At 69.4% G+C, this 53,687-nt stretch carries 61 protein-coding genes, 1 tRNA gene and 1 riboswitch (1 of these 63 running past the window's edge); of the genes, 44 read left to right on the forward strand and 18 right to left on the reverse strand.

The features are described 5' to 3' along the window. From JJB11_RS08910 to JJB11_RS08945, 8 genes are all read left to right on the forward strand, one after another. Positions 1-165: the 3' end of an isovaleryl-CoA dehydrogenase gene (locus tag JJB11_RS08910; protein WP_201168645.1), read on the forward strand. The gene continues 1,017 nt to the left of window position 1, outside the view; only the last 165 of its 1,182 coding nucleotides appear in the window; the start codon falls outside the window, past its left edge; the stop codon is at positions 163-165. Between the two features lie 47 nt (positions 166-212). Next, positions 213-869, forward strand: coding sequence for a carbonate dehydratase (can, locus tag JJB11_RS08915; protein WP_201168647.1), 657 nt, complete (start codon positions 213-215; stop codon positions 867-869). Positions 870-872: 3 nt separating this feature from the next. Then, positions 873-2,687 carry a bifunctional isocitrate dehydrogenase kinase/phosphatase gene (gene aceK / locus JJB11_RS08920; RefSeq protein WP_201168649.1) on the forward strand — a complete coding sequence of 605 codons (1,815 nt, stop codon included), beginning with the start codon at positions 873-875 and terminating at the stop codon, positions 2,685-2,687. Beyond that, positions 2,684-3,481 (forward strand): alpha/beta hydrolase, encoded by a 798-nt coding sequence (locus JJB11_RS08925; RefSeq protein WP_201168651.1) that lies wholly within the window; start codon positions 2,684-2,686, stop codon positions 3,479-3,481. Before aceK ends, JJB11_RS08925 begins: the two co-directional genes overlap by 4 nt. Next, the gene (locus tag JJB11_RS08930; RefSeq protein WP_201168653.1) at positions 3,478-3,978 is read left to right on the forward strand and encodes a hypothetical protein; all 501 of its coding nucleotides are present in this window, start codon (positions 3,478-3,480) and stop codon (positions 3,976-3,978) included. The genes JJB11_RS08925 and JJB11_RS08930 overlap by 4 nt, the downstream gene beginning before the upstream one ends. 12 nt (positions 3,979-3,990) lie before the next feature. Beyond that, the gene (locus tag JJB11_RS08935) at positions 3,991-5,172 is read left to right on the forward strand and encodes an acetyl-CoA C-acyltransferase (protein WP_201168654.1); all 1,182 of its coding nucleotides are present in this window, start codon (positions 3,991-3,993) and stop codon (positions 5,170-5,172) included. Positions 5,173-5,284: 112 nt separating this feature from the next. Next, complete coding sequence (locus JJB11_RS08940) at positions 5,285-5,950, forward strand: SDR family oxidoreductase (RefSeq protein ID WP_201168657.1); 666 nt, start codon at positions 5,285-5,287, stop codon at positions 5,948-5,950. A gap of 4 nt (positions 5,951-5,954) precedes the next feature. Then, entirely contained in the window at positions 5,955-7,085 is a 1,131-nt protein-coding gene (locus tag JJB11_RS08945; protein ID WP_201168660.1) for an acyl-CoA dehydrogenase family protein, read from the forward strand. Positions 7,086-7,282: 197 nt separating this feature from the next. Here JJB11_RS08945 and JJB11_RS08950 read toward each other — a convergent pair whose 3' ends face one another. Then, complete coding sequence (locus JJB11_RS08950; protein ID WP_201168663.1) at positions 7,283-7,699, reverse strand: hypothetical protein; 417 nt, start codon at positions 7,697-7,699, stop codon at positions 7,283-7,285. 58 nt (positions 7,700-7,757) lie between these two features. On the opposite strand from JJB11_RS08950, the gene JJB11_RS08955 reads away from it, so the two are divergent. The 10 genes from JJB11_RS08955 (at position 7,758) to JJB11_RS08995 (ending at position 15,445) form a co-directional block, all read left to right on the forward strand. Further along, positions 7,758-8,177: a rhodanese-like domain-containing protein gene (locus JJB11_RS08955; RefSeq protein WP_201168666.1), complete on the forward strand. Its 420-nt coding sequence runs from the start codon at positions 7,758-7,760 to the stop codon at positions 8,175-8,177. Continuing rightward, complete coding sequence (locus tag JJB11_RS08960) at positions 8,174-8,584, forward strand: YchJ family protein (RefSeq protein WP_201168668.1); 411 nt, start codon at positions 8,174-8,176, stop codon at positions 8,582-8,584. Before JJB11_RS08955 ends, JJB11_RS08960 begins: the two co-directional genes overlap by 4 nt. Further along, on the forward strand, positions 8,581-9,249 hold the full coding sequence (locus JJB11_RS08965; RefSeq protein WP_201168671.1) for an HAD-IA family hydrolase: 669 nt from the start codon (positions 8,581-8,583) through the stop codon (positions 9,247-9,249). Before JJB11_RS08960 ends, JJB11_RS08965 begins: the two co-directional genes overlap by 4 nt. A gap of 96 nt (positions 9,250-9,345) precedes the next feature. After that, the gene (locus JJB11_RS08970; RefSeq protein ID WP_201168674.1) at positions 9,346-10,203 is read left to right on the forward strand and encodes an STAS domain-containing protein; all 858 of its coding nucleotides are present in this window, start codon (positions 9,346-9,348) and stop codon (positions 10,201-10,203) included. A gap of 6 nt (positions 10,204-10,209) precedes the next feature. Further along, positions 10,210-10,584, forward strand: a complete 375-nt coding sequence (locus JJB11_RS25945) for an STAS domain-containing protein (protein WP_201964711.1) — start codon at positions 10,210-10,212, stop codon at positions 10,582-10,584. After that, a complete protein-coding gene (locus JJB11_RS08975) occupies positions 10,574-10,981 on the forward strand; it encodes an anti-sigma regulatory factor (protein ID WP_201964712.1) in 408 nt (135 codons plus the stop codon). Before JJB11_RS25945 ends, JJB11_RS08975 begins: the two co-directional genes overlap by 11 nt. Continuing rightward, positions 10,978-11,982, forward strand: a complete 1,005-nt coding sequence (locus JJB11_RS08980) for an anti-sigma regulatory factor (protein ID WP_201169158.1) — start codon at positions 10,978-10,980, stop codon at positions 11,980-11,982. Before JJB11_RS08975 ends, JJB11_RS08980 begins: the two co-directional genes overlap by 4 nt. A gap of 1 nt (position 11,983) precedes the next feature. Further along, positions 11,984-12,853 carry a sensor histidine kinase gene (locus JJB11_RS08985; RefSeq protein ID WP_201168680.1) on the forward strand — a complete coding sequence of 290 codons (870 nt, stop codon included), beginning with the start codon at positions 11,984-11,986 and terminating at the stop codon, positions 12,851-12,853. Then, a complete protein-coding gene (locus JJB11_RS08990; protein WP_201168683.1) occupies positions 12,850-14,889 on the forward strand; it encodes a hybrid sensor histidine kinase/response regulator in 2,040 nt (679 codons plus the stop codon). The genes JJB11_RS08985 and JJB11_RS08990 overlap by 4 nt, the downstream gene beginning before the upstream one ends. Before the next feature lie 58 nt (positions 14,890-14,947). Beyond that, positions 14,948-15,445 carry a hypothetical protein gene (locus JJB11_RS08995; protein WP_201168686.1) on the forward strand — a complete coding sequence of 166 codons (498 nt, stop codon included), beginning with the start codon at positions 14,948-14,950 and terminating at the stop codon, positions 15,443-15,445. 287 nt (positions 15,446-15,732) lie between these two features. Here JJB11_RS08995 and JJB11_RS09000 read toward each other — a convergent pair whose 3' ends face one another. After that, complete coding sequence (locus tag JJB11_RS09000; RefSeq protein WP_201168689.1) at positions 15,733-15,921, reverse strand: DUF3606 domain-containing protein; 189 nt, start codon at positions 15,919-15,921, stop codon at positions 15,733-15,735. Positions 15,922-16,052: 131 nt separating this feature from the next. On the opposite strand from JJB11_RS09000, the gene JJB11_RS09005 reads away from it, so the two are divergent. The 14 genes from JJB11_RS09005 (at position 16,053) to JJB11_RS09070 (ending at position 27,947) form a co-directional block, all read left to right on the forward strand. Next, complete coding sequence (locus JJB11_RS09005) at positions 16,053-16,481, forward strand: FKBP-type peptidyl-prolyl cis-trans isomerase (protein ID WP_201168692.1); 429 nt, start codon at positions 16,053-16,055, stop codon at positions 16,479-16,481. 50 nt (positions 16,482-16,531) lie between these two features. Then, positions 16,532-17,062: an inorganic diphosphatase gene (locus JJB11_RS09010; RefSeq protein WP_201168695.1), complete on the forward strand. Its 531-nt coding sequence runs from the start codon at positions 16,532-16,534 to the stop codon at positions 17,060-17,062. A 43-nt stretch (positions 17,063-17,105) separates the two neighbouring features. Next, entirely contained in the window at positions 17,106-17,729 is a 624-nt protein-coding gene (locus JJB11_RS09015; protein WP_201168698.1) for a glutathione S-transferase family protein, read from the forward strand. Beyond that, positions 17,729-18,505: an SDR family NAD(P)-dependent oxidoreductase gene (locus JJB11_RS09020; protein ID WP_201964714.1), complete on the forward strand. Its 777-nt coding sequence runs from the start codon at positions 17,729-17,731 to the stop codon at positions 18,503-18,505. The genes JJB11_RS09015 and JJB11_RS09020 overlap by 1 nt, the downstream gene beginning before the upstream one ends. 399 nt (positions 18,506-18,904) lie before the next feature. Beyond that, positions 18,905-18,999, forward strand: a riboswitch (TPP riboswitch). 53 nt (positions 19,000-19,052) lie between these two features. Beyond that, positions 19,053-19,895, forward strand: a complete 843-nt coding sequence (gene thiD, locus JJB11_RS09025) for a bifunctional hydroxymethylpyrimidine kinase/phosphomethylpyrimidine kinase (protein WP_201168701.1) — start codon at positions 19,053-19,055, stop codon at positions 19,893-19,895. Continuing rightward, positions 19,892-20,968 (forward strand): LuxE/PaaK family acyltransferase, encoded by a 1,077-nt coding sequence (locus JJB11_RS09030; RefSeq protein WP_201168704.1) that lies wholly within the window; start codon positions 19,892-19,894, stop codon positions 20,966-20,968. Before thiD ends, JJB11_RS09030 begins: the two co-directional genes overlap by 4 nt. Then, a complete protein-coding gene (locus JJB11_RS09035) occupies positions 20,965-22,437 on the forward strand; it encodes an acyl-CoA reductase (protein ID WP_201168707.1) in 1,473 nt (490 codons plus the stop codon). Before JJB11_RS09030 ends, JJB11_RS09035 begins: the two co-directional genes overlap by 4 nt. Before the next feature lie 58 nt (positions 22,438-22,495). Beyond that, positions 22,496-23,227, forward strand: coding sequence for an ABC transporter ATP-binding protein (locus JJB11_RS09040; protein WP_201168710.1), 732 nt, complete (start codon positions 22,496-22,498; stop codon positions 23,225-23,227). Continuing rightward, positions 23,224-23,985 (forward strand): ABC transporter permease, encoded by a 762-nt coding sequence (locus tag JJB11_RS09045; protein WP_201168713.1) that lies wholly within the window; start codon positions 23,224-23,226, stop codon positions 23,983-23,985. Before JJB11_RS09040 ends, JJB11_RS09045 begins: the two co-directional genes overlap by 4 nt. A gap of 10 nt (positions 23,986-23,995) precedes the next feature. Further along, positions 23,996-24,997, forward strand: a complete 1,002-nt coding sequence (locus tag JJB11_RS09050; RefSeq protein WP_201168716.1) for an ABC transporter substrate-binding protein — start codon at positions 23,996-23,998, stop codon at positions 24,995-24,997. Further along, entirely contained in the window at positions 24,994-25,761 is a 768-nt protein-coding gene (locus JJB11_RS09055; protein WP_201168719.1) for an SDR family oxidoreductase, read from the forward strand. The genes JJB11_RS09050 and JJB11_RS09055 overlap by 4 nt, the downstream gene beginning before the upstream one ends. Then, entirely contained in the window at positions 25,758-26,786 is a 1,029-nt protein-coding gene (locus JJB11_RS09060; RefSeq protein WP_201168722.1) for a thiamine phosphate synthase, read from the forward strand. Before JJB11_RS09055 ends, JJB11_RS09060 begins: the two co-directional genes overlap by 4 nt. Then, positions 26,753-27,406: a phosphatase PAP2 family protein gene (locus JJB11_RS09065; protein ID WP_201168724.1), complete on the forward strand. Its 654-nt coding sequence runs from the start codon at positions 26,753-26,755 to the stop codon at positions 27,404-27,406. The genes JJB11_RS09060 and JJB11_RS09065 overlap by 34 nt, the downstream gene beginning before the upstream one ends. Before the next feature lie 31 nt (positions 27,407-27,437). Continuing rightward, complete coding sequence (locus tag JJB11_RS09070; protein WP_201168726.1) at positions 27,438-27,947, forward strand: GNAT family N-acetyltransferase; 510 nt, start codon at positions 27,438-27,440, stop codon at positions 27,945-27,947. Here JJB11_RS09070 and JJB11_RS09075 read toward each other — a convergent pair. Beyond that, positions 27,926-28,666: a glutathione S-transferase gene (locus JJB11_RS09075; RefSeq protein ID WP_201168729.1), complete on the reverse strand. Its 741-nt coding sequence runs from the start codon at positions 28,664-28,666 to the stop codon at positions 27,926-27,928. The two genes, JJB11_RS09070 and JJB11_RS09075, sit on opposite strands and share 22 nt — an antisense overlap. 117 nt (positions 28,667-28,783) lie before the next feature. Here JJB11_RS09075 and JJB11_RS09080 point away from each other — a divergent pair, with 117 nt between their 5' ends. The 3 genes from JJB11_RS09080 to JJB11_RS09090 all read left to right on the forward strand — a co-directional run bounded on the left by JJB11_RS09080 (position 28,784) and on the right by JJB11_RS09090 (position 31,618). Continuing rightward, positions 28,784-28,981 (forward strand): hypothetical protein, encoded by a 198-nt coding sequence (locus JJB11_RS09080; RefSeq protein WP_201168732.1) that lies wholly within the window; start codon positions 28,784-28,786, stop codon positions 28,979-28,981. A 33-nt stretch (positions 28,982-29,014) separates the two neighbouring features. Next, the gene (locus JJB11_RS09085) at positions 29,015-30,559 is read left to right on the forward strand and encodes an acetolactate synthase large subunit (RefSeq protein ID WP_201168734.1); all 1,545 of its coding nucleotides are present in this window, start codon (positions 29,015-29,017) and stop codon (positions 30,557-30,559) included. An 84-nt stretch (positions 30,560-30,643) separates the two neighbouring features. Continuing rightward, positions 30,644-31,618 (forward strand): Bug family tripartite tricarboxylate transporter substrate binding protein, encoded by a 975-nt coding sequence (locus tag JJB11_RS09090; protein ID WP_201168737.1) that lies wholly within the window; start codon positions 30,644-30,646, stop codon positions 31,616-31,618. Positions 31,619-31,625: 7 nt separating this feature from the next. Here JJB11_RS09090 and JJB11_RS09095 read toward each other — a convergent pair whose 3' ends face one another. Both JJB11_RS09095 and JJB11_RS09100 read right to left on the reverse strand, forming a co-directional pair. Further along, complete coding sequence (locus tag JJB11_RS09095; RefSeq protein WP_201964715.1) at positions 31,626-32,660, reverse strand: NAD-binding protein; 1,035 nt, start codon at positions 32,658-32,660, stop codon at positions 31,626-31,628. Positions 32,661-32,787: 127 nt separating this feature from the next. Further along, positions 32,788-32,976, reverse strand: coding sequence for a hypothetical protein (locus JJB11_RS09100; protein WP_201168740.1), 189 nt, complete (start codon positions 32,974-32,976; stop codon positions 32,788-32,790). Between the two features lie 108 nt (positions 32,977-33,084). Between JJB11_RS09100 and JJB11_RS09105 the strand changes: the two genes are divergently transcribed. Together JJB11_RS09105 and JJB11_RS09110 are read left to right on the forward strand one after the other, a co-directional pair. Beyond that, positions 33,085-33,174, forward strand: a tRNA-Ser gene (locus JJB11_RS09105). Positions 33,175-33,323: 149 nt separating this feature from the next. Beyond that, positions 33,324-33,713 carry a response regulator gene (locus tag JJB11_RS09110; RefSeq protein ID WP_201168743.1) on the forward strand — a complete coding sequence of 130 codons (390 nt, stop codon included), beginning with the start codon at positions 33,324-33,326 and terminating at the stop codon, positions 33,711-33,713. Between the two features lie 25 nt (positions 33,714-33,738). Here the strand turns inward: JJB11_RS09110 and JJB11_RS09115 are convergent, their stop codons facing one another. Continuing rightward, complete coding sequence (locus JJB11_RS09115; protein WP_201168746.1) at positions 33,739-33,969, reverse strand: YodC family protein; 231 nt, start codon at positions 33,967-33,969, stop codon at positions 33,739-33,741. A 172-nt stretch (positions 33,970-34,141) separates the two neighbouring features. Here JJB11_RS09115 and JJB11_RS09120 point away from each other — a divergent pair, with 172 nt between their 5' ends. Further along, entirely contained in the window at positions 34,142-34,342 is a 201-nt protein-coding gene (locus JJB11_RS09120) for a hypothetical protein (RefSeq protein ID WP_201168749.1), read from the forward strand. Between the two features lie 38 nt (positions 34,343-34,380). Here the strand turns inward: JJB11_RS09120 and JJB11_RS09125 are convergent, their stop codons facing one another. Genes JJB11_RS09125 through JJB11_RS09155 form a run of 7 tightly spaced genes read right to left on the reverse strand, consistent with a single transcriptional unit; the run spans position 34,381 to position 39,121 of the window. Further along, entirely contained in the window at positions 34,381-34,731 is a 351-nt protein-coding gene (locus JJB11_RS09125; protein WP_201168758.1) for a hypothetical protein, read from the reverse strand. Positions 34,732-34,789: 58 nt separating this feature from the next. Further along, the gene (gene ureG, locus JJB11_RS09130) at positions 34,790-35,464 is read right to left on the reverse strand and encodes an urease accessory protein UreG (protein ID WP_201168776.1); all 675 of its coding nucleotides are present in this window, start codon (positions 35,462-35,464) and stop codon (positions 34,790-34,792) included. Next, on the reverse strand, positions 35,461-36,231 hold the full coding sequence (locus JJB11_RS09135; protein ID WP_201169166.1) for an urease accessory protein UreF: 771 nt from the start codon (positions 36,229-36,231) through the stop codon (positions 35,461-35,463). Before JJB11_RS09135 ends, ureG begins: the two co-directional genes overlap by 4 nt. Continuing rightward, positions 36,194-36,775 carry an urease accessory protein UreE gene (ureE, locus tag JJB11_RS09140; protein ID WP_201168779.1) on the reverse strand — a complete coding sequence of 194 codons (582 nt, stop codon included), beginning with the start codon at positions 36,773-36,775 and terminating at the stop codon, positions 36,194-36,196. The genes JJB11_RS09135 and ureE overlap by 38 nt, the downstream gene beginning before the upstream one ends. Positions 36,776-36,783: 8 nt before the next feature. Further along, entirely contained in the window at positions 36,784-38,502 is a 1,719-nt protein-coding gene (gene ureC, locus JJB11_RS09145; protein ID WP_201168782.1) for an urease subunit alpha, read from the reverse strand. Next, positions 38,502-38,807 carry an urease subunit beta gene (locus JJB11_RS09150; RefSeq protein ID WP_201169180.1) on the reverse strand — a complete coding sequence of 102 codons (306 nt, stop codon included), beginning with the start codon at positions 38,805-38,807 and terminating at the stop codon, positions 38,502-38,504. Before JJB11_RS09150 ends, ureC begins: the two co-directional genes overlap by 1 nt. An 11-nt stretch (positions 38,808-38,818) precedes the next feature. Beyond that, on the reverse strand, positions 38,819-39,121 hold the full coding sequence (locus JJB11_RS09155) for an urease subunit gamma (RefSeq protein WP_201168784.1): 303 nt from the start codon (positions 39,119-39,121) through the stop codon (positions 38,819-38,821). Positions 39,122-39,309: 188 nt separating this feature from the next. On the opposite strand from JJB11_RS09155, the gene JJB11_RS09160 reads away from it, so the two are divergent. Continuing rightward, on the forward strand, positions 39,310-42,750 hold the full coding sequence (locus JJB11_RS09160; RefSeq protein WP_201964717.1) for an ATP-binding protein: 3,441 nt from the start codon (positions 39,310-39,312) through the stop codon (positions 42,748-42,750). Continuing rightward, a complete protein-coding gene (locus tag JJB11_RS09165) occupies positions 42,750-43,697 on the forward strand; it encodes a response regulator transcription factor (RefSeq protein WP_201168786.1) in 948 nt (315 codons plus the stop codon). Before JJB11_RS09160 ends, JJB11_RS09165 begins: the two co-directional genes overlap by 1 nt. Before the next feature lie 168 nt (positions 43,698-43,865). Here the strand turns inward: JJB11_RS09165 and JJB11_RS09170 are convergent, their stop codons facing one another. Continuing rightward, the gene (locus tag JJB11_RS09170) at positions 43,866-44,354 is read right to left on the reverse strand and encodes a hypothetical protein (protein ID WP_201168788.1); all 489 of its coding nucleotides are present in this window, start codon (positions 44,352-44,354) and stop codon (positions 43,866-43,868) included. Positions 44,355-44,480: 126 nt separating this feature from the next. Between JJB11_RS09170 and JJB11_RS09175 the strand changes: the two genes are divergently transcribed. Further along, complete coding sequence (locus JJB11_RS09175) at positions 44,481-45,011, forward strand: hypothetical protein (RefSeq protein WP_201168793.1); 531 nt, start codon at positions 44,481-44,483, stop codon at positions 45,009-45,011. A gap of 22 nt (positions 45,012-45,033) precedes the next feature. On the opposite strand, the gene JJB11_RS09180 is transcribed toward JJB11_RS09175, so the two are convergent. Beyond that, positions 45,034-46,041 (reverse strand): 4-hydroxythreonine-4-phosphate dehydrogenase PdxA, encoded by a 1,008-nt coding sequence (locus JJB11_RS09180; protein ID WP_201168803.1) that lies wholly within the window; start codon positions 46,039-46,041, stop codon positions 45,034-45,036. Then, positions 46,038-46,979, reverse strand: coding sequence for a Bug family tripartite tricarboxylate transporter substrate binding protein (locus tag JJB11_RS09185; protein WP_377371023.1), 942 nt, complete (start codon positions 46,977-46,979; stop codon positions 46,038-46,040). Before JJB11_RS09185 ends, JJB11_RS09180 begins: the two co-directional genes overlap by 4 nt. Positions 46,980-47,142: 163 nt before the next feature. Between JJB11_RS09185 and JJB11_RS09190 the strand changes: the two genes are divergently transcribed. After that, positions 47,143-48,093, forward strand: a complete 951-nt coding sequence (locus JJB11_RS09190) for a LysR family transcriptional regulator (RefSeq protein WP_201168805.1) — start codon at positions 47,143-47,145, stop codon at positions 48,091-48,093. 266 nt (positions 48,094-48,359) lie between these two features. Here JJB11_RS09190 and JJB11_RS09195 read toward each other — a convergent pair whose 3' ends face one another. Together JJB11_RS09195 and JJB11_RS09200 are read right to left on the reverse strand one after the other, a co-directional pair. Then, complete coding sequence (locus JJB11_RS09195) at positions 48,360-49,727, reverse strand: dicarboxylate/amino acid:cation symporter (protein ID WP_201168807.1); 1,368 nt, start codon at positions 49,725-49,727, stop codon at positions 48,360-48,362. Between the two features lie 88 nt (positions 49,728-49,815). Further along, positions 49,816-50,433: a hemerythrin domain-containing protein gene (locus JJB11_RS09200; protein ID WP_201168809.1), complete on the reverse strand. Its 618-nt coding sequence runs from the start codon at positions 50,431-50,433 to the stop codon at positions 49,816-49,818. A gap of 197 nt (positions 50,434-50,630) precedes the next feature. Between JJB11_RS09200 and urtA the strand changes: the two genes are divergently transcribed. Together urtA and urtB are read left to right on the forward strand one after the other, a co-directional pair. Further along, on the forward strand, positions 50,631-51,905 hold the full coding sequence (gene urtA, locus JJB11_RS09205) for an urea ABC transporter substrate-binding protein (protein ID WP_201168811.1): 1,275 nt from the start codon (positions 50,631-50,633) through the stop codon (positions 51,903-51,905). A 146-nt stretch (positions 51,906-52,051) separates the two neighbouring features. Further along, entirely contained in the window at positions 52,052-53,620 is a 1,569-nt protein-coding gene (gene urtB, locus JJB11_RS09210; protein WP_201168813.1) for an urea ABC transporter permease subunit UrtB, read from the forward strand. The last annotated feature ends 67 nt before the right edge of the window (positions 53,621-53,687 follow it).

Here is a 53,687-nt window from a genome sequence, read left to right on the forward strand (position 1 = left end):
TGGATGGCCGGCGAGGGCGTCCAGATCCACGGCGGCAACGGCTACATCAACGACTACCCGCTCGGACGCCTGTGGCGCGACGCGAAGCTGTACGAAATCGGCGCGGGCACGAGCGAAGTGCGGCGCATGCTGATCGGGCGGGAACTGTTCGCCGAAACCATGTAAGGTTCGGTGACCCACGTGCAGCGTATCGCAACGCGGAGAATCTCCCCATGTCCCTGACCATCCAAGACCTCTTTGCCCACAACCGCGCCTGGGCCGCCGAAATGGAGCGCGCGCGTCCCGGCTTCTTCTCGGGCCTGGAAAAGCAGCAGGCGCCCAAGTTCATGTGGATCGGCTGTTCCGACAGCCGCGTGCCCGCCAACCAGATCACCGGCCTCGATCCGGGCGAGGTGTTCGTGCACCGCAACGTTGCCAACGTGATCGTGCACTCGGACCTCAATGCGCTGTCGGCCGTGCAGTTCGCGGTGGACATGCTCAAGGTCGAGGACATCATGGTGGTCGGCCACTACCGCTGCGGCGGCGTGCTGGCCGCCCTGCAGGGCGCACGCATCGGCGTGGCCGACAACTGGATCCGCCACATCCAGGACGTTCGCGATCGCCATCGCGGCATCCTGGAGAACATCGCGCCGGAGCGCCGTGGCGATGCCCTCGTCGACCTGAACGTCGTGGAGCAGGTGGTGAACCTGTCGGTGAGCACCGTGATGGTGGACGCATGGGCCAAGGGCCAGAAGGTTCGTGTCCACGGCTGGGCGTTCGGCGTGCACGACGGCCTCCTGCACGACCTCGGCGTGACCGTCAACGACACGGAAGTGATCGAGCCGGTGTACCGCAAGGCGGTCGAGGGCATCGTCGTCAAGTACAGCTAGTCCATGTTCCCCGAACGCCTGGATGCGCCGCAAGCCTTCGAGATCGCCAAGGCGATGCTCGACGGCTTCAACCGGCACTACCAGCTGTTCCGCAGCGAGTCCGCGCGCGCCAAGCAGCGCTTCGAGAATGCCGACTGGCACGGCCAGCAACGGGCGCAGCGCGAGCGCATCGAGTTCTACGACCTGCGCGTGCGCGAGGCGGTGCAGCGCCTCGAGCAGGAATTCCGGGCGGGCGAGCAGCCCATGGCGGTGTGGCACCAGGTCAAGCTGCACTACATCGGCCTGCTGATCGACCACCACCAGCCGGAGCTCGCGGAGACCTTCTTCAACACGGTCACGACGCGCATCCTGCACCGCACCTACTACCACAACGACTTCATCTTCGTGCGGCCGGCGGTGAGCACGGAATACATCGAGAACGCGGAGCCGGCGGCCACGCCCACCTACCGCTCCTACTACCCCACGCGCGAGACGCTGCACGCGGAGCTCGTGCGCATCGTCCACAACTTCCGCCTGGACACGCCGTTCGAGGACCTGGAGCGCGACGCGCGTTTCGTGCTGGAGGCGATCGCAGCGCGCCTGGCGCACGTGAAGCTGCGCGCCAACTTCCAGGTCCAGGTGCTGTCCTCCCTGTTCTTCCGCAACAAGGGCGCCTACGTCGTCGGCAAGATCATCAACGGCTTCTCGGAGCTGCCGTTCGCGCTGCCCATCCTGCATGGCAGGAACGGGCTGCTGGTGATCGACACCGCGCTGTTCGGCGAGGACGAACTGCTGATGGTGTTCTCGTTCGCCCGGGCCTATTTCATGGTGGACATGGAGATCCCGGCGGCCTACGTGCAGTTCCTGCGCTCGCTGATGCCGCGCAAGCCGCGCGGGGAGATCTACACCGCCCTGGGCCTGGCCAAGCAGGGCAAGACCCTGTTCTACCGGGACTTCCTCTTTCACCTGCGGCATTCGAGCGACCGGTTCCGCATCGCCCCCGGCATCAAGGGCATGGTGATGCTGGTGTTCGACCTGCCTTCGTTCCCCTATGTGTTCAAGGTGATCCGCGACTGGTTCCCGCCGCAGAAGGACACCACGCGCGAACAGGTGCAGGGCAAGTACCTGCTGGTCAAGCAGCACGATCGCGTCGGCCGCATGGCCGACACGCTGGAGTACCGCGACGTGGCCTTCGCGCGCGACCGTTTCGAGGACGCGCTGATCGCGGAGCTCCGTGCCGTCGCGCCCAGCCAGCTGGAGATCGGCGACCGCGACGGCGACGGCCACGAGGAGGTCGTGATCCGCCACCTCTACATCGAGCGGCGCATGATCCCGCTGAACATCTACCTGCAGGAAGCCTTCGAGGCGGGCGCGGTGGAGCAGGTGGAGCATGCGGTGATCGAATACGGCAACGCGATCAAGGACCTGGTGGCCGCCAACATCTTTCCCGGCGACATGCTCTGGAAGAACTTCGGCGTCACGCGCAACGGCAAGGTCGTGTTCTACGACTACGACGAGATCGAGTACCTCACCGACTGCAACTTCCGCAAGGTGCCCGAGCCGCGCAACGAGGAAGAGGAGCTTTCAGGCGAGGTCTGGTACAAGGTCGGCCCGCACGACGTGTTCCCGGAGACCTTCGGCCCCTTCCTGCTCGGCCACCCGGCGGTGCGCGACGTCTTCATGAAGCACCACGCCGACCTGCTGGACCCGGCGTTCTGGCAGGCGCGCAAGGAACGCATCCTCGCCGGCGACGTGTACGACGTGTTCCCCTACGAGCGCGACAAGCGCTTCCTGCGCCGGCAGCAGGCGGATGCCGCCGCGGTGGAGGCGGCGGCATGAACCGGGTGCGATCCGTCCTCGCCGGGCTGGCGGTCGCCCTGCCGGCGCTCACGTTCGCGCAGGCTGCGGAAGTGGTGGACCTGCCGACGCGAGCGGGCGTCACGGAGCGCCTGCTGGTGCTGCCGAACGCAACGCCGACTGCGGTGGCAGTGCTCCTCACCGGCGGCAACGGCCATCTCGACATCGCAGGCAACGGCTTCATCCGCCGCGACGCCAACTTCCTGGTGCGCTCGCGCGACCTGTTCGCGCAGCAGGGCTTTGCCGTGGTCGTCGTCGACGTCCCCAGCGACCACGCGAGCCCGCCTTACCTGGGCGGCGATTTTCGCGCGAGCCCCGAGCACGCCGCGGACCTCGGCGCCGTCGTCGCGTGGGCGCGCGGGCGCTTCGGCAAGCCCGTGTGGGTGATCGGCACCAGCCGAGGCACGCAGTCGGCCGCCACTGCGGGCCTGCGGCTGCAAGGCGCGCAGGCGCCCGACGGCATCGTGCTCACCTCGACGATCATGGGCCGCTCGCGCTTCGGCGACAGCACGGCGCCCCCGCTCACGGAGCTGGACCTCACCGGGCTCAAGCAGCCGGTGCTGGTCGTGCACCACGCGCACGATCCGTGCGGCGTCTGCCCGCCCGAGCGCCTGCCCGAGCTGATGAAGCACCTTCCGGCCAGCGCCGTGCTCAAGACGGTGGACGGAGGCGCCTCGCGCGGCGCGGCCTGCGACCCGTGGTCGCACCACGGCTACAACGGCATCGAGAACCAGGTCGTCGGCGCTGTCGCCGCCTGGATGAGGGAGCATCAGTGACCGAAGCCTGGCGCGATCACTGGGAAGTCGCGAGTTTCATCGTGACCACGCTGGGCCTGCCCTTCGCCATCCTGTTCTTCGCCTGGGAGCAGCGCAAGGAGCGGGACAACGAGGAGGAAGAGGCCTACCAGCTGCTCTCGAACGCGTACAACGAGTTCCTGAAGGTCGTGCTGGCCCACCCCGACCTGCACCTGCGCGCCAACGAGCCGCTGGTGGACCCGTCGGCCGAACAGAAGGAACGCATGCTGGTCATCTTCGACATGCTGATCTCGCTGTTCGAGCGCGCCTACCTCGTGGCCTACAAGCCGCACATGACCGAGACCGAGTCGCGCCGCTGGAACAGCTGGGACGACTACATGCGCGAATGGTGCCAGCGCGACGACTTCCACAACGCGCTGCCGCTGCTGCTGCGGGGCGAAGACCCCGAGTTCCAGGAATACATCCGCCGGATCGTCAGCGAGGAACGCGGCGAGCCTCTCATGCCAACCATCCAGTGAAGGAGTGAAACCATGGCCGAATCCATCGTCATCGTCGGCGCCGCCCGTACCCCCATGGGCAGCTTCCAGGGCGACTTTTCCGCGCTAGCCGCGCACGACCTCGGCGGAGCCGCCATCAAGGCGGCGGTGCAGCGCGCCGGCATCCCGGCCGATGCGGTCGGCGAAGTGCTGTTCGGCAACTGCCTGATGGCCGGCCAGGGCCAGGCGCCGGCGCGCCAGGCTGCGTTCAAGGGCGGGCTGCCCAAGAGTGCCGGCGCGGTCACGCTGTCCAAGATGTGCGGCTCCGGCATGAAGGCCGCCATGTTCGCGCACGACATGCTGCTCGCGGGCACGCACGAGATCATGGTCGCGGGCGGCATGGAGAGCATGACCAACGCGCCCTACCTGCTGCTGAAGGGCCGGGGCGGCTACCGCATGGGCCACGACAAGGTCTACGACCACATGATGCTCGACGGCCTGGAGGACGCCTACGAGGCGGGCCGCTCGATGGGCACCTTCGGCGAGGACTGCGCGGCGAAGTACAAGTTCTCGCGCGAGGCGCAGGACGCCTTCGCCACCGCCTCGGTGCAGCGCGCGAAGAAGGCGACGGAAAGCGGCGCCTTCGCCGCCGAGATCACGCCCGTGACGGTGAAGAACCGCGCCGGCGAAACCGTGATCAGCATCGACGAAGGCCCGGGCAAGGTGAAGCTGGACAAGATCGCCTCGCTCAAGCCGGCGTTCAAGAAGGACGGCACCATCACGGCCGCCTCCAGTTCCTCGATCAACGACGGCGCCGCGGCGCTGGTGATGATGACCGAGAGCACCGCCAAGCGCCTGGGCCTGAAGCCGCTGGCGCGCATCGTCGGCCACGCCACGCACGCGCAGGAGCCCGAGTGGTTCACCACCGCGCCCGTGGGCGCCACGCAGAAGCTGCTGGCGAAGACCGGGTGGAAGGTCGGCGACGTCGACCTGTGGGAGGTGAACGAGGCTTTCGCCGTGGTGCCGATGGCCCTGATGGAGGAGCTGAAGGTCTCGCACGACATCCTGAACGTGAACGGCGGGGCCTGTGCGCTGGGCCATCCGATCGGCGCGTCCGGCGCGCGCATCATGGTCACGCTGCTGCATGCCCTGAAGGCGCGCGGCGGCAAGCGCGGCATCGCCACGCTGTGCATCGGCGGCGGCGAGGGCACGGCCGTGGCCCTGGAACTCGTCTGACGTTGCCTCGTGGCCTTCGTAGGCTGGCGGTGAGCGACGCGAACCCCAGCGATCCGGCGTCCCGCAGCGAGCTGGGGTTCGCTGCGCTCACCACCAGCCTACGCCAATAGAAATGAACGTCCTCATCCTCGGCGCTTCGCGCGGCATCGGCTTCGAGTTCCTGCGCCAGTACCGCGAGGCCGGTGACACCGTCATCGCGACCGCGCGGGCCGACGAGGGCCTGCGCCATATCGAGTCGCTCGGCGCCAAGGCGCTGCGGCTCGACGTCTCCGACACGGCGAGCATCAGCGGCCTCGGCTGGCAGCTCGATGGCGAGAAGATCGATGTCGCGCTCTACGTGGCGGGCGTCATGTCGCGCGGGGGCGCCACGCAGGCGCCGGCGCGCGACGATTTCGACCGCGTGATGCGCACCAACGTCTGGGGTGCGATGCAGGCGATCGTGCAGGTCGCCCCGCTGGTGCAGGCCGCAGCGGGCAAGTTCGTCTTCATCAGCAGCCAGATGGGCCGCATCGCCGGCGTGGACTCCAGCTACAGCTGGCTGTACCGCGCCAGCAAGGCGGCCCTGAACATGACGGTGGCCTCCGCGCAGCCCGACTACCCGCAGGCGACCTTCGTCGCGCTGAGCCCGGGCTGGGTGCGCACCGACATGGGCGGCGCCGGTGCGACGCTGTCGGTGGAGGAGAGCGTGTCGGCCATGCGCAAGACCATCCAGGCCATCACGCCCGCGCAACGCGGCGCGTTCCTCGGCCACGACGGCCGCCGCTTTGAAGGCTGGTGAATCCATGCTGCTGAATCCCGACCAGGAAATGATCCGCGACGCGGTGCGCGATTTCGCGCGCGAGCAGTTGTGGCCGAACGCGGCACAGTGGGACCGCGAGCACACCTTCCCGCGCGAAGCGCACCGCGGGCTCGCCGCGCTGGGCGCGTACGGCATCTGCGTCCCCGAGGAATACGGCGGCGCGGGGCTCGACTACCTGAGCCTCGCCCTGGTGCTGGAGGAAATCGCGGCGGGTGACGGCGGGACCAGCACCGCCATCAGCGTCACCAACTGCCCGGTGAATGCGATCCTGATGCGCTACGGCAGCGAGGCGCAGAAGAAGCAATGGCTCACGCGGCTCGCGCGAGGCGAACTGCTCGGGGCCTTCTGCCTCACCGAGCCGCACGTGGGCAGCGATGCCTCCGCGCTGCGCACGACGGCGCGCCGCGAGGGCGACAGCTATGTGCTCGATGGCGTCAAGCAGTTCATCACCAGCGGCAAGCGGGGCCAGCTCGCGGTGGTAATCGCCGTCACGGACAAGGCAGCGGGCAAGCGCGGCATGAGCGCTTTCCTGGTCCCCACGGACACGTCCGGCTACGTCGTCGAGCGGCTGGAGGACAAGGTCGGCCAGCACTCCAGCGACACGGCGCAGATTCGTTTCGAGCATTGCCGCATTCCGGTGGAGAACCGGGTGGGCGAGGAGGGCGAGGGCTACAAGATCGCCTTGTCTTCACTCGAGGGCGGGCGCATCGGCATCGCCGCACAAAGCGTCGGCATGGCCCGCAGCGCCTTCGAAGTCGCGCTGCAGTATGCGAAGGAACGCGAGAGCTTCGGCAAGCCGATCTTCGAACACCAGGCGGTGGGCTTCCGCCTCGCGGATTGCGCGACGCAACTCGAAGCGGCGCGCCAGTTGATCTGGCATGCGGCCAGCCTGCGCGACGCCGGCCAGCCCTGCCTGAAGGAAGCAGCGATGGCCAAGCTGTTCGCCAGCGAGATGGCCGAGCGCGTGTGCAGCGCCGCGATCCAGACGCTGGGCGGCTACGGCTACGTGAGCGACTTTCCCGTGGAGCGCATCTGGCGCGACGTGCGCGTGTGCCAGATCTACGAAGGCACGTCGGACGTGCAGAAGATCCTCATCACGCGGGCGCTGGCGTAGATAAGACAGAAGGCGGACATCCGGACGCAGAGGTCGCAAAGGTTTCGCAAAGGACGCAAAAGGACAGCCAATGAAGGATGGACATCCTTTTCATCTGTCTTTTTTGCGTCCTTTGGCTGTTCCCTTTGCGACCTCTGCGTCCGGTTGTCCGCTTTGCAGTTCGGGGCTGCCCCCGCGGCGCGCAGGGAGGCAGGCGCTCAGCGCACCTGCTCTTCGAGGAAGCCGCGGAAGGCGACAAGGTCGCCCTTTTCGAGCAGGTGGTACACGCCCATGCGCGCACAGTCCTGCCGGATTTCCTGCCACAGGTGTGCGCCCAGCGCGACGACGGTGCCGGGTCGCGGCGCGGACAGCAGCCGCTGCACCAGGGGCTGGGTGCCGCCGTCCGTCAGGTTGAGGTCCACGAACGCGAAGTGCCAGCCTGCGCGGTCCCACACCGTCCATTCCATCGCGTCCTGCGCGGTGCTGAACGCGCCCGCGAGTTGCAGGCGCGGCAGCGATGCGATCACCTCCGCCATGCGCTCGGCGAGGGCCGGCGGGTCCACGACCAGCAGCACGCGTTGCGGCCGGCCGACCTGGATCCGCTCGCTCGCCGGGGCTTGCGGTGAGGGGTGCATGGCCGGCACTATAGGATGGGCGGGGCCGCCGGACAATCGGGCTTTCGGAGCAAGACAGATGACGATCACCAAAGGGTACCGGGCGCTGGTCGACGAGGCCATGGCGCAGGTCACGACGTATTCCGTGGCGCAGGTGCGCGAGCGCCTGGGCACGCCCGGCGTGCAGCTCGTGGACATCCGCGACATCCGCGAACTGCAGGCCGAGGGCACGGTCCCCGGCAGCATCCATGCGCCGCGCGGCATGCTGGAGTTCTGGGTCGATCCGGCCTCGCCCTACTTCAAGCCGGTGTTCGGCGACGAGGGCAAGGAATACATCCTGTTCTGCGGCGCCGGCTGGCGCAGCGCCCTGGCCACCAAGACGCTGCAGGACATGGGCATGCGCAACGTCGCCCACATCGACGGCGGCTTCACCGACTGGAAGAAGCAGGGCGCCCCCACCGAGACGCTGGAAGAGCGCAAGGCGAAAAAAGCCGGATGACAGTGACGGAAACGGGGCCCTGTCCCTGTGGCCGGGTGGACCTGCGCGGGCGGCCCGTGCCCTTCGCGCGCTGCTGCGGTCCCTACCTCGCCGACTTCGCGCACACGCCGGCCCCCGACGCCGAGCACCTGATGCGCTCGCGCTATGCGGCTTTCGTGCTGGAGGACGCGCCCTACCTGCTCGCCACCTGGCACCCGTCGCGCCGGCCGCCCGAGGTCGGCTTCGAGCCGGGCGTGAAATGGCTGGGTCTGGAAGTCAAGCAGCATCGGCAAGTCGATGCAACGCATGCCGAGGTCGAGTTCGTCGCGCGCTCGCGCCAGGCAGGTCGCGCCCAGCGCCTGCACGAGCGCAGCCGCTTCGTGTGCGAGGATGGCCGCTGGTATTACCTGGATGGAGACTTGAAGTGACCCAGCGTTTCGACGCGGTGCTGTTCGATTGCGACGGCGTGCTGGTGGACAGCGAAGGCATCACCAATGGCGTGCTGCGCGACATGCTGCAGGAGCTCGGCTGGACCCTCACGCGCGAGGAGTGCATGCGCATCTTCCTCGGCAAGGCGGTGAAGGACGAGAAGGACCTGATCGAGGCGCACACCGGCCGCGAGCTCACCGAGGAGTGGTTCGTGCGCTTCCGCGAGCGCCGCAACGAACGCTTGCTCGCCGGGGTGCAGCCGATCCGCGGTGCGGTGCCGGCCGTGGAGGCGATCAGCGACCGCTTCGCCGGCCGCATCGCCTGCTGTTCCGGCGCGGACCGCTGGAAGGTGGAGATGCAGCTGGCCAAGTGCGGGCTGCTGCCCTTCTTCGAAGGCCGCATCTACAGCGGCCACGAGATGCCGCGCTCGAAGCCGGCGCCCGACGTGTACCTCGCCGCCATGGAGCCGCTCGGCGTGGTGGCCGCGGGCTGCGTGGTGATCGAGGACACGGTCACGGGGGTCACCGCGGGCATGGCCGCGGGTGCGACGGTGTTCGGCTACAGCCCGGCCGAGGCGGGACACGACACGCCCGCCCTCCTGCGCGCCGCCGGTGCATCGCTGATCTTCACGGACATGAGCGAGCTGCCCGCGCTGCTCGGCTAGAACTTTCGAGGTAGACGGGTTTGTCGGTCTCTTCCTACACGGGGCAGCTCAACCGCGCTCCCATAATGGCCGTCCTCTTTTCGCTCCCCCCTCCCGATGGCCCAAGAAACAGAAACGCTGCTGCAGCTGCTGGCGCAGCACGAACAACAAATCCTCACGGAGTGGCTGCAGGAGGCGGGCGCCGCTTCCACGCGCACCAGCGAGGCGGCCCGCCGCGCGATGCGCAGCGAGGCTGAAGAGATCCTCAAGGCCATGCGCACGGCGCTGCAGGCCGGCGTGCAGGCCGACGACTTCCAGGCGCCCGCCTGGGCCGCGCTGCGGCAGGCGCTCGAGGCGCTGTCGCGTACGCGCGCGGCCCAGGGCCAGTCCGCGGGCGACACCAGCCAGTTCGTGCTCGCCTTCAAGCGGCCGCTGTTCGTCGTCATCCAGCGCGACATGGCGGGCCAGGGCGAACGCCAGATGGCCCTGGTGTGGACCATGTCCACGCTGGTGGACCGCATGGCGCAATGGACGGTCACGACCTACCAGCAGACGCGCGAGGAGATCATCAAGCGCCAGCAGCAGGACCTGCTGGAGCTGTCGACGCCGGTGATCAAGCTGTTCGAAGGCGTGCTGGCGGTGCCCATGATCGGCACCCTGGACTCCGCGCGCACGCAGGTCGTGATGGAGACGCTGCTGCAGCGCATCGTGGACACGGGCTCGCGGCTGGCCATCATCGACATCACCGGCGTGCCCACCGTGGACACGCTGGTGGCACAGCACCTGCTGAAGACCGTGGCCGCGATCCGGCTGATGGGCGCGGAATGCATCATCAGCGGCATCCGCCCGCAGATCGCGCAGACCATCGTGCACCTGGGCATCGACCTGCAGGGCATCGCCTCCAAGTCGTCGCTGGCCGACGCGCTGCAGCTGGCGATGGAGCAGCAGGGCTTCGTCATCACCCGCACGAAGTAGGCGGCCATGTACCGCATCCCCATCCTGCAGATGGGCCAGGTGCTCCTGGTGACCATCCAGCTGGACATGCAGGACCAGATGGCGCTGGCGCTCCAGGACGACCTGGCCAACAGGATCTCGGCCACCGGCGCCAAGGGCGTGCTGATCGACATCTCGGCGCTCGAGATCGTCGACTCGTTCGTCGGCCGCATGCTCGCCAGCATCTCCGGCATCTCGCGCATCCTCGATGCGACCACGGTGGTGGTCGGCATGCAGCCGGCCGTCGCCATCACGCTCGTGGAGCTGGGCCTGTCGCTGGAAGGCGTGCGCACGGCGCTCAACGTCGAACGCGGCATGGAGCTGCTGCAGGGCGGCCGCAAGGAGATCCCGCTTGTCCGTTGAAGACGCCGGCGGCTCGCTGCCGCTGCGCTCCGAGGAAGACATCGTCGCCAGCCGGCAGAAGGTGCGCGTGCTCACCCAGCAGCTGAAGTTCTCGCTGGTGGACCAGACCAAGATGGTGACGGCGGCGAGCGAGCTGTCGCGCAACACCGTCGTCCACGGCGGCGGCGGCGAGATGCGCTGGCAACTGGTGGACGACGGCCTGCGGCGCGGGCTGCGCCTGCTGTTCGAGGACACCGGCCCCGGCATTCCCGACACCCGGCTTGCGCTCACGGACGGCTGGACCTCCGGCAAGGGCATGGGCCTGGGCCTGCCGGGCAGCAAGCGGCTGGTGCACGAGTTCGAACTGCAATCGGTGCCCGGGCAGGGCACGCGCGTGAGCATCCTGCGGTGGAAATGATCGCTGGCACCTTCCACACGGCCTTCCCCATCGGGGATGCCAGCCGCGTGGGCGAAGCGCGGCGGCACGCTGCCGATCTGGCCGACGCATGCGCGCTGGACGAGGTCGAGGCCGGCCGGCTCGCACTGGTCGTGACCGAACTCGCGACCAACCTGCTGAAACACGCCGAGCAGGGGCGCCTGTGGCTGTCGGCGCGCCGCGAGCGGCGCGAGGTCGAAGTGATCGCCGTGGACTGCGGGCCCGGCATCCGCGACCTGCAGCGCTGCCTGGACGACGGCTATTCCACGGCGGGCTCGCCCGGCACCGGGCTCGGAGCGGTGCGCCGGCTGGCCGACCACTTTGACCTGCACTCCAGCGTGCCGGGCGGCACGGTGGTCGTGGCGCGCGTGCGCGCGGCGGGCGCGCCCGATTCCGAGGCGGCCACCTGTGTCGGCGCGGTGTCCCTGTGCGCGCCTGGCGAGTCCGTGTGCGGTGACGCCTGGTGCTTCGCGCTGGCGGGCGATCGCTGTGCGCTGATCGTGGCCGATGGGCTCGGGCACGGTCCGGACGCCGCCGAAGCGGCCGCGGCGGCGCTGGAGAGTTTCGCGCAGGACCCGATGGACTCGCCTCGCACCGTCATGGAACGCACGCACCAGGCCTTGCGCGGCACGCGTGGCGCCGCCGTGCTCGTGCTGCAGGCTGCGGTCGACGAGGACGTGGTGCGCAGCGCCGGCGCCGGCAACGTGATCGCGCGGCTGGTGTCGGGCGTGAGCGATCGCACCATCATGAGCCAGAACGGCACCGCCGGCGTCGCCATGCGCACGCCGCAGGAAACGACCACGCCATGGCCTGACCATGCCCTGCTGGTAGCGTGCAGCGACGGCATCGAGACGCGCTGGATGCCCGAGACGCTGGCACCGCTGCTCGGGCGCGACCCGACGCTCGCGGCCGCCGTGCTGATGCGCGACCATATTCGCGGCCGCGACGACGCCACCGTCGCGGTGCTGCGGCGCAGACACTGACATGCCCCACGAGAAGCCCACCACGCCGGAGGCCCTGCAAGCGGCGCTCGCCGAGAGCGAATTGCAGGCGCAGACCCTGCGCTCCGAGCTGGAGGAAACCAACCGCGGCGTGCTCGCGCTCTATGCGGAGCTGGACTCGCAGGCCGAGCAGCTGCGCGGCGCGACCGAGCTCAAGAGCCGGTTCCTGGCGTACATGAGCCACGAGTTCCGCACGCCGATCAACTCCATCCGCAGCATCACGCGCCTGTTGCTCGATCGCGTCGACGGGCCGCTCACCGAAGAACAGGAGCGCCAGGTCACGTTCATCCAGCAGAATGCGACCGAGTTCGCCGAGATGGTGGATGACCTCCTCGACCTGGCCAAGGTGGAAGCCGGCCGCGTCGAGATCTCGCCCGCGTGGTTCGAGATGGTCGACCTGTTCTCCGCCCTGCGCGGAATGTTCAAGCCGGTGCTCACCAATCCCGACGTGAACCTGGTGTTCGAGGAGCCGAAGGACATTCCCAAGCTCTATACCGACGACCGCAAGCTCTCGCAGATCCTGCGCAACTTCATCTCCAACGCGCTGAAGTTCACGCCGCGCGGCGAGGTCCGCGTCTCGGCGCAGCTCGCGGGCCCGGGGCACGTGACCTTCTCCGTGGCGGACACGGGCATCGGTATCGCAGCCGACTTCCACGAATCGATCTTCGAGGACTTCTCGCAGGTCCAGTCGCCGCTGCAGAAGCGCCTGCGCGGCACCGGGCTGGGGCTGTCCCTCAGCAAGAAGCTCGCTCAGCTGCTGGGCGGCAGCGTGCGCCTGCAGAGCGCGCCAGGCAAGGGCTCCGTCTTCTCCGTTACCCTTCCCGTTCAATGGGAGGGTGCGCCAGCCGAATGATCTCCACCGAGGTGATCCAGCCGACCATCGAACGCGCGGCGCATACCGTGCTGGTGGTGGACGACAACCCGGCAACGCGCTATTCGACGGCGCGGGTGATTCGTGCGGCCGGTTTTCGCACGGCGGAGGCCGGCAGCGGCGGCGAGGCCCTCGACCTGATCGCGCAGGGGGTCTCGGCGGTGGTGCTCGACGTGCACCTGCCGGACATCGACGGCTTCGAGCTGTGCCGGCGCATTCGCGCCAATCCGGCGACCACCAGCCTGCCGGTGGTGCATCTGTCCGCGGAGTACGTGCGCAACGAGGACCGGGTGACCGGCCTCAACGCCGGCGCGGACGGCTACATGGTGCACCCGGTGGAACCGGCGGTGCTGGTGGCCACGCTGCAGGCCCTGATCCGCGCCCGCACGGCGGAGGACCGCCTGCGCCGCAGCGAGCAGCGCTTCCGCGCCATCTACGACCAGGCGCAGAGCGGCATCGCCCTGCTGGACGAGGAAGGCCGCTTCGCCGACACGAACCCGGCGATGCAGGCCTTGCTGGGACGCACCGCCGCCGAACTCGCCGGCCACCCCATCGCCGACTTCGCGCCGCCGGACTGGCGCGGCTTCGTCCACACGCACCTGCGCAGCACGGCCAGCGACGGGCAGCCCTGGCGCGGCGAGTTTCCGCTGTGCAATGCCGAGGGCCACGTCGTCCACCTGGAGTGGAGTGTGTCCTCCCACGTGGACCCGGGAGTGCGCATCGCGATCGCGATCGACGTGTCCGGCCGCTTCGAGCTGGAGCAGCGCCGGCGCGACGTGCTGGAGCGCGAGCAGGCTGCGCGCCAGCTCGCCGAACGCCACAGCCGCACCAAGGACGATTTCATCGCCGTGCTGTCGCACGAGCTGCGCACGCCGCTCAATGCGATCATCGGCTGGGTCCACATCCTCAAGCGCCGCGGCGCCACGCCCGAGGCCAGCAAGGGGCTCGACGCGATCGAACGCAACGTCAAGACGCAGGCGCGGATCATCTCGGACATCCTCGACGTCTCGCGCATCAACTCGGGCAAGCTGCGCCTCGATCGCGAATGGACCGATCCGGCGGAGCTCGTCGTCGAATCCATCGCCGCGCTCGCCGCCTCCGTCGACGAAAAGCGGCTGCAGGTGCATACCGAGCTGCAGGACGCGCACGCACCGGCCTGGATCGATCCCGCGCGCTACCAGCAGATCGTCTGGAACCTGATGACGAACGCCATCAAGTTCTCGCCGAAGGACGGCCGGGTGGAAGTGAGTCTGCACCGCGACGGCGACCTCCTGCGCCTGGAAGTGCGCGACTTCGGCCAGGGCATCCAGCCCGATTTCCTGCCGCACCTGTTCGACCGCTTCACGCAGAGCGATGCGCCCGGCAATCGCCGGCATGGCGGCCTCGGTCTCGGCCTCTCCATCGTCAAGCACCTGGTCGACCTGCATGGCGGCGCCGTCGCTGCGTACAGCGCGGGGATCGGGCAGGGAGCGAGCATGCGGGTGGAGCTGAACGTGGTGCCCGCGTTCGAGCCCTCCGGCGGCAGCGAGGAACCGGACACCGAGCTCGGCCCGGAGGCCGAGGAGGTCGAGCCGCAGGCCCTGCAGGGCCTGGACGTGCTGCTGGTGGAGGACGACCCCGAGGCGACCGAGATGATGACGCTGGTCCTGTCCGAGCGCGGCGCGCGCGTGCGCGTGGCCGTGGACTACGACGCCGCACTGCGGGCGCTGCAGGACGCCTGGCCTCAGGTCCTGGTCAGCGACATCGGACTGCCGGGGCGCGACGGCTACGAGCTGGTGCGGCGGGTGCGCGAGCTGGAGGCCGCACGCGGCGGGCCGCGCCTGCCCGCGATCGCGCTCACCGCGTTCGCCCGGCCCGAGGACCAGCGCAAGACCCTGGCCGCCGGCTTCGACCTGCACCTGAGCAAACCGCTGCGGCCGCACCTGCTGCTCGACGCCATCCTGCGCAGCCGGCCCGCCGCGGCCGGTGCGGACGCCGCGCCCGGGCCGGGGGCCGGGGCCGGTCCAGCGGGCCCGTGAGACGCGCGAGCTGCGTGCGCGACGGGACGGCCCGCGCCAGATGCTTTAATCGCAGCCCATGACGACGCATCACCATCGGGCCAGCATCCCGCAGTCCTGGTCCGCCGCCATCGCCACCTTGGTCGGCGTGCTGCTCCTGGGCGCGGCACTCGCGTGGATCACCGATTCCGTCACGCTGCAAGGCGAGCGCACGATCTACACGGTGAACTGCGTGGGCGGCAGCTGGAACGGGACCGCCTGCACGGGCCGGCTCGCCGCAGGCGACCGCTACCGCTACCGCGCGCTGCGCATCCACCGCGAAGTGCTGTTCTGGCGTCCCGGCGCGTCGGAAGCGTCCGGGCGCCTGCTCGGGTGCGACATCCAGGACGGCCGCAACTGGCACTGCCCGGATGGGCCGGACGCCGCGCGCAGCATCACCACCACGCTGGTGCGCGGGCGCGCCGTGCGGGATCCCGCCTCCGGCCCCGCCTTCCACGCCGTGCCCAAGTGGCGCTGGTTGCTGCTGCACTGGGGCCTGCCGGGGGGCGACGAAGCGGACGACGGCGCGCCGGAGTGAAGTCGCGTGTCGCGCAGGCGACGCGCCGGCGCGAGGATCGCTCGCCCGTGCTGAAGAAATGGGCAATGCGGCGGCAGCCGCGCCAGTGCTTGCGTCACGCCGACTTGTGCGCCTCCCAGCGCCCTGTTTTCCACAGCGGCGGTGGATATGTCACAGCGCTACGCCGCGGAAGCGGCGCGCGCATGTGCTAGGACGTTCCCTCGCTGTCCGGTCGCGGCCGCACGCGGCGCGCGGCGCTCAGGTGAGCCAGCGCACTCGCGGCGCCCCGGCCCGAGCGGTTTCCCGGTTCAGTGCGGTCGGTCTTGTCCTAGATACTCCCGGACCTTGACGGCCCGGTCCCCGACGGCTTGCACCGCCTCCTTGATGCGCTCGGGCGTGGTCCCCAGGGACTTCGCCCAGTCGCGCAGCTCGTAATCCTCGTGGATGTTGATGCGCTCGCGGTCGGAGCCGCCGGTCTTGGTCTTGTCGTCAGACATACGTGGATCCTCCATGCGATGAGACGGGTAGATCGTGACCCAGCGCCACCCGGGTGCCGCGTAGGAAGCCCGGCCGTGCACGCGTCGTCGCGCTGCGCGGCCCGGCCGCAGGCATGCGTCAGAATGCGGCCATGCGATCCATTCTTCTTGCTACCACCTTGCTCGCCTGCGCCGCCGCCGGCGCCCAGACGCCCGCCGCTCCTGCAGCTCCTGCAACTGCTGCCGCCAAGATCACCACGCCCAGCGGCATCGTCTTCGAGTCCCGGCAGGCCGGCACCGGCGCCTCGCCCAAGGCGAGCGACACGGTCACGGTGAATTACCGCGGCACCTTCCCCGACGGCCGCGAGTTCGACAGCTCGTACAAGCGCGGCCAGCCCACGTCCTTCCCGCTGGACCACGTGATCCCCTGCTGGACCGAGGCCGTGCAGATGATGAAGGTGGGCGGCAAGGCGCACATCACCTGCCCCGCGAAGCTGGCCTACGGCGAGCGCGGCGCCGGCGGCGTGATCCCGCCCAATGCCACGCTGATGTTCGACATCGAGCTGCTCGGCATCCGCTGACGCCGCGACGCGCGCCCCACGGGAGGCGCGCGCGGACGTATGCTGGCCGCATGGCCGGCGCTCCCGCCCTCGATCGACTGCCACTCGTCACCGACGACGCGGCCGTGCGCGTGGTGGTCGAAGCGAACGCCGGCAGCCGCAACAAGCTGAAGTACCTGCCGGAGATCGGCGGCTTCGAGCTGCACCACGTGCTGCCGCTGGGCACGTCCTTTCCCTACGACTTCGGCTTCCTGCCTTCGACGCTGGGCGAGGACGGGGATGCGCTCGACGCGGTGGTGTTCGCCGACGAACCGGTGCCTCCGGGCACCATCGTCGCCTGCCGCCTGATCGGCGTGATCGAGGCGGAGCAGGGGCAGCCCGGCGAGGCGAAGAAGCGCAACGACCGCTTCCTGGCGGTCGCGCGACTGAGCCACCTCTATCGGCACTGGCACAACGTGGGCGACGTCCCCGCCAAGGCGCTGGACGAACTGGAGGCGTTCTTCGTCTCGTACAACGCGCAGCGCGGGACCGAGTTCAAGGTGCTCGGCCGCGCCGGCGCGGCGCGTGCCACCGAACTCGTGACGCAGGGCCGACGCGGGTGATCCCGGGTGGACCGCGGGCGCCAGGCCGCCCACAATCCGCCGCATGCTGACCCTCTACTACGCCCCCGGCACCTGTGCCCTCGCTTCCCACCTCGCGCTCGAGTACACCGGCGCGCCCTACGAAGCGAAGCGCCTGGACTTCAAGCAGCAGCAGCAGCGCACGCCCGAGTACCTGCGCATCAACCCCAAGGGCCGCGTGCCCGCGCTGGTCACCGACCGCGGCGTCCTCACCGAGACGCCGGCGCTGCTGCAGTACATCGCGCAGAGCTTCCCGGCCGCGCAGCTCGCGCCGCTGGACGACGCGTTCCTCCTGGGCAAGGTGAACGAGTTCAACAGCTACCTGTGTTCCACGGTGCACGTGAATCACGCGCACAAGGGCCGGGGCTACCGCTGGGTGCAGGAGACGGACACGGCGGCGCTCGAAGCGATGAAGGCCAAGGTGCCGCAGACGATGGCCGAGAGCTTCACCCTGATCGAGGAGAAGCTGCTGCAGGGGCCCTGGGTGCTGGGCGAGCGCTTCAGCACCAGCGACCTGTATCTCTACACGCTCACGCGCTGGCTGCCAGGCGATGGCGTGGACGTGCAGCGCTTCCCGAAGGTAGCCGGGCACCTGCGCCGCATGGAAGCGCAGCCTCAGGTGCAGAAGATCGCCGCGCTGCACGCCTGATGTACCAGCCCTTCGATCTCAGCGGCCGCGGGATCGTGGTCACCGGCGGCAATGGCGGCATCGGCTACGGCATGGCGCGGGCCCTGCTCGCGTCGGGCGCCAAGGTGGCCATCTGGGGCTCCAACGCCGAGAAGACGCAGCGGGCGCAAGCCTCGCTGGCGCAGGAGTGCGGCGACGCCACCCGCGTGCATGCGTTCGTGTGCGACGTCGGCGACGAGGCGCAGGTGGAAGCCAGCTTCGCGGCGTCGGTGCAGGCGCTGGGGACGGTGCACGCTTGCTTCGCCAATGCGGGCGTGTCCGGCAAGGGCACCGTGCTCACTGAGATGAGCCTGGACGAATTCCGCCGCGTGCAGCGCGTGAACGTCGAAGGCGTGTTCCTCACCTTCCGCGCCGCGGCGCGCCACATGGCGCAGCACGGGCAGGGCGGCTCGCTGGTCGCCACCGCCAGCACGGCGGCCGTCGAAGGCGCCGCACGCAACAGCCACTACGGCGCCTCCAAAGGCGCGGTCACTTCCTTCGTGCGCGCCCTCGCCGTGGAACTCGCGCGCCACCAGATCCGCGTCAACTCCATCCTGCCCGGCTGGATCGTGACCGACATGACCGAACGCTCGGTGCACAACCCCAAGTTCGCGCAGGCCGTGCTGCCCCGCATCCCGGCGCGACGGTGGGGGGAGATCGACGACTTCGGCGGCATCGCGGTCTACCTCGCCAGCGACGCATCGAAGTACGCGACGGGCGAGCAGTTCATCATCGACGGCGGCTACACGAAGTTCTGACGGCGGGCTTCCGGGCTGCCTGCCGGATCGGGCAGGTGAACGCAGAGTGCGCAGAGGTTACGCAGAGGACGCAGAGAAGACATTGAAAGGTTTTCCTTTGCGTCTTCTGCGTTCCTCTCGCCGACCCCCCTCCAGGGCGCATTCCGAACGCAGCCTGCCTCGCCAGCGACGCGCGAAGCACGCGACGGGCGAGCAGTTCGTGATCGAGCGGGCTATACGAAGTTCACCTGCCAGATCGGGCAGCTGAACGCAGAGTGCGCAGAGTGCGCAGAGGTTACGCAGAGGACGCAAAGAAATCCAGGAAAGGTTTTTTCTGCGTCCTCTGCGTAACCTTTGCGTCCTCTGCGTTCCTTTCTTCGATCCTCCTCCAGGCGTATTTCGGCACCCTGTGCCACAATACAGCCAGCTCCGGGGTGTACGCGACAGCGTGCTGAGACCAGACCCGTGAACTTGAACCGGTTCAGACCGGCGGAAGGAGAGCTGAACCCTGACCTCCAGGCGCGGTCGGGGGCGACGCCTTCGGAGCACCCGTGTCGAAGGAGTCCCCTTGAACAGCACCGCAGCCTTTTCCTACCCCCGCGTCCTCTCCATCGCCGGTTCCGACTCGGGCGGGGGTGCCGGCATCCAGGCCGACCTCAAGACCATCGCCGCGCTCGGCTGCTACGGCATGACCGCGATCACGGCGCTCACGGCACAGAACACCCAGGGCGTGCGCTCCATCCATGGCGTGCCGCTGCAGCACCTCGCCGACCAGATCGATGCGGTGATCGAGGACATCGGCGCCGACGCGGTGAAGATCGGCATGCTGCACTCCGCCGACACCGTGCGCACCGTCGCCGCTGCGCTCAAGCGCCACGGGCTCCAGCGCGTCGTGCTCGATCCGGTGATGGTGGCCACCAGCGGCGCCAAGCTCATCGACGACGAGGCGAACGCGGTGCTCGTCCGCGTGCTGTTCCCGCTGGCGGCAGTGGTCACGCCCAATCTCGACGAAGCCGCGCTGCTGGTGGGGAAAGCGCTGCACAGCGAGGCCGACATGGAAGCGGCCGCGCGGGAGCTCGTGGAGCGGGGTGCCAACGCCGTGCTGCTCAAGGGTGGACATCTGGCCGGCGACACGGTCAGCGACTTGCTGCTCGTGCGCGATGCGGCGCCCCAGTGGATGCGCGCGCCGCGCATAGCCACCCCCAACACGCATGGCACCGGCTGCACGCTGTCCAGCGCGATCGCCTGCCAGCTCGCGCTCGGCGCCGGGCTCGCTGACGCCGTGTTGCGCGCACGCGAGTACGTGCGCGGTGCGCTCGCTGCCGGCGCGCGGGTGCGCACGGGCGCGGGCAGCGGCCCGCTCAACCACGGACACGCCCCGCAACCCATGCACCTGCAGCCGCTGCGATGAACGAGCAACTCATCGAGGCCCTGCTCGCCTTCATCGCGCAGGATGGCTGCAGCGACGCCGAGTTCGACGCCATGGCCTTGCGCCTGTTCGCGCACCAGCATGCGAACAACGTGGCCTACCGGCGCTTCTGCCAGTTGCGCGGCGCCACGCCGCGCACGGTGAAGTCCTGGCGCGAGGTGCCGGCCGTTCCCATCAGCGCGTTCAAGGAAGTGACGCTCAGCTGCGTGCCTGCCGACAGCGCCGAGCGCGTGTTCATGACCAGCGGCACCACGCGCGGCGACGTGAAGGGCCGGCACTACCACCCGACCATCGCGGTCTGGAACGCTTCCTTCACCGGCAATTTCGCGCGCCGCTTCATGCGGGGCACGCAGCGCCTGCCGATGGCCATCCTGTTCCCCGATGAACAGGCCATGCCCAACTCGTCGCTCGCGCATTACCTCGCGATGGCGGTCCAGCACTTTGGCGCCGACGACAGCGGCTGGTACGTGAGTCCCCAAGGCATGGACGTGGACGGCGTCATCGCCTGGCTGCAGCGCGCGCAGCAGCGCGGCACGCCGTGCGCCTTGCTGGGCGCCAGCTACAGCTTCGTGCACCTGCTCGACGCGTTCGCAGCGCGCGGCCTGCGCTTCGCGTTGCCCGCAGGCAGCCGGATCCTGGACACCGGCGGCTACAAGGGGCACTCGCGCGAGCTGCCGCTGGAGGCCTTCTATGCGGGGCTCGCGTCGGCGTTCGGCGTCCCGCGCGAGCGCTGCATCAACATGTACGGCATGACGGAGCTGAGCACGCAGCTCTATGACGATGGCAACGCCCGCGTGCCCTCGGTGAAGACAGGTCCGCACTGGCTGCGTTCGCGGCTGGTGGATCCGCTCACCGGCCGCGAGGTGCCGCGCGGCGAGCGCGGCGTGCTGGTGCACTGCGACCTGGCCAGCTTCAACTCGGTGACCAGCATCCTGACCGAGGACGTCGGTGTCGCGCAAGGCCAGGGATTCCTGCTGTTGGGCCGCGCCGAAGGCGCGCAGGCCAAGGGCTGCTCGCTGGCCGTCGAGGAATTCCTGCAGGCCACGCGGGCATGAACACCGAGCTCTTCACCGCCGGCCACCTGCCCGGTCTCGCGCACGACGAGGTCGGCTGGCACACGCTTGCCTTCGGCAGCGGCGCGCAGGCGGTGCAGGTGCAGGTGCCGGTGCTGCAACCGGCGCAGCTCGCGGCGCTGGCGCAGCGCGTGAGGACGGCAGCGGCGCAGCACCTGAAACCTCTTGCGGTCTCGCAGGTGATCGCGATCGTCGACGCAGCGATCGCGCGCCTGCTGGACCCCGCCGATCCCGTACGCCAGCAGGCGCAACGCCTGCTGCCTGTCGTCTCGGGCTACGACGCGGACATGGTCCGGCTCGCACTCACCGGCTACCTGCAGTCCTTCCGCGCGCCGCAGTTGCACCGCTTCGTCGCGGAGGACTTCGCCAATCCCAAAGTGCTGGACGAGTTCCAGCCCGCAGCCAAGGGCGGTTTCGTGCGTGCCTTCGGCTCGGACCTGCTGGTGCACAGCTGGGCGGGCAACGTGCCGGCGCTGCCCTTGTGGAGCCTGGTGTGCGGCTTGCTGGTGAAGGCCGGCAACGTCGGCAAGCTGCCCAGCGCCGAGCCGGTGTTCGCGACCCTGTTCGCGCGCCTGCTGGCCGAAGTGCATCCACCGCTCGCCGACTGCCTGGCCGTCGTGTGGTGGAAGGGCGGTGACGCGGACAGCGCGCGCGCAGTGTTCGAGGCGGCCGACACCGTGCTGGCCTACGGCGGCAACGCGGCCATCGCGCAAGTCCGCGCCCAGGTGCCGGTGACGACGCGCTTCCTCGGCTACGGCCACAAGCTCGGCTTCGGCCTGGTCGCGTGCGCGGCGCTCGACACGCAACGTGCACAGTCCACGGCGCGGCTGGCGGCGCACGACGTCGCGCGCTATGAGCAACAGGGCTGCTACTCCCCCCATTTGTTCTACGTGGAGCGCGGCGCGCGCATCGCTCCGCGCGACTTCGCGCTGTACCTCGCCGCCGAACTCGCGAACCTGCAGCAGCGCTATCCACGTCGAGCGCTCGCGCTGGAGGAAGCCGCCGCCGTTTCCGGCTGGCGCCAGTCCGCGGAATGGCAGGCGCTCGCCGACGCGGGCTGCGAGCTGCTCGGCGCGCCCGACGCCGCCTGGGCGGTCGCCTACAGCGACACGCCGCGCCCGCTCGCGCCCACCGCGGGTGGCCGCTGCATCCTCGTGTGCGCGGTCGACGCGCTGGACGACGTGCCGGCGCTCGTCGCACCGCATGCCGCCTTCCTGCAGACCGCGGGCATCGCCTGCGAGCCGGCGCGGCTGTTCCGCCTGGCCGACGCACTCGGCCGCGCGGGCGTGACGCGCATCGCGGCGCTCGGCGCCATGACCACGCCGGAGGCCGGCTGGCACCACGACGGCCGCTTCAACCTCGCGGACCTGGTGCGCATGGTGGAGATCGAGTCGTCCGCCGAGCGCTCCGCCGACCGCCTCGCGCCCTATGCGCAGGAGGAGCGCTCGTGAGCCGCCGGGCCGCCCCAAGGCGAATACCGGAGCGCGCAGCGCGGAGGGCATCCGAATCATGAGCCTGCTGAAGCTGGAAGACGTCCGCTTCGCCTTTCCCGGCTGGCCGCCCACCGTCGACGGCGCCCGGCTCGAAGTCGCAGCGGGCGCGTTCCACTGTCTCGTCGGCCGCAGCGGCTGCGGCAAGACCACGCTGCTGAAACTCGCGGCCGGCCTGCTCGTGCCGGACAGCGGCCGCGTCGTGTTCGCGGGCCGCGCGCAGGACATCGGTTTCGTGTTCCAGGTGCCCAACCTGCTGGAGTGGCTGCGCGTGATCGACAACGTGCTGCTGCCCGTGTCCCTGCATCACCGGCCGCGCCAGGAAGAGCTCGAGCGCGCACTGCAGCTGCTGGAGCAACTGGGCTTGCGCGAGCACGCGAACAAGCGGCCGCGCCAGCTCTCCGGCGGGCAGCAGAGCCGTGTGGCGCTCGCCCGGGCGCTGATCCTGCAGCCCTCGCTGCTGCTGCTGGACGAACCGTTCGCGGCGCTCGACGCGATCACGCGCGAGGAGTTGCAGCGCGACCTGCTCGCGATGTGCCGGCGGCAGCGCACGACCGTCCTGTTCGTCACGCACGACATCGGCGAGGCGGTGTACCTGGCCGACGCGGTGGACGTGGTGGAAGGCGGCCGCATCTCGCAGGAGATCGCCATCGACCTGCCCGAGCGCACCGGCGCGGTCCGCACCAGCGCCGCCTTCGCGCGTCACTGCGAGCAGGTCCGTGCCGCGCTGCACCTGGAGGCGCTCGCATGAAGGACGCACTGCTGCGCGCCGCGTCGGTGCTGCTCGCCGTCGTGCTCCTGCTGGCGTGGGAGATCGCCTGCCGCGTGCTGCGCCTTCCGGTGCTGGTGCTGCCGCCGCCGTCGGCGATCGCGAGCACGCTGTGGCAGGGACTCGCGAGCGGCTACTTCTGGCCGCACCTGCGCGCGACCGCGCAGGAGCTGGCGCTGGGCGTGCTCGCAGGCAGCGCGCTGGGTTTCCTTGCCGGCGTGGTGCTGGGCGAATCGGCCGTGCTGCGCCGGGTGCTCATGCCCTATGTCGTCGCCAGCCAGGTCGTGCCCAAGCTGGCGCTGGCGCCCCTGTTCATCCTGTGGTTCGGCTTCGGCATCACCTCCATCGTGGTGATCACCGCGCTGATCTGCTTCTTCCCGCTGATGGAGAACACGCTCACCGCCTTGCAGCAGGTCGCGCCCGAGCGGCTGGAGCTGTTCCGCATGCTGGGCGCCACGCGCGCGCAGACGCTCTGGCGGCTGAAGCTGCCCTCGGGGCTGCCCGCCATCCTCGCCGGCCTGCGGGTCGCGGTGGTGCTGGCGCTGGTCGGCGCCGTGGTCGGCGAATTCATTGGCGCGAGCCAGGGCCTGGGCGCCCTGGTGATCGCCACGCAAGGCACCATGGACACGGCGCGCATGTTCGCCGTGCTGGTGCTGATCGCGCTGCTGGGCCTGGCGGCCTACCAGCTCACGCTGTGGCTGGAACGCTGGCTGCTGCAACCCTTTACCCGTACTTCCTGAGGAGTCCCCCATGACCACGATAGCCCGCCGCCGCCTGCTCGCCGCCCTGCTGGCCGCACCCCTTGCCGGCCGGGCCCAAACGAAGGCCCTCGAGAAGTTCGTGGTGGCCGGTTGGAGCAAGCCCATCACGGAGATCACGCCGCTGCTGGTGGACGAGGACAAGGGCTTCTACAAGGCGCAGGGCCTCGACCTGGAGTACGTGCCGGGCGCCGGCAGCGCCGACGCGCTGCGCAACATCCTGAGCGGCCAGGCCGACGTCGCCTTCTGCGATCCGGGCACCTTCTTCGAAGCCATCGACAAGGGCGAGCCGCTGCGCGCCATCTACGACATCTATCCGCAGAACGTGTTCAACGTGGTGAGCCTCAAGGGCAGCGGCATCACGAAGCCCTCCGACCTCAAGGGCAAGAAGGTGGGCGTGTACAGCCTCGCCAGCGGCACGCGCCAGGCCTTGCAGGTGCTGCTGCACACGGCCGGCCTGTCGGAATCGGACGTCACCGTGGTGGTGACGGGCCTGCTGAATTTCGCGCCGCTGATGCAAGGCCAGGTGGATGCGACCGCCGCCACCGACACGGGCCTGCTGGTGGGCCGCCGCCGCGGGTTGCCCGACGTGAACGTGATCGAGGTGGGCAAGTACCTGCCCGTGTCCAGCGACCTGTTCGTGGTGCGCGAGTCCGTGTTTCGCAGCAAGCACGCGCTGCTGCAGCGCTTCCTGCGCGGCTACCGCGACGCGGCGCTCTGGATGATGAACCGCCCAGAGGAGGCGGCGCAGCTCGCGGCGAAGCGCGCCATCGACGGCACGGACCCCGCGCTCACCCTCGACATCATCAAGGCACGCAACGCCTCCAGCGTGTCGGACCTCACCCGCAAGAAGGGGCTGGGCAGCATCGATGTGGGCGGACTGCAGGCCGCAGCGGACGTGTATCGCAAGCTCGGACTGGTGGGCAAGCCGATCGAGGTGTCCCGCTTCGTGAGCGAGGACCTGCTGCCGGGCCGCAAGGGAGCGGCGGGATGAATTTCGCGGGACAGGTCGTCCTCGTCACCGGCGCCGGTCGCGGCATCGGCGCGGCGATCGCGCGCGCCTTTGCGGCGGAGCAGGCGACGGTGGCCGTCAACTACCTGCGCCAGGCCGACACGGCGCAGCAGGTGGTGGACCAGTGCAAGGCGCTCGGCGGCGACGCTTTCGCGCTGCAGGCCGACGTGAGCGATCGCGCGCAGGCGCACTCGCTGGTGGAGCAGGTCGTGGCCGAAGCAGGGCGCATCGACGTCCTCGTGAACAACGCATTCCGCAGCTATGCCTTCGACCCCGAGCAGCGCAGCACCTTCGCCGACCTGTCCTGGTCCGACTACCAGGCGCAGTTCGAGGGCTCGGTCGGCGCCGCGTTCCACCTGTGCCAGGCGGTGCTGCCGCAGTTCCGCGGGCGTGCGCAAGGCAGCATCGTCAACATCGTGAGCAACCTGGTCGAACACCCGGTCGTGCCCTACCACGACTACGCGACCGCCAAGTCCGCGCTGGTGGGCTTCAGCCGCAACCTGGCCAGCGAGCTGGGTCCGCTGGGCGTGCGCGTGAACTGCGTGGCGCCGGGGCTGGTCTGGCCGACCGAGTCCAGCAGCGGCACGCGCGCGTCCTTTCGCGAACAGCTGATGGCTGCGACACCGCTGCGCCGGCTCGCGCGGCCGGAAGACGTGGCCGGGCCGGTGCTGTTTCTCGCCTCGCCCTGGAGCGGTTTCGTCACCGGGCAGGTGGTGTTCGTGGACGGTGGATTGGTGATGCGATGAACGAGTTGTGGATAGCTTCGCTGGCGCAGGCGCAGGAACGCGCCGGCCGCAAGGAAGAAGCGCCGGAGCTGGCGACCCTGTTGCGCGCGCAAGGCGTGCCGGCGCTGTGCATCGTCGGCGCCCGCGCCGGCCTGGACTGGCTGGAGACGCCGCACGCCCGCGGCTGGCTCGCCGGTGCTGCGCTGGACGTTCCGACGCTGCAGCACGCCACGCAAGCGGCGCTCGCGCGCGGCTTCGTCGCCGCCGATGCGCTGGTGCTCGCGAAGACGCGTTCGCAGCAGGAGCTGCCCTTGCTCTCCTGGGGCGAGCAGGCGCCGGCAGCGCCGCGCGTCCCGGCGCCGACGCGCCGGCTCGATCTCTATGCGATCGTCGACAGCGCCCGGCGCCTGCGCGCGGTGCTGGAGGCTGGCGTGCGCACGGTGCAGCTGCGCATCAAGACGCCGGCGCAGCCCGACGCGGCCTGGCAGGCGACGTTGCGCAGCGAGGTCGCGCAGGCAGTCGCCGACTGCCAGGCCGCCGGCGCCGAGCTGTTCGTCAACGACCACTGGCGGCTCGCCCGCGAATTGAACGCGGGTGGCGTGCATCTCGGCCAGGAGGACCTGCTCGCACTCGGCGACGACGGGCGCAGCGAACTGCTCGCGAGCGGCCTGGCGCTGGGCATCAGCTCCCACAGCGTGTGGGAGCTGGCGCGGGCGCGCACGCTGTCGCCGCGCTACGTCGCCTGCGGTCCCGTGTGGCCCACGCTGACCAAGGCCATGCCCTGGCTGCCGCAAGGCCTGGACAACCTCGCGTGGTGGTGCCGCGCCGCCGGCGTGCCGGTCACCGCCATCGGCGGCATCCTGCAGCCGGCCGAAGTGCAGGCGGCGGCGAGCGCCGGGCCCGACGGCGTGTGCATCGTGCGCGGGCTGGGTGAGGATCCGCGTGCCACCGTGCCGGCCTTCGCCGCGGCGCTGGCCGCCGGCCGGGCGCAACCCGTCAAGGAGCTGCCGGCATGGCCGCATCCGACCCTGCCACACCCGCGCTGAGGCCCGCGCGCGGCTCGCCGCTGCTCTGGGCCGTCGCGCTGCTGTGCCTGCTGCTGCTCGCGACACTGGCCGGCCAGGTCCTGCTGCACGGACGCGTGCCGGGCTGGGACGACGCCGTGAGCCTGCACTACGCGCAGCACCGCGCGCCCGCGCTCACGTCCTTCATGCTGTGGGTTTCACGCCTGCACCAGACCGTGGTCGTGCTGGCGGTGACAGCGGTGCTGGCGCTGGCCATCGGGCTGCGGTTCTCGCGCAGCGCGGTCCGCCCGCTGCTCATCGTGCCCGCGGGCATGCTGCTGAACGTCGTGCTCAAGAATCTCGTACAGCGTCCACGCCCGCACTGGGACCATGCGCTGGTGAGCTTGCCGACCTGGAGCTTTCCCAGCGGCCACGCCCTGGCGGCGACCGTGTTCTACGGCACCGTGTGCGCGCTGGTGTTCGCGCACACGCGGTCGCGCGGATGGCGAGCGTTGGCAGTGCTGCTGGTCGTGGTGATGGTGCCGCTGGTCTGCTTCAGCCGCGTCTACCTCGGCGCGCATTATCCCAGCGACGTGGTCGCGGGAGTCGCCGAGGGAACGCTCTGCGTGTTGCTGGGCCTCGGGCTGCTTCGTCAGCGATGACGGGCTGCATGCTCGACGGAGAAGATCTACCATGGAACCGACGCCTTCATTCATTGTCCGAGCCGCGCAAGCCGCCGACGCCGACGCGATCGCCGGCTTCAACGCCGCCATGGCCTTCGAGACCGAAAGCAAGCGCCTGCGTGCCGAAGTGCTGGGCGCGGGCGTGCGCCGCCTGCTCGCCGAGCCCGGCCTGGGCTTCTACCGCGTCGCCGAGGCGCAGGGCGAAGTCATCGCCTGCCTGATGGTGACGACCGAGTGGAGCGACTGGCGCAACGGCCGCTTCTGGTGGATCCAGAGCGTGTACGTGCAGCCTGCGTGGCGCCGCCGCGGCGTGTTCCGCGCGCTGTACGACGATGTGCGCGAGGCGGCGCTGCGCGAGAGCGACGTGTGCGGCCTGCGCCTGTACGTGGAGCACGAGAACACGGTGGCACAGGCCACTTACCGCAGCCTGGGCATGCAGCAGACCGACTACCTGCTGTTCGAGGAGCTCAAGCCCGGCGTCGTGTTCCTGCAGGACGATCAGGCATCGAGCTCGGGGTAGCGGCGGAAGATGCCTTGCTCGTTGAAGGGCAGGCGGCGCTCGCTCGCAAGATAGGCCGCGAGCCGCCGGTTCCCTGGCACGCCGGCATGCAATGCCGCCACGCGCGGCGCCTTGCGCAGCACGCGCTTGGTGGCTTTCGGAAACGCATAGAGCAGCCCGTCCACGACCTGGAACAGCGACAGGTCCGCATACGTGAGGCGCGCCCCGACCAGGCGCGGCACCTCGCGCGCGTCGTTGCCCGGATTGCGTTGCAGCACCGTCTCGCACCAGCCCAGGAACTTCGGCAGGCGCTCGCGGCGAAAGTCTTCGGCGCGCCGCTTCGCCTCCGGTTTCTGGTCTTCGTAATACAGGCCGCCCGCGATCGGGTGATGCGTGTCGTGGGCCTCCACCACGAGGTCCGCGAGCGTGAGCTGGATCTGGTGCACCCACAGGCGATCCGTTTCGGAGCGGGGTACCAGGCCCAGTTTCGGCCCGAGGTACAGCAGGATCGCCGCCGTCTGGCCGATCACTTTCCTGCCATCGACGAGGAAAGGGCAGGCGAAGGGCGGCCGCTGCACGGCGTCGCCCTGCAGGTAACGCATCATCGCCGGCACGCCGGCGCCGGCCTTCGCGTCACCGCGGGCGACATCGACGTAGGCGGCGCCCGCCGTCTCCAGCGCGAGCCGGACGAATTCGCCGCGGCCCTGGATGCCGGGCCAGTAGTGCAGCTGGTAGGCCATGCGGCCATCATAGGACGAGGCTCCTTATTCACGCCGCTGGATAAGCTCGTGACAAGTCTGTCGTTCGCCTGTCATCGACGCACGCCCAGAATGCGCCAGGCATCAAGGAGGACAGCCATGGACATTCTGAACGCGACCCGGCCGGCGGCGCGCGTCGTGCGCCTGCAGAGCCATCTGCAAGAGCTGTTGCGCATCACCGCGGCAAATTGGGGGCTCGACCCTCCGGTGGAGGGGCCGTTCCTGCCGCCCGCGAGGCTCGCGCCGGCCCGCGCTGTCGCCCCGGTGTGGAACCCGCCGCCCTCCCTGCGCGCCTGACCCTTACCATGGCGGGTCCACCAGGAGACCCGCATGAACGGTGCCCGCAGCCTCGTCGAAACCCTGATCGCCTCCGGCGTCGACACCTGCTTCGCGAATCCCGGAACCAGCGAGATGCACTTCGTCGCCGCGCTGGACCAGAGTGCGGGCATCCGCTGCGTGCTGGGCCTGCAGGAGAACGTGGTGACCGGCATGGCCGACGGCTACTGGCGCATCGCGGGCAAGCCCGCCTGCACGCTGCTGCACTGCGGTCCCGGCCTGGGCAATGGCGTGACCAACCTGCACAACGCGCGGCGCGCCCGCAGCGGCATCGTCAACATCGTCGGTGACCAGGCGACCTATCACCGGCCGTTCGACCCGCCGCTGACCGCCGATACGGAAGGTCTCGCGCGCACGGTGTCGGCCTGGGTGCACGTGAGCACGCAGGCCGCGCAAGTGGGACGCGACGCCGCCGCCGCCGTGCAGGCGGCACGCACTTATCCCGGGCAGGTCGCGACGCTGGTACTTCCCGCCGATGCGTCCTGGAACGAAGGCGGCGTCGTTGCCGCCGCCCTGCCGGTGCCCGAACCCGCCCCGCTCGATCCGCACGCGGTGGAGCGGGCCGCGCGCGTGCTGCGCGTGCACGGCGGCAAGGTCCTGCTGCTGCTGGCGGGCGCGGCCGTGCAGGCCGAAGGGCAGGCGCTCGCGTGGCGCATCGCCAGCGCCACCGGCGCGAAGCTGATGGCCGATTTCGTCAACCCCAAGCTGGCGCGCGGGCGCGGCCGCCTCCAGTTGGAGCGCGTGCCCTACAAGAGCGAGCTTGCGATCGAGGCGCTCAAGCCCTTCGACCACCTCGTGCTGGTGAATGCGAAGGCGCCGGTGGGTTTCTTCGCCTATCCCAACCTGCCTTCGATCCAGTACCGCAGCGACGCGCAAGTGCACGTGCTCTCGCGCCCCGAGCAGGATGCGGTCGAGGCGTTGCGTGCGCTTGCCGATGCGCTCGACGCACCGGAGGCGGCGCTGCCCGATCCGGGTCCGCGCCCGCAGGCCGCGAGCGGCGAGCCCACGTCGGACAAGCTCGCGCAGACCGTGGCGGCGCTGATGCCGGAGCACGCGATCGTCTCGGATGAGAGCGTCTCTTACGGGCGCGGCTTCTACAAGGCCTCGCACGCGGCGCCGCCGCACGACTGGCTGCATCTCGCCGGCGGGGCGATCGGCGACGGCATGCCGGTGGCCACCGGCGCGGCCATCGCGGCGGGCGGGCAGCGTCGCGTGATCAGCCTGCAAGCCGACGGCTCCGCCATGTACACGCTGCAGTCGCTGTGGACGCAGGCGCGCGAGCGGCTGCCGGTCACGACCATCGTGTTGAACAACCGCAGCTACAAGATCCTGCTCGGTGAGTACCAAGGTGTCGGTGCCACGCCCGGCCCCACCGCGCACCGCATGCTGGACCTCGCGGACCCCGACCTGGACTGGGTGCGCCTGGCGCAAGGCACGGGCGTGGATGCGGCACGAGCGACCAGCATGGACCAGTGCGCGGACCTGATGCGCGCGAGCTTCGTGCGCAGCGGCCCCTTCCTGATCGAGCTGATGGTGTGAGGGTCTGCACGGAGGACGTCAACCCGGATTGACGCCCCGGCCGCCCGCTCGCTAGTCTCCTGCGGCTTGTGACAAGGAGACACGATGCGCCTGCTGTACCGAATCGTCCCCGTGCTGGCCCTGCTGGCCAGCGCCATCGCGCCGCTGGCGGCCGCGGCCGCCGATGACTATCCGAGCAAGCCGATCAAGTGGGTCGTCGCCTATCCGCCCGGCGGCTCGACCGACCTGGTGGCGCGCCTCATGGGCCAGTACCTGTCGACCAAGCTGGGCCAGCAGGTCCTCATCGAGAACCGCGCCGGTGGCGGCAACAACATCGGCACCGAGTACGCGGCGAAGTCGCCGCCCGACGGCTACACGCTGTTCCTGGTGAATCCCGCCAACGCGATCAACGCCACGCTGTACCCGAAGTTGAACTTCAACTTCCTGGAAGACATGCAGCCGGTGGCCGGCATCATCCGGGTGCCCAACGTCATGACCGTGACGAAGAACTTCCCGGCGAAGAACATCCAGGAGTTCATCGACTACGCGAAGAAGAACCCCGGCAAGATCAACATGGCCTCGTCCGGCGCGGGCACCTCGGTGCACCTGTCCGGCGAGCTGTTCAAGTACATGACCGGGATCGACATGAAGCACGTGCCCTACAAGGGCGCGGGCCCGGCGATCAACGACCTGATCGGCGGGCAGGTGGACGTGCTGTTCGACAACATGCCTTCCATCATCGGGCACATCCGCGGCGGCGCCGTGCGCGCCCTGGGCGTGACCAGCGCTCAGCGCTCGCCCGCGCTGCCCGACGTGCCCAGCGTCGCCGAGGTCGTGCCGGGCTACGAGGCGAGCGCCTGGTTCGGCATGTCGGTGCCCAAGGGCACGCCGCGTCCCATCGTCGAGCGGCTCAATCGCGAGGTGAACGCGGCGCTGGCCGATCCGGCGATGAAGGCGAAGCTGGCCGAACTCGGTGGCGTGCCCATCCCCGGCACCCCGGAAGATTTCTGGAAGCTGCACCGCATGGAAACGGAGAAGTGGGCGAAGATCGTCCAGTTCTCCGGCGCGCGCGTCGAGTAGGCACGCGTCAGCCGCCGCGGTGGAACAGGGACTCGACGTTGGCGCGGCCCTGCGGACTGGCCATCAGCACGAGCACCGTGCCGGGCTGCACGAGGTGCTCGTCCGCCGGGTTGAACACCCAGCGTCCCTGTTCCTGCGTCGCCACCAGGATGTAGTCGCGCGACCGGGGCAGCAGCGCGCCTATGGGAGTGGGCGCGTGGTCGCCGGGCACGACGACCTCCTCCACGCGCAGGCCTTCGTCGCTGCGCAGCATCTGGTCCATGAAGTTCACCACGTGCGGCCGCAGCATGGCCGAAGCGATGCGCATGCCGCCGGTGAAGTCCGGCGAGACGATCTCGTCGGCCCCCGCGCGCCGCGCCTTGTCGGCATTGCGCACGTCGTGCAGGCGCACCACCACGCGCGAGCGCGCGTTGAGCAGCTTCACCGAGAGCGCGATCATCAGGTTGTGACTGTCGTCGCCGGTCACGGCGAACACGCCGGCGGCCTGGAACACGCCCGCGCGCTTGAGCGCCTCGTCGTCGGCGGCATCCGCCTGCAGGTGCAGTGTCTCGGGATGCAGGTCGTTCCAGCGCTGCAGCACTTCGGCCTCGCGCTCGATCACCACGAAGCGCCGGTGTGTCTTCAGCAGCTCGCGCGCGACGTTCGCGCCGACCCGGCCGATGCCGCACACGATGTAATGCCCCTGCAGGTGGGCGATCTGGCGTTCCATGCGGCGTCTCCTGAGGGCGGCGTTGAAATCGGACTCGATCAGCAGCGCCACGAAGGTCGAGAACAGGTAGCTGAAAGTGGCGATGCCCACCACCGCGATGAACACGGTGAAGAGGCGGCCGCCGGGGTGTCCCGCCAGGTCGATCACCTCGCCGTAGCCGATCGTGGCCACGGTGATGAAGGTCATGTAGAAGCTGTCGATCCAGGTTGCTGCGGGCCGGCCGATCCAGTGGTAGCCGATGGTGCCCAGCACGTGCACCAGTACCAGCAGCGCGGCGCCGTACAGCAGCCCGCCGACATGGCGGCTGCGGGTGAGCTTGGGCGAGAGCGGCACGGGGGCTTCCGGATTCGGCCGCATTCTGCCGCGTTGCCGAGCTGCCCGATTGATCTGGCGCAGCCCGGGCGCGTCGCGCTGCAAGGGCCCCGCCCGTGCCAAGCGGGCGGCCGCGCTCAGACGCCGATCAGAACCGGAACCAGTGGTCTGCGCGCGGGGGCGCGTCGCCGTAGGCTTCCTTGGCGCGCCGGATCCGTTCGAGGTCCTTCAGCAAGGTCTCCAGCGCCGACTGTGCGCCCACGCCGCTGCGCCCGCGCGGGACGCGGTATTCCGGCGGCTTGACCTCCGGATCGAGAGTGCGAACGGCCTCGTTCATGGTACAGGCCGAATGGTACCGGGCGCATCCCCGGTGCGCCAGCCTCGGGTCAGAGAGTCTTAAGAGCTGGTCGCGCTGCGCGGGACGGCCCGTAGAATGGCCGGGCCCGGAGACTTGGGGGAGTGGTTTAACCCAGCGGTCTTGAAAACCGCCGGCGCTGCGAGGCGCCCGTGAGTTCGAATCTCACAGTCTCCGCCAGCGCCGTGGCGCGCACGCGCCGCATCCGCGCAAAGTCGGAACTCTCCTACACACGCTCCCGCAGTCGTGCGACAGAATCGCGCCGTTTTGCGCGTTCATTGCGGCGGTCCGCCCGCAGTGGAGCAGGTGGAAGCGGATCCGGAGGCGAGATGGCAGTACGTGTGTTCATCGTCGAAGACACCAGGCCGATGCAGGCGCTCCTGCGCGACCTGCTCGAGTCGGTCGGCGGCTTCGACGTGGTCGGAGTGGCCACGAACGAAACCAGTGCGACCGACTGGCTGCTGCGCCATCGCGGCGGCTGGGATCTCGCCATCGTGGACCTGCTGCTCGGCGAAGGCTCCGGCTTCACTCTCATCACCCGCTGCAACAAGGAACCTGGCGGCGCCGTGCTGGTGTTCAGCGACTTCGTCACGCCCGTGGTGCGCCAGCGCTGCATCCGGCTCGGCGCCGACGGCGTGATCTCGAAGGCGCAGTTCGGCGAACTTCGTTCGTACCTGCAGGCCTTCCCGGGCCGCACCACCCAGCGCGAAATCGCCTGACACTGCGAGCGCGAAAGCGCTTGGTTCAGCGCGATGGATCCGACGCCGGCGGGGAACGCGTCGGCTGCGCGTGCGCGCCGGCTGCGCCCGTGCGCAAGCGTCGCAGCGACGCGGTCTCGAACGTCCCCTGGTGCAGTCTTCCATCGGTCATCCACGCGCAGTAGACGAGGTTCTGCGACCGGGCCTGAACCGTCATGGCGGGTCCGCCCGCGGCGAGTTCCACCACGTCGCCGACCTGGATGCCGTCCTCGTTCATGACCGCGATTATCATCCGATGTGCATGGCCGAGCAGAGGGTGTGTGCATATTCACGCGAACGCGCAGACGCACGGCCACGTGCTCCGCCGTCCCATGCAGGCATGGGGTCTTGTCCTACAGATGCGCGACCGTAGCGCCCGCAAAGATGTCGGCAGTACAGGGATTCCGGTGATGTCACAACAGCCAGACCAGCGGGAGGCCGAGGACGGGAACGCGTCCTCTACCACCGCTCAGCCACAGCAGCAGCAAACGCAGGCCGGGCCCGAAGGGCATGGCGGCCAGGGCTCGGACAGCGCCATGAAGCAGATGCGCGCCTGGGAGCAAAGGCGTGCCCACAACTCCGGCGGCAAGCATCGCCAGGGCCCCGACTGAGGTCCCTCCGCGCTCAGGCGAACCGGCGCAGGTCCGTTTCAGTCATGGTGCTCCGCTTCGGATGGCCACAACTGCATGGCTGCGCGCCGGATGAACGAGGGATCCTCGTCGTCCTGCGGCGCCGCCTCGGGCGCGGCGAACAGCATGTCGCAGCCGAGCATGTCGGCATCGCCGCCGAGCAGGTGTTCGTGCCAGCCGTGGCTGCGCAAGTACTCGGCGAAGAATTTCACCTGCCGGTACCCGTGCAGGACGCCACGCGCGAACAGCTCGCCCGCGCAGGAAAGGCCGATGAGCAAGTCTGCGCGGCCGCTCGCCGGCAATCGCTGCGCCATGTCGAACAGCTGCGCGATGCCCCGGAAGGCCGCTGGCGGGTCCTTGAGCATTTCCATGGGCGTGGAAACTAAAGCGTGCGACGCTGAGGTGTTGTAGGACGGCGCCTCGTGGGCCTTAGGGACTTGCCTGCCGCGCGCTTCCGGCGGACTGCAGCATGCCGCGCTCCTCGATGAAGCGCACCACCTCCTGCAGGCCGTCGCGCGTCTTCAGGTTGGTCAGCACGAAGGGCTTGTCCTTGCGCATGCGTTTCGTGTCCGTCTGCATCACGCCGAGGTCGGCGCCCACGTAGGGCGCGAGGTCGGTCTTGTTGATGACGAACAGGTCGCTCTTGGTGATGCCGGGGCCGCCCTTGCGCGGGATCTTCTCGCCGGCCGCGACGTCGATCACGTAGATGGTGAGGTCGGACAGCTCGGGGCTGAAGGTCGCGGCCAGGTTGTCGCCGCCGGACTCGACGAACACGATGTCGGCGTCGGGAAAGGACTCGAGCATGCGGTCGATCGCTTCCAGGTTGATCGACGCGTCCTCGCGGATCGCGGTGTGCGGACAGCCGCCGGTCTCCACGCCCATGATGCGCTCGGCCGGCAGCGCTCCGCTGACCGTGAGCAGGCGCTGGTCCTCCTTGGTGTAGATGTCGTTGGTGATCGCGACCAGGTCGTAGCGGTCGCGCATCGCCTTGCAGAGCATCTCGAGCAAGGTGGTCTTGCCGGAGCCGACCGGCCCGCCTATGCCCACGCGCAGCGGGGGCAGCTTCCGGGTCCGGTGGGGAATGTGGTGCAGCAGGGTGCTCATGAGCGGAACAGTCGGGAGTACTGGGTTTCATGCTGCGCCGACAGGATGGCGAGCATGGGCGTGAAGGCCTGGCGCTGCGCGTCGTCCAGCGCCAGCGCGTGGTCGACGGCGGCGGGAATCTCGCTCGCCAGCCGGGCCAGGATGCGCTGCCCCGCGGACTGGCCGAGCGGCACCGACTTGATGGCGGCCTGCATCATGTTCTCGGACCAGCCGAAGGCATAGGCGAGGGCCACCTGCCGCACGGACGCCTCGGTGCTCGCTGCGGCGGTGGCGAATGCGACGGGGTACGTTCTCTCTGCGGCCTTCGTAGGCTGGTGGTGAGCGAAGCGAACCCCAGCGCTGTCGCGCATCGCTGGGGTTCCTGCGTCACCCCAGCCTACGCTTCCTGCGTCACCCCAGCCTACGGAACGGGCCCAGTCTCCGAGGGACCTTCCCATCTGCTCCGTCTGCTGCCGCAGCTCGCTCGTCTCGCGTGTCTGCCGCACCCAGTCGTCCAGCTGGGCCAGGCGTTCGCCGTCGTTCGCGCGCGCCGCGCAAACGGCACTCCCGACCACCGCCAGGTCCGCACGCGCGAGGCTCGCGTGCAGCTGCTGCGCGAGCCACTCGCCCGCGCTCACCTCGTCATGCACCAGGCCCGCTTCGACCGCGGCCTCCAGTCCCTCGGAATACGAGAAGCCGCCGACCGGCAGCGCCGGCGAGGCGAGCCAGATCAGCCGCAGCAGGGCGGCGTCAGTGGTCGTGGTCGTGGCCGTGGTGGTCGTGTCCATGTCCGCCATCGCCGTGTCCATGCTTTGGCTCATGCCCGTGCTCGTGATCGTGGTGCGCGTGCCCATGGCCGCCGTGCGCGTGCGCGCCCGCGTTGCCGTAGGCGCCGCCTTCCGGTTCGAACGCCGCGTTGTCCTCGCGCACGATCAGGTGCATGGAGCGCAGCAGGTCCGCCAGCACGTGATCCGGTTCGATCTTCAGGTGGTCCGGCTGCAGCTCGATGGGCACGTGCCGGTTGCCCAGGTGGTAGGCGGCGCGCATCAGGTCGAACGGGGTGCCGTGCTCCGGGCAATGCGTGATCACCAGCACCGGCTGCGGTGCCGCGATCACGCGCACCACGGAGCCGTCCTCCGCGACCAGCACGTCGCCGCCCCGCACGACGCTGCCGCGCGGCAGGAACACGCCCAGCGCGCGTCCCTGCGAATCCGTGGCTTCGAAACGGCTCTTCTGGCGCACGTCCCAATCGAGTTGCAAGGTGGACGCGCGCTTGAGGAGCACGGGGGCGAGGCCCTGCCCCTGGGGCAGGATCTTGTTCACGGTCAGCATGCCGCAGTCTAGAACAGGAAGTAGCGCTGGGCCATCGGCAGCACCGTGGCCGGGTCGCAGGTGAGGAGCTGGCCGTCCGCGCGGACTGCGTAAGTCTGCGGATCGATCTCCATCTTCGGCAGGTAGTCGTTGTGCACCAGGTGCTGCTTGCGGATGCGGCGGATGTCCTTGGCCACGGCGATCGTCTTCTGCAGGCCGAACTTCTCCTGCACGCCGGCGGCGAAGCCGGCCTGCGACAGGAAGGTGAGCGAGCCCTTGTGCAGCGCGCCGCCGAAGCTGCCGAACATGGGCCGGTAGTGCACTGGTTGCGGCGTGGGAATGGAGGCGTTCGGGTCGCCCATCGCCGCCATGGCGATGAAGCCGCCCTTGAGGATCAGCGCCGGCTTGACGCCGAAGAAGGCGGGCTTCCACACGACCAGGTCGGCCCACTTGCCCGGCGCTATGGAGCCCACCTCGTGCGAGATGCCGTGCGCGATGGCGGGGTTGATGGTGAGCTTGGCGATGTAGCGTTTCGCCCGGAAGTTGTCGTTGCGCTCGCTGTCGCCCGGCAACTTGCCGCGCTGCAGCTTCATCTTGTGCGCGGTCTGCCAGCAGCGCAGGATCACCTCGCCCACGCGGCCCATGGCCTGCGAGTCGGAGCTGAACATGCTGATCGCGCCGAGGTCGTGCAGGATGTCCTCGGCGGCGATGGTCTCCTTGCGGATGCGGCTCTCCGCGAAGGCCAGGTCCTCGGGGATGGACGGGTCGAGGTGGTGGCACACCATCAGCATGTCGACGTGCTCGTCGAGCGTGTTGACGGTGTAGGGCATCGTCGGGTTGGTCGACGAGGGAAGGAAGTTCGGCTCGCCCACCACGCGCAGGATGTCGGGCGCGTGGCCGCCGCCGGCCCCTTCGGTGTGGAAGGCACAGATCCCGCGGCCCTTCGTCGCGGCGATCGTGTTCTCCACGAATCCCGACTCGTTGAGCGTGTCCGAGTGGATCGCGACCTGGATGTCCATCGCATCCGCGACGTCGAGGCAGTTGCTGATGGCCGAGGGCGTGGTGCCCCAGTCCTCGTGCAGCTTCAGGCCGATCACGCCGGCCTCGACCTGTTCGCGCAGGGCGTCGGGCAGGCTCGCGTTGCCCTTGCCCATGAAGCCGAGGTTCATGGGGAACGCGTCGGCGGCCTGCAGCATGCGCTCGATGTTCCACGGCCCCGGCGTGCAGGTGGTGGCGAAGGTGCCCGTCGCCGGTCCCGTGCCGCCGCCGAACATCGTCGTGACGCCGGAGGCGAGCGCCTCCTCGATCTGCTGCGGGCAGATGAAGTGGATGTGGGTGTCGATGCCGCCGGCGGTGACGATCGCGCCTTCGCAGCTGATGATCTCGGTGCCGGGGCCGATGACGATGTCGACGCCGGGCTGCGTGTCGGGATTGCCGGCCTTGCCGATGGCGGCGATGCGGCCGTCCTTCAATCCGATGTCGGCCTTCACGATGCCCCAGTGGTCCAGGATGAGCGCGTTGGTCAGCACGGTGTCCATCGCGCCCTGTGCGCGCGTGCGCTGCGACTGCGCCATGCCGTCGCGGATGGTCTTGCCGCCGCCGAACTTCACTTCCTCGCCGTAGCCACCGGCGCGCAGCGTGTAGTCGTCCTCGACCTCGATCACGAGCTCGGTGTCGGCCAGGCGGACGCGGTCGCCTTTCGTGGGACCGAACATTTCCGCGTAGGCGCGGCGGGGAATCGTGGCCATCAGATTTTTCCTTGCACGAGGCCGCGGAAGCCGTGGATGGTGCGGTCGCCGGCGAAATCGACCAGTTCCACCGTGCGTTGCTGGCCCGGCTCGAAGCGCACGGCCGTGCCCGACGCGATGTTCAGGCGCATGCCGTGCGCCGCCTGGCGGTCGAAGGAGAGCGCGCCGTTCGTTTCGGCGAAGTGGTAGTGCGAGCCGACCTGGATGGGCCGGTCCGCGGTGTTCTGCACGACGAGCACCAGTGTGCGGCGGCCGGGATTGAGCGTGAGGTCGCCCGGTTCGGGAAGGAGTTCGCCCGGAGTCATGCTCATCTTTCTCAAACGATCGGTTGGTGGACCGTGACGAGCTTGGTGCCGTCGGGGAAGGTGGCTTCCACCTGGATCTCGGGGATCATGTCGGCGACGCCGTCCATGACGTCGGCGCGCGTGAGCACGGTGCGTCCTTCGCTCATGAGTTGCGCGACCGACTTGCCGTCGCGCGCGCCCTCCATCACGGCCGCCGAGATCAGCGCCACGGCTTCCGGGTAGTTCAGCTGCAGTCCCCGCGCCCTGCGGCGCTCCGCCAGCAAGGCGGCGGTGAACAGCAGCAGCTTGTCTTTTTCGCGTGGCGTGAGTTCCATCGGGGCATCCTATTGCATGAGCCGTGCCTGCCCTTCTTTCCCCTCCCCCTCTGGGGGAGGGCAGGGTGGGGGCACTGCGGGCGTCGCCCACGCACGATGGTGATCGACCGCCGCGGCGCCCCACCCCAGCCCTCCCCCAAAGGGGGAGGGGGTAAGACCCCCCGGCACGGAAACTGCACTGGTCCGGTGTGAGCCGGACCATCCCCATCCTTCCCGCCGATCTCGCGGAGGCGCCGCAGCGCGTGGTGAAGGTGCGCCGCGACTACAACAACTGGGTGGCGAGCGAGACCATGGAGGACTACGCGCTGCGCTACACGCCGCAGCGCTTCCGCAAGTGGTCCACCTGGAGGGTGGCGAACACCGCCTTCGGCGCCGCGTCCTTCCTCATCCTCGAAGCAGTGGGCGCGACGCTGCTGGTGCAGTACGGCTTCGTCAACGCCTTCTGGGCCATCCTGGCCACCGGCCTCATCATCTTCCTCGCGGGCCTGCCGATCAGCATCTACGCGGCGCGCTACGGCGTGGACATGGACCTGCTCACGCGCGGCGCCGGCTTCGGCTACATCGGCTCCACGCTCACCTCCCTGATCTACGCGTCCTTCACCTTCATCTTCTTCGCGCTGGAGGCGGCGGTGATGGCGTATGCGCTGGACCTGGCGCTGGGCATCCCGCCCACCTGGGGCTACCTGATTTGCGCGCTGGTCGTGATCCCGCTCGTGACCCACGGCGTGTCGACCATCAGCCGCCTGCAGATCTGGACGCAACCCCTGTGGCTGGTGATGCTGGTGGTGCCTTTCGGCTACGTGCTCGCGCGCGATCCTGGTGCCTTCGCCGGCATCGTGCACTACGCCGGTGAGAAGGCGCAGGCCGACGGGTTCGATGTGCACTTGTTCGGTGCGGCGCTCACGGTGGGCATCGCGTTGATCACGCAGATGGGCGAGCAGGCCGACTACCTGCGTTTCATGCCGGCGCGCAGCGCCACCAACGGCCGCGCGTGGTGGACCGGCGTGCTCGTGGGCGGCCCGGGGTGGGTCGTGCTGGGCGTGGTCAAGATGCTGGGCGGCGCCGCGCTGGCCTATCTCGCGATCCAGCACATGGTCCCGGTGGACCGTGCGGTCGATCCCAACCAGATGTACCTCGCGGCGTACGAGTACGTGTTCCCGCGCTACGGCTGGGCGGTTGTTGCCACCGCCGTGTTCGTCGTCGTGTCGCAGCTGAAGATCAACGTCACGAACGCCTACGCCGGTTCGCTCGCGTGGTCCAACTTCTTCTCGCGGCTCACGCACAGCCATCCGGGGCGCGTCGTGTGGGTCGTGTTCAACACGCTGATCGCCTTCATGCTGATGGAGATGAACGTGTTCCAGGCGCTGGGCGACGTGCTGGGCCTGTACTCCAACATCGCCATCGCCTGGATCATGGCCGTGGTCGCGGACCTCGTGGTGAACAAGCCGCTGGGCCTGTCGCCGCGCGGCATCGAGTTCAAGCGCGCGTACCTGTACGACATCAACCCGGTCGGCGTGGGCTCGATGGCCCTGGCTTCCACGCTCGCCATAGCCGCCTACCTCGGTGTCTTCGGCCGCACGGCGCAGGCTTTCTCGGCGTTGATCGCGATGAGCGTGGCGTTCGTGTCCGCACCGGTGATTGCGTGGGCCACCGGCGGCCGCTACGCCATCGCGCGCCAGCCGGAGGGCCGCTACGAGCGGACCACCACGCGGCGCTGCGTGATCTGCGAGCGCAGCTACGAAGGGCCTGATCTCGCGCACTGCCCTGCGTACCAGGGCCCCATCTGTTCCCTGTGCTGCACGCTCGACGCGCGCTGCGGCGACCTGTGCAAGCCGCAGGCGAGCCTGTCGGCGCAGTGGTCGGCGACGCTGCGCGCGCTGCTGCCCCGGCGCGTGTGGCCTTACCTGGACACGGGGCTCGGGCACTTCCTGCTGCTGATGCTGGTGATCGCGCCCTTGCTGGGCGCGCTGTTCGGGCTGCTGTACCACCAGGAGATGCAGTCGCAGGACCACATGGCGGTCGAAGCCTTGCGGGCGACCTTCCTCAAGGCCTACCTCGCGCTGCTGCTGGTCGCGGGCTTCGTCGCCTGGTGGCTGGTGCTTGCGCACAAGACGCGGCAGGTCGCCCAGGAGGAATCGAACCGCCAGACGCACCTGCTGATGCGCGAGATCGACTCGCACCGCCAGACCGACCAGGCGCTGCAGCAGGCGCGCCAGGTCGCGGACCAGGCGCGCGACGCGGCGGAGCAGGCGAACCAGGCCAAGAGCCGCTACATCAGTGCGATCAGCCACGAGCTGCGCACGCCCCTGAACAGCATCCTGGGATATGCGCAGTTGATGGGCGAGGACGCGGCCATCCCCTCGCATCGCAAGCACGCAGTCCACGTGATCCGCCGCGGCGGCGAGCACCTGCTGTCCCTCATCGAGGGCACGCTCGATATCGCCCGCATCGAGTCGGGCAAGCTCACGCTGAACGTGAGGCCCACGCGCTTCGCCGACTTCGTGCACGAACTCGCCAGCCTGTTCGAGGTGCAGGCTGCGGCCAAGGGGCTCGCCTTCCGCTTCGAGGTGGAAGGCACGCTGCCGGAGGTCGTGCGCGCGGACGAGAAGCGCGTGCGGCAGATCCTGATCAACCTGCTGGGCAACGCGATCAAGTTCACGGCGCAAGGACAGGTGCTGTTCCGCGTGCGCCATGCGCGCGAGATGGCGGTGGTGGAGGTGGAGGACACGGGACCGGGCCTCAGCGCGCAGGAGCTCAAGGACATCTTCGAGCCCTTCGCGCGCGGCAACAGCGCGGCCCACTCCGCGCCCGGCGCGGGCCTGGGGCTCACCATCGCGAAGATGCTGACCGACCTCATGGGAGGCGAGCTCACCGCCACCAGCACGCCGGGACGCGGCTCGGTGTTCCGCGTGCGCCTGTTCCTGCCCGAGGTGCACCAGGCGCTCGTGCCCGTGCAGGAGCAGCGCCAGCCACCCCGCGGCTACGAAGGACCGCGCCGCCGCATCCTGGTGGTGGACAACGAGGAGGCCGACCGCGAACTGCTGGTGGCCTTGCTGGAGCCGCTCGGCTTCGAGCTGCGCAGCGCGGCGAGCGGCCACGATGCGCTCGACCTGCTGGCTGCGGGACTGCAACCCGATGCCGTCCTGATGGACCTGGCCATGCCGGGCATCGACGGCTGGGAGACCATCCGCAGGCTGCGCCGCCTGCCGCAGTTCCGGGCGAAGGTGGCCGTGGTGTCGGCCAATGCGTTCGACAAGGGGCTCGACAACGACGCCGGCATTCCGCCCGAGGACTTCATCCTCAAGCCGGTGCGGCATACCGAGCTGCTCGCCTGGCTGGAGCGGCAACTGGGCCTGCGCTGGCGCTACGACGCCAGTGCGCCGGCGCCGACCCCAGCACAGCCTGCGCTCACCGGCGCGTGGCCGCGCGCCGAGCTGCTGCCGCCGCTGCACGACGCGGTGCAGCTCGGTTACTACCGGGGCATCCTGAACCAGCTGGAGGCGATCGACGCGGCGCAGCCCGAGTGCGCCGGCTTCACGCGCGAGATGCGCGAGCTGGCACGCCAGTTCCAGTTCGACGCCATCGTGCAGGTGCTCGCACGGGCGCGGCCGCAAGGAGCCATGCCGTGATGAAGAACGGCCTCGAACGCGGCGACAGCGACGTGGTGCTGGTGGTCGACGACGTGCCCGACAACCTCTCGGTGCTGCACGACGCGCTCGACGAATCGGGTTACACGGTGCTGGTCGCCACCAGCGGCGAGGCGGCGCTGCAGCGGGCCGCGCAGGCGCTGCCGGACATCGTGCTGCTGGACGCGATGATGCCTGGGCTGGACGGCTTCGAGGTCGCGCGCAGGCTGAAGGCGCAGGCGCAGACGGCGCACATTCCCATCATCTTCATGACGGGGCTCACCGAGACCGAGCACCTGGTCGCGGCGCTGGAAGCCGGCGGCGTCGACTACGTGACCAAGCCGATCAAGCCGCGCGAGGTGCTGGCGCGCATGGGCGTGCACCTGCAGGGCGCGCGGCTCGCGCGGCAGACGCGCAATGCGCTGGATGCCTTCGGCTACGCCAGCATCGCCGTGCGCGCGAGCGACGGCCGCCTGCTGTGGCAGACGCCGCTGGCGCGCCAGCTGCTGGAGACCTACTTCGGCACCAGCGCGCCGGCAACGCCGGCGCCCATCCTGCAGTGGCTGCGCCGCCATCTCGCCGATGCCGAGCGCCAGATCGAGCCGCCGCGCCTGAGCGCCGAACTGGGCGCGCGGCGCCTGTCCATCCGGCTGCACCAGCAGACCGGCGACGACGACTGGCTGATCGTGATGCGCGAGGTGTCGGACGCGGCGATCATCGAATCGATGTCGCTCGCGTTCAAGCTCACGGCGCGGGAAGCCGAAGTGCTCTACTGGGTGATGAAGGGCAAGATCAATCGCGACATCGCGGACATCCTCGGCGCCAGCCCGGCGACGGTGAAGAAGCACCTGGAGCGCATCTTCGCCAAGCTCGGGGTCGAGACGCGCACGTCGGCCGCGGGCATGGCGATGAACCGCATCCGGCAGTTGCATCCGCACTTCGAAGGCTAGGCGCCGGCCTGCTTCGCCGCGCAGGCAAACAGTTTGTAGGCTGGTGGTGAGCGCAGCGAACCCCAGCTTGCTTCGCGACGCCGAGAGCTGGGGTTCGCTTTCGCTCACCGCCAGCCTACGTGCACGCCAGCCTGCGAGCACGCCAGCCTGTGTGCGCTGGATGGGTCGTTAAGCGCCGACCACCACCTTGGGTCCGCTCTCCAGCCCCGCGACTTCGACCAGACCGCGCAGCACGGACTCGGTCGCGGCGATCAGCGTCGGGTGCCGGTCCTGGCCGATGACGGTGCACTCGTGCACGATCAGGTCCCGATAGCGCACGGCCACCTGGAAGAAGTCCCAGGCTTCCTCGCCGAAGGTCGCCTCCGGACGGCCGCCGCCGCGCAGCGCCAGCGCTTCTTCCACCAGTTGCACCGGGCCGGTGGCGCGGAACTGCCGGTGCCGCATCTCCGCCGTGCTGGCCGGCCGGCCCGGCGCGTGCACGACCAGCGAGCGGGCGAGCGCTTCGACCCCGGACACCACGGTCACGAGGCGGGTGGAGCCCATCTCGTTGTGCGCCGCCGCCAGCCGCTGCTTGATGGCGCGCAGGCGCGCGGCCGGCGTGGCCGTCGCGTACCCGCGTTGCAGTTGCTCGGGGTGCTCCAGGAGATCCGCATTCATGGGGGCAGTGTAGGGAGGGCGCCGTCACGCTGCTGCGGATTCCGCACGTTTCGTTGCGTTGATACAAGCGGGTGTCGCGGCGCGCTGACATCCGGGTCGACCTGGAGTACCGTTACCATGCGCTCCGTGGGATCCTTCTACACGCAGGTGCTGGTTCGCGGCGCCGACGAACACCGTTGCGCCGAAATCATGCGCGCCCTGCGCCGGGCGAGCTATGTGATCCCGCCGCGCAACGGCATCACGGTCGTATGCGACCGCCAGAGCGAGGCGCAGGACCTGGAGGTCCTGGACAGCGTCGCGGCCACGCTCAGCGCCCGCCTGCACGCCGACACGACCGCCGTCCTGAACCACGACGACCACTGGCTGGTGTTCCGGCATTTCCGCAAGGGCGCGTTCGCGGGCGGGCTGCAGGTGGGCCGCTCGCCGCTGTCGCTGCGCGGCTCGATCGCGCGGCTGCGCGAAACGGTCAATCCGCGCGCGCCCAGCCTGCCGCTGTACCTCGCGCTGCTGCGTCCGCGCCGCTTCCAGATCCGCCGCCACGCCGACCTGATCGCGGCGCTCGGCGCGCCGGAGCGCAGCCTGGGCGTGGGCTACAACTACATCGCCAGCAACGACGTGCCCGGTTTCTTCAACCGGGCGGGCATCCTGGAGACCTGAGGCCCGCCGCGCGCAGGCGCGCTCAGCCCCGCGCCCGCGCGGCCATGCGCACGCACAGGTCGAAGGCGTGCTGCAGCCCTTCGATGCGTGCGATGCCCTGGCCGGCGATGTCGAAGGCGCTGCCGCTCGCGGACGTGGCGACCGGAACCGGCAGGCCGCCGTGCAGGGTCACGCCGCGCTCGAATCCCATCAGCTTCATCGCGATCTGGCCCTGGTCGTGGTACATCGAGACCACGGCGTCGAAGTCGCCGCGCCGTGCCGCGATGAACACGGTGTCGGGCGACCACGGGCCGCTCGCATCGATCCCGTCGCCGCGCAGGCGAGTGACCGCCGGCCCGATGATCTCGATCTCCTCGCTGCCGATCGAGCCGTTGTCGCCGGCATGCGGATTCAGCCCCGACACCGCGATGCGCGGCCGCGCGACGCCCGCGCGGCGCAGCGCCTGGTCGATGATGTGCACCGCCGCGGCGACCGCTTCCGGCGTGATCAGCGCCGCCACTTCGCGCAGCGGCACGTGCGAGGTCACGCGGGAGGTCCAGAGCTGGTCCGTGATGTTGAACTCGCAGGTGAAGCCGCGCACGCCGAACAGCGTCTGCATGTAGCGCAGCTCGTCCTCCTCCTCCATCCCGGCCAGGCGCAGCGAATGCTTGTTCAGCGGCGCGAACACGATGCCCTGCACCTCGCCGGCGGCGGCCAGCGCCGTGGCGCGCGACAGCGCATCGAGTACGGCGGCGCCGGCTGCGACGCTGCACGAGCCCAGGGCCGCCGTGCCGCCCTGCGGCTCCGGCAGCACCAGTTGCGTGACCTTGCCCGGCTCGAAGTGCAGCGGGTCACCGGGCCGGATGCGCACGACCTCGAGCGCCTGCTTGGCGATCCGCTCGCCGCCCGCCAGCACGGAGGGCGCGGCGAGCAGCAGCAGTTGCGCGGACCGGCGGTTCGCTTCCCGCGCGAGCAGCTTGACGCCCATCTCCGGGCCCACGCCGGCGGGGTCGCCCAGCAGCACCGCGATGCGCGGAAGGTTCGCGTTCATAGTCCGTCTGCCTTGATGTTGGCGTCCCGCACCAGCTTGCGGAAGCGCTCGTACTCCTGCCGGTTCATCTCGGCGAACTGCTCGCCCGTGAGCGTGCCGACCTCGCCGCCCAGGCCCTTGATGCGCGCCTGGACGTCGGGCAGCTTGAGCACGCGCGTCAGTTCGGCGGCCAGCGCGTCGGTGGCGGCTTTCGGGCTGCCCGCGGTCACGTACAGGCCGTACCAGGTCTGCACGTCCGCGCCCTTGACGCCGGCTTCGGCCATCGTGGGCACGTCGGGCAGTTCGGCCGCGCGGCGGTCCGACATCACCGCGAGCGCGCGGAACTTGCCGTTGCGGATCTGGCCCATCGCCGACGAAGTCGAGTCGAACATCATCGTGACCTCGCCGCCGATGATGTCGATGTGCGCCTGCGAGCTGCCCTTGTAGGGCACGTGGATCGCCTTGGTGCCGGTGGCGAGCGAGAAGGCCTCGCCCGCGATGTGCTGCGTGCTGCCGACGCCGGACGACGCGTACTTCAGGTGACCGGGGCTGGCCTGCATCGCGGCGACCAGGTCCTGCACGGATCGATAGGGCGAGGCGGCCGAGACCACCAGCACGTTGGGCATCACCGCCACCAGCCCGACCGGCTGCAGGTCCTTGAGCGGGTCGAACTTCAGCTTCAGCAGGTGCGGCGCGATCGCCTGGCCGGTGTTGGTGGCGAGCAGCAGCGTGGTGCCGTCCGGCGCTGCGTGCGCTGCGAGGTCCGCGGCGATGGTGTTGGAGGCGCCCGGGCGGTTCTCCACCACCACGGACTGCTTGAAATCCGGCGCGAACTTGTCCGCCAGCATGCGCGCCAGGATGTCGGTGCCGCCGCCGGGCGAGGCACCCACCATGATGCGCAAGGGCTTGTCGGGCCAGGCGGCCTGTGCGTGCGCAGTGCCCGCTGCGACGAGGCCCATGCCGATGCCGGCCAGGGTAAGCGCGAAAGCGCGCCGGTGAACCATGCTCATGTCGTCTCCACCCGCGGGTCGAAACGCCCGCGCTGGCGCAGGGTAAGCGGTGCAGCCATGCCCGGCCAATGAAATTCCGGGAAGGAGCCATGCACTTTCGTATATTCCACCCATGGCCAAGGCCCTTTCCGATATCGCGCTGCTGATGCGGCTGCGCACGCGCCAGATGCTGCTGCTGGAAGCGCTGGGGCGCGAGCGCAACCTGGGGCGCGCCGCGGCGGCGCTGGGCATGAGCCAACCGGCGGCGACCAAGCTGCTGCAGCAGGCCGAGGAAACGCTCGGGGTGCCGCTGTTCACGCGGCTGGCGCGCGGCATGGAGCCCACCGCCACGGGCGAAGTGCTGGTGCGCTTCGCACGCCAGGCGCTGGTGGACTTCGGCGTGGCGCGCGAGCAGATGGCGGCGCTGCGCTCGGGGTTGCGTGGCAAGCTGCGACTGGGCACGGTGCCCGGCGCGCTGCCGCAGTTGTTGGCGCCCGCGCTGGCGGCGTACAAGAAGCTGCATCCGCGCGTGGCCGTCTCGGTGCTGGTGGAGACCAGCGACGTCATGCTGGACCTGCTGGCACGCGGCGACGTCGACCTGGTGCTGGGCCGGCCGACCGAGGGGCACTACGAGGACGAACTGGACATCCGCCCGCTGCTGGCCGAACCGCAGGTCGTGGTCCTGCGCGGCGGCCATCCCCTGCTGAAGAAGGCGAAGACGAAACTGGAGGACCTGGTGCGCTGGCCCTGGGTGCTGCAGCCGCCCGGCTCGCCGCAGCGCAGCCGCTTCGAGGCGGCCTTGCGCACGGCCGGCGTGCACGCGCGCCTGGACATCACCGAGACCGCATCGACCGTGGCTACCACCGCGCTGCTCGAAGCGAGCGACATGGCGGCCATCATGCCGGCCTCGCTCGCAGCGCACTATGCGCGCCTGGGCGTCCTGCGCGTGCTGGACCTGCAACTGCCGTTGCAGGTCCCTTCGATCCACCTCATCACGCGCAAGCAGCGCGAACTGACGCCCGCGGCCGCGAGCTTCGTGCAGGTGCTGCTGCAGTCGGCGCCGTCCGGGCCGGATGGGAAGTGAAGGCGGACAGCCGGACGCCACGGCGGCGTGGGCTTGAGGTGCACTGGTGGCAGAACGAGCAGGAGAACGCAGAGTGCGCAAAGGTTACGCAGAGGACGCAGAGAAAACCAGAAAAGGATGTTCCTCTGCGCTCTCTGCGTAACCTTTGCGTCCTCTGCGTTCTATTTCCTCGATGAGCCCGAAGGTTTCAGAGCGGCACCAGCCGCCCCGGGTCCAGCAGGTTCTGCGGATCCAGCGCCTTCTCCAGCGCGCGATGTCCGTTGCCTCTAGCGAACCCGCTCGCCTTCCCCGTCCATGTGCACCTCCTTCGCCTCGTGCACGACCTCCGGTTCGTCGGTCTCGATGTCCGTCGGATGATCCAGCCTCGCCTGCATCTGCGCGACGTCGAGGTCGCCGGTCCACTTCGCCACAACCAGCGTGGCCACGCCGTTGCCGATCAGGTTGGTGAGCGCGCGCGCTTCGGACATGAAGCGGTCGATGCCCAGGATCAGCGCCAGTCCTGCGACCGGCACATGGCCCACGGCGGAGAGCGTGGCAGCGAGCACGATGAACCCGCTGCCGGTGACGCCCGCCGCGCCCTTGGAGGTCAGCACCAGCACCGCCAGCAGCGTGATCTCCTGCAGGAAGGTCATGGGCGTGTTGGTCGCCTGCGCGATGAAGACCGCTGCCATCGTGAGATAGATGGAGGTGCCATCCAGGTTGAACGAGTAGCCCGTGGGGATCACCAGGCCGACCGTCGTGCGCTTCGCGCCGAGGTTTTCCATCTTCTCCATCATGCGTGGCAGCACGGACTCGGAGGAGGAGGTGCCCAGCACGATCAGCAGTTCCTCCTTGATGTACTTGATCAGCTTCCACACCGAGAAGCCGTGCAAGCGCGCGATCAACCCGAGCACGCCGAAGATGAAGATCAGGCAGGTGAGGTAGAAGGCGCCCATCAGCTTGCCCAGCGAGAACAGCGACCCGAGGCCGTACTTGCCGATGGTGAACGCCATGGCGCCGAACGCGCCGATCGGCGCGACCCGCATGATGAAGCCGACCATCGTGAAGAGCACGTGCGAGGTCTTCTCGATCCAGTCGAACACCAGCGTGCCGCGTCCGCCGAACCGGTGCAGCGCGAAGCCGAACAGCACCGCGACCAGCAGCACCTGCAGGATGTCGCCCTTGGCGAAGGCATCGAACACCGTGTTGGGGATGATGTTCAGCAGGAAGTCGGTGGTCGTCCCCAGCTTGCCGGGCTCCGCATAGGCGGCGATGCTCTTGGTGTCCAAGGTCGCCGGATTGGCGTTCATGCCTGCCCCCGGCTGCAGCACGTTCACCAGCAACAGCCCGATCAGCAGCGCGATCGAACTCACCACCTCGAAGTAGAGCAGGGCCAGGCCGCCGGTCTTGCCCACCTTCTTCATGTCCTCCATGCCGGCGATGCCGGTCACGACGGTGCAGAAGATGATGGGCGCGATCATCATCTTGATCAGCTTGATGAAGCCGTCACCCAGGGGCTTCATCGCCGCGCCGAGCTGCGGGTCGACGGTGCCCAGGACCACGCCGAGCGCGACCGCGAACAGCACCTGCAAGTAGAGAGACCGATACAGCGGCCGGCGCGCTGGCGCGGCGGCGGAAACGATGGGTGTGCTCATGGCGAGATCCCCCGGCTGTGGAGACATGCATTCTGGAACGTCCACGCGCCGCTGGGGCGACCGGCGGGCAGCGCCGTGCGCCCCGACCTCAGCTGCCCAGTCGGCTGGAGCGGCTGCGCGCGGCGCTGAGGCGGTCGGCCGTGCGGTGGCGGGTGAGCAGGTGCGCGCCCGCGAGCGCGGCGCTGCCGGCGGCGAGCATGGCGCCGAGGCTGAGCGAGCGGGCCACGCTGCCCGCGATCTCGGGCGCCCGCGGGCCGGCCAACTCCAGGCGCCGCCGCGACATTTCCGCACCCAGCGCGCCCAGTTGCTCGGGCAGCAGGCGTTCGGCGGCGGGCAGCAGCAGTGTCTCCTCGTCGGCCACGTGATGCATCACGTGCCGCATCAGGGCGAAGAAGGTGTCATTGAACACCGGGTCGTCCACCGGCATATAGCGCAGCCGCGCAATCAGCCCGCGCATCTCGTCGTGCTCGGGCGTGGCCTTGCGCAGGATCTCGCTGTCCGCCACCGCGCGCAGCGCCGGGTAGAAGATTTCTTCCTCCAGCTGCGCGTGGATCTCGATCGCGAGGCACACGTGGTCCACCAGCCCGCGCTTGACGCGCGCCGACGAACCGATCTCGTACTGGTGGAAGGCCGTCAGCACGTGCGTGTGGTCCATCCGGATCTGGTTGGTGACGCTGGGCGACAACTGGGACAGCATGGAAGCCATGGGCGAATCCTTGGGTTTGCCCTGCCGATTGGGCCGCGCAGCGCGGCCACGCCCTGTCGGACGCGCTCGCCGCTGCCTGTCGGCGCCCCGGCGGCTTCGCACTCGCTGCCGTGCCGTACGCCATGTGTCGTATGGCCCGGGCGGGATGCGCTCCCTAGCATGAGCCTGTCCCTTCCCACTCACCACACGGAGCCCGCATGCAACGTCGCTTTATCCTCCAGGCCCTCACTGCCGCCGTCGCGCTGGCCAGCGTCGGCCTGCCCGCCTTCGCTGCCGACGACACGATCAAGGTCGGCGTCCTGCACAGCCTGTCCGGCACCATGGCCATCTCGGAGAGCGTCCTGAAGGACACGGTCCTGATGGCGATCGACGACATCAACGCCAAGGGCGGCGTGCTCGGCAAGAAGCTCGAGCCCGTGGTGGTCGACCCGGCTTCCAACTGGCCGCTGTTCGCCGAGAAGACCAAGCAGCTGCTGACGCAGGACAAGGTGGCCGTCATCTTCGGCTGCTGGACCTCGGTGTCGCGCAAGTCCGTGCTGCCGGTGGTCGAGGAACTGAACGGCCTGCTGTTCTACCCGGTGCAGTACGAAGGCGAGGAGCTGTCCAAGAACGTGTTCTACACGGGCGCGGCGCCGAACCAGCAGGCGATCCCGGCCGTGGAATACCTGATGTCCAAGGACGGCGGCGGCGCCAAGCGCTTCGTGCTGCTGGGCACCGACTACGTGTACCCGCGCACGACCAACAAGATCCTGCGCTCCTTCCTGCACTCCAAGGGCGTGGCCGACGCGGACATCATGGAGGAGTACACGCCCTTCGGCCACAGCGACTACCAGACCATCATCGCCAAGATCAAGAAGTTCTCCAGCGAGGGCAAGAAGACGGCGGTGATCTCCACCATCAACGGCGACTCCAACGTGCCCTTCTACAAGGAGCTGGGCAACGCGGGCCTCAAGGCCAGGGACGTGCCGGTGGTGGCCTTCTCCGTCGGCGAGGAAGAACTGCGCGGCGTCGACACCAAGCCGCTGGTGGGCCACCTGGCCGCCTGGAACTACTTCATGTCCATCAAGAACCCGACCAACGCGGCGTTCATCAAGGAGTGGAGCGCGTACGCCAAGGCCAAGAACATTCCCGGCCACAAGGACAAGCCGCTGACCAACGACCCGATGGAAGCGACCTGGATCGGCGTGCACATGTGGGCCCAGGCGGTGGAGAAGGCCAAGTCCACCGACACCGACAAGGTGATCGCCGCGATGGCCGGCCAGACCTTCAAGGCGCCCTCCGGCTTCACGGCGGAGATGGACCCCAAGAACCACCACCTGCACAAGCCGGTGTTCATCGGCGAAGTGAAGTCCGACGGCCAGTTCAACGTCGTGTGGAAGACCCCGGGCCCGATCAAGGCCAAGCCCTGGTCTCCTTACATCGAAGGCAACGACAAGAAGAAGGACGAGCCGGACGGCAAGACGAAGCTCTGACCTTCTTCCTCCCTCCCCCCTCCGGGGGGAGGTTCGGGGTGGGGCATGTCCGGGGCGCCCCCACCCCAGCCCTCCCCCAGAGGGGGAGGGAGCAAGACCAGGGCACTGCAGCGTGGGCAGCGTGCTGCCCACCCTCCAGGTTCCTCATGATCCACAGACTGTTCCTCCTGCTCGCACTACTCGCGGCCGGCGCCGCGCACGCGCTCACTCCCGAAGAAGCCAGGGGCATCGCCATCGGCGAGACCGACGACCGCATCGCGGCGCTCGGAAAGGCCGTGGCGCATGCCGACGAGAAGACCGCCGCGTTCATCCAGGCGCTGGCCGACGAGGCGGTGAAGACCGCGACCGGCAAGCCCTACGTCGTGCACGACGGCAAGGCGACCGACCCGGTCACCGGCGCGGAAACGAAGCTGCCCGACGACGCCGAGGACGTGGTGAGCAACAACCGCATGCGCGGCGAGCTGGATACCGCCATCGCCGCCCTCAAGCTCTTTTCCCCCGACGCGAAGCTGCGTGCCGCCGCCGTCGCCGAGCTGCAGAAGGATCCGGACGAATCGCGGCTGCCGCTGATCGAGAAGGCCTACGCCGCCGAACACGACGCCGCGATCAAGGAGCAGCTCGGATTGGTGCGCGCCGCGGCCTTGCTCTCGTCGTCCGACCCGGCCAGGCGGCTGGACGCGGCGCGCCTGCTGGCGGAGAGCCACAGCACCGCGACCCGCAGCCTGCTGCTGCAGCGGCTGAAGGACGAAGCGGACCCTGGCGTGAAGAGCGCGCTGCAGGCCTCGCTGCGCCAGGTGGAAGCCTCGCTCGCCTGGAGCGAGCGCGCCGCCGCCGTGTTCTCCGGCATCAGCCTGGGTTCGATCCTGCTGCTCGTCGCCCTGGGGCTGGCGATCACCTACGGCCTCATGGGCGTCATCAACATGGCGCACGGCGAGCTGATGATGATCGGCGCCTACGCGACCTACGTGGTGCAGGGGCTGTTCCGGAAATACCTGCCCGGCGCCTTCGACTGGTACCTGCTGGCCGCCGTGCCTGCCTCCTTCCTCGCCTCCGCCGCCATGGGTGCGATCCTTGAGCGCGGCGTCATCCGATTCCTGTACGGCCGGCCGCTGGAGACGCTGCTGGCCACCTGGGGCATCAGCCTGATGCTGCAGCAGCTGGTGCGCTCGGTGTTCGGTGCGCAGAACGTCGGTGTCGAGAACCCGAGCTGGATGAGCGGCGGCCTCGTCATGGGCAACCTGCAGCTGCCCTGGAACCGCATCATCATCGTCGCCTTCGCGTTCGCCGTGCTCGCGGGCATGGCGCTGCTGGTCTCGCGCACGCGCCTGGGCCTGTTCGTGCGCGGTGTCACGCAGAACCGGCCCATCGCCTCCTGCATGGGCGTGAACACGGCGCGCGTGGATACCTACGCCTTCGCGCTCGGCTCCGGCATCGCGGGCCTCGCGGGCTGCGCGCTCAGCCAGATCGGCAACGTGGGCCCCGACCTCGGCCAGGCCTACATCGTCGATTCGTTCATGGTGGTCGTGCTCGGTGGCGTCGGCCAGCTGGCCGGCACGGTGTACGCGGCACTGGGCCTGGGCATCCTGAACAAGTTCATCGAGGGCTGGGCGGGCGCGGTGCTGGCGAAGATCGCCGTGCTGGTGTTCATCGTCGTCTTCATCCAGAAGCGGCCGCAAGGCCTGTTCGCGGTCAAGGGCAGGAGTGCGGAAGCATGAGCGCGGTGTTGCCTCCTGATGGTTTGGTGGACAGGAAGGAACCCGCATCCCTTGGGGCAGGGCCTCT

Origin of the sequence: Ramlibacter ginsenosidimutans, from assembly GCF_016654015.1 — a bacterium.
In the GTDB taxonomy this organism is placed as follows: Bacteria; Pseudomonadota; Gammaproteobacteria; order Burkholderiales; family Burkholderiaceae_C; genus Ramlibacter; species Ramlibacter ginsenosidimutans.

Coding starts and splice junctions, on each gene's coding strand:
- ureE (WP_201168779.1), bottom strand. CDS start 36,775: ATGCTGACCGTGAACAAGATCCTGCCCCAGGGGCAGGGCCTCGCCCCC.
- aceK (WP_201168649.1), top strand. CDS start 873: ATGTTCCCCGAACGCCTGGATGCGCCGCAAGCCTTCGAGATCGCCAAG.
- JJB11_RS08950 (WP_201168663.1), bottom strand. CDS start 7,699: ATGCACCCCTCACCGCAAGCCCCGGCGAGCGAGCGGATCCAGGTCGGC.
- JJB11_RS09190 (WP_201168805.1), top strand. CDS start 47,143: ATGGCCAAGGCCCTTTCCGATATCGCGCTGCTGATGCGGCTGCGCACG.
- JJB11_RS09030 (WP_201168704.1), top strand. CDS start 19,892: ATGAACGAGCAACTCATCGAGGCCCTGCTCGCCTTCATCGCGCAGGAT.
- JJB11_RS09200 (WP_201168809.1), bottom strand. CDS start 50,433: ATGGCTTCCATGCTGTCCCAGTTGTCGCCCAGCGTCACCAACCAGATC.
- JJB11_RS09150 (WP_201169180.1), bottom strand. CDS start 38,807: ATGACTCCGGGCGAACTCCTTCCCGAACCGGGCGACCTCACGCTCAAT.
- JJB11_RS09195 (WP_201168807.1), bottom strand. CDS start 49,727: ATGAGCACACCCATCGTTTCCGCCGCCGCGCCAGCGCGCCGGCCGCTG.
- JJB11_RS08945 (WP_201168660.1), top strand. CDS start 5,955: ATGCTGCTGAATCCCGACCAGGAAATGATCCGCGACGCGGTGCGCGAT.
- JJB11_RS09040 (WP_201168710.1), top strand. CDS start 22,496: ATGAGCCTGCTGAAGCTGGAAGACGTCCGCTTCGCCTTTCCCGGCTGG.
- JJB11_RS09170 (WP_201168788.1), bottom strand. CDS start 44,354: ATGAATGCGGATCTCCTGGAGCACCCCGAGCAACTGCAACGCGGGTAC.
- urtA (WP_201168811.1), top strand. CDS start 50,631: ATGCAACGTCGCTTTATCCTCCAGGCCCTCACTGCCGCCGTCGCGCTG.
- JJB11_RS08985 (WP_201168680.1), top strand. CDS start 11,984: ATGCCCCACGAGAAGCCCACCACGCCGGAGGCCCTGCAAGCGGCGCTC.
- ureG (WP_201168776.1), bottom strand. CDS start 35,464: ATGAGCACCCTGCTGCACCACATTCCCCACCGGACCCGGAAGCTGCCC.
- JJB11_RS09035 (WP_201168707.1), top strand. CDS start 20,965: ATGAACACCGAGCTCTTCACCGCCGGCCACCTGCCCGGTCTCGCGCAC.
- JJB11_RS09045 (WP_201168713.1), top strand. CDS start 23,224: ATGAAGGACGCACTGCTGCGCGCCGCGTCGGTGCTGCTCGCCGTCGTG.
- JJB11_RS09165 (WP_201168786.1), top strand. CDS start 42,750: ATGAAGAACGGCCTCGAACGCGGCGACAGCGACGTGGTGCTGGTGGTC.
- JJB11_RS09135 (WP_201169166.1), bottom strand. CDS start 36,231: ATGGACACGACCACCACGGCCACGACCACGACCACTGACGCCGCCCTG.
- JJB11_RS09085 (WP_201168734.1), top strand. CDS start 29,015: ATGAACGGTGCCCGCAGCCTCGTCGAAACCCTGATCGCCTCCGGCGTC.
- JJB11_RS25945 (WP_201964711.1), top strand. CDS start 10,210: ATGTACCGCATCCCCATCCTGCAGATGGGCCAGGTGCTCCTGGTGACC.
- can (WP_201168647.1), top strand. CDS start 213: ATGTCCCTGACCATCCAAGACCTCTTTGCCCACAACCGCGCCTGGGCC.
- JJB11_RS09115 (WP_201168746.1), bottom strand. CDS start 33,969: ATGAACGAGGACGGCATCCAGGTCGGCGACGTGGTGGAACTCGCCGCG.
- JJB11_RS09055 (WP_201168719.1), top strand. CDS start 24,994: ATGAATTTCGCGGGACAGGTCGTCCTCGTCACCGGCGCCGGTCGCGGC.
- JJB11_RS09080 (WP_201168732.1), top strand. CDS start 28,784: ATGGACATTCTGAACGCGACCCGGCCGGCGGCGCGCGTCGTGCGCCTG.
- JJB11_RS09020 (WP_201964714.1), top strand. CDS start 17,729: ATGTACCAGCCCTTCGATCTCAGCGGCCGCGGGATCGTGGTCACCGGC.
- JJB11_RS09060 (WP_201168722.1), top strand. CDS start 25,758: ATGAACGAGTTGTGGATAGCTTCGCTGGCGCAGGCGCAGGAACGCGCC.
- JJB11_RS09125 (WP_201168758.1), bottom strand. CDS start 34,731: ATGGAAATGCTCAAGGACCCGCCAGCGGCCTTCCGGGGCATCGCGCAG.
- ureC (WP_201168782.1), bottom strand. CDS start 38,502: ATGGCCACGATTCCCCGCCGCGCCTACGCGGAAATGTTCGGTCCCACG.
- JJB11_RS09120 (WP_201168749.1), top strand. CDS start 34,142: ATGTCACAACAGCCAGACCAGCGGGAGGCCGAGGACGGGAACGCGTCC.
- JJB11_RS09075 (WP_201168729.1), bottom strand. CDS start 28,666: ATGGCCTACCAGCTGCACTACTGGCCCGGCATCCAGGGCCGCGGCGAA.
- JJB11_RS09010 (WP_201168695.1), top strand. CDS start 16,532: ATGGCCGGCGCTCCCGCCCTCGATCGACTGCCACTCGTCACCGACGAC.
- JJB11_RS09090 (WP_201168737.1), top strand. CDS start 30,644: ATGCGCCTGCTGTACCGAATCGTCCCCGTGCTGGCCCTGCTGGCCAGC.
- JJB11_RS08955 (WP_201168666.1), top strand. CDS start 7,758: ATGACGATCACCAAAGGGTACCGGGCGCTGGTCGACGAGGCCATGGCG.
- JJB11_RS09180 (WP_201168803.1), bottom strand. CDS start 46,041: ATGAACGCGAACCTTCCGCGCATCGCGGTGCTGCTGGGCGACCCCGCC.
- JJB11_RS08960 (WP_201168668.1), top strand. CDS start 8,174: ATGACAGTGACGGAAACGGGGCCCTGTCCCTGTGGCCGGGTGGACCTG.
- JJB11_RS09005 (WP_201168692.1), top strand. CDS start 16,053: ATGCGATCCATTCTTCTTGCTACCACCTTGCTCGCCTGCGCCGCCGCC.
- JJB11_RS09155 (WP_201168784.1), bottom strand. CDS start 39,121: ATGGAACTCACGCCACGCGAAAAAGACAAGCTGCTGCTGTTCACCGCC.
- JJB11_RS09070 (WP_201168726.1), top strand. CDS start 27,438: ATGGAACCGACGCCTTCATTCATTGTCCGAGCCGCGCAAGCCGCCGAC.
- JJB11_RS08925 (WP_201168651.1), top strand. CDS start 2,684: ATGAACCGGGTGCGATCCGTCCTCGCCGGGCTGGCGGTCGCCCTGCCG.
- JJB11_RS09050 (WP_201168716.1), top strand. CDS start 23,996: ATGACCACGATAGCCCGCCGCCGCCTGCTCGCCGCCCTGCTGGCCGCA.
- JJB11_RS09185 (WP_377371023.1), bottom strand. CDS start 46,979: ATGGGCCTCGTCGCAGCGGGCACTGCGCACGCACAGGCCGCCTGGCCC.
- JJB11_RS09110 (WP_201168743.1), top strand. CDS start 33,324: ATGGCAGTACGTGTGTTCATCGTCGAAGACACCAGGCCGATGCAGGCG.
- JJB11_RS08990 (WP_201168683.1), top strand. CDS start 12,850: ATGATCTCCACCGAGGTGATCCAGCCGACCATCGAACGCGCGGCGCAT.
- JJB11_RS08940 (WP_201168657.1), top strand. CDS start 5,285: ATGAACGTCCTCATCCTCGGCGCTTCGCGCGGCATCGGCTTCGAGTTC.
- JJB11_RS08980 (WP_201169158.1), top strand. CDS start 10,978: ATGATCGCTGGCACCTTCCACACGGCCTTCCCCATCGGGGATGCCAGC.
- JJB11_RS09015 (WP_201168698.1), top strand. CDS start 17,106: ATGCTGACCCTCTACTACGCCCCCGGCACCTGTGCCCTCGCTTCCCAC.
- JJB11_RS09065 (WP_201168724.1), top strand. CDS start 26,753: ATGGCCGCATCCGACCCTGCCACACCCGCGCTGAGGCCCGCGCGCGGC.
- JJB11_RS08935 (WP_201168654.1), top strand. CDS start 3,991: ATGGCCGAATCCATCGTCATCGTCGGCGCCGCCCGTACCCCCATGGGC.
- urtB (WP_201168813.1), top strand. CDS start 52,052: ATGATCCACAGACTGTTCCTCCTGCTCGCACTACTCGCGGCCGGCGCC.
- JJB11_RS08970 (WP_201168674.1), top strand. CDS start 9,346: ATGGCCCAAGAAACAGAAACGCTGCTGCAGCTGCTGGCGCAGCACGAA.
- JJB11_RS09100 (WP_201168740.1), bottom strand. CDS start 32,976: ATGAACGAGGCCGTTCGCACTCTCGATCCGGAGGTCAAGCCGCCGGAA.
- JJB11_RS09000 (WP_201168689.1), bottom strand. CDS start 15,921: ATGTCTGACGACAAGACCAAGACCGGCGGCTCCGACCGCGAGCGCATC.
- JJB11_RS08995 (WP_201168686.1), top strand. CDS start 14,948: ATGACGACGCATCACCATCGGGCCAGCATCCCGCAGTCCTGGTCCGCC.